The 57671-nt window shown below is 67.6% G+C and carries 52 protein-coding genes, 2 tRNA genes and 6 pseudogenes (2 of these 60 cut by a window edge); 30 read left to right on the top strand and 30 right to left on the bottom strand.

The genetic code is table 11. From position 1 onward, the window contains the following. The 4 genes from SALPAC2_RS0102760 to SALPAC2_RS0102745 form a co-directional block, all read right to left on the bottom strand. A protein-coding gene (locus SALPAC2_RS0102760; RefSeq protein WP_033662072.1) for an AAA domain-containing protein crosses the window boundary here: on the bottom strand, positions 1–93 show its 5' portion. The gene continues 3966 nt to the left of window position 1, outside the view; 93 of the gene's 4059 nt are visible here — the first part of the coding sequence; the start codon lies at positions 91–93; its stop codon lies off the left edge, out of view. Positions 94–215: 122 nt separating this feature from the next. Then, complete coding sequence (locus tag SALPAC2_RS0102755) at positions 216–548, bottom strand: hypothetical protein (protein ID WP_029128950.1); 333 nt, start codon at positions 546–548, stop codon at positions 216–218. 14 nt (positions 549–562) lie between these two features. Next, positions 563–937, bottom strand: coding sequence for a hypothetical protein (locus SALPAC2_RS0102750; protein WP_018215102.1), 375 nt, complete (start codon positions 935–937; stop codon positions 563–565). Then, positions 934–3342 (bottom strand): ATP-binding protein, encoded by a 2409-nt coding sequence (locus tag SALPAC2_RS0102745; protein WP_018215101.1) that lies wholly within the window; start codon positions 3340–3342, stop codon positions 934–936. The genes SALPAC2_RS0102750 and SALPAC2_RS0102745 overlap by 4 nt, the downstream gene beginning before the upstream one ends. 148 nt (positions 3343–3490) lie before the next feature. Between SALPAC2_RS0102745 and SALPAC2_RS0102740 the strand changes: the two genes are divergently transcribed. The 7 genes and pseudogenes from SALPAC2_RS0102740 to SALPAC2_RS0102710 all read left to right on the top strand — a co-directional run bounded on the left by SALPAC2_RS0102740 (position 3491) and on the right by SALPAC2_RS0102710 (position 14580). Then, positions 3491–5527: a DNA methyltransferase family protein gene (locus SALPAC2_RS0102740; protein WP_018215100.1), complete on the top strand. Its 2037-nt coding sequence runs from the start codon at positions 3491–3493 to the stop codon at positions 5525–5527. A 65-nt stretch (positions 5528–5592) separates the two neighbouring features. After that, on the top strand, positions 5593–7164 hold the full coding sequence (locus SALPAC2_RS0102735; RefSeq protein WP_223874169.1) for a class I SAM-dependent DNA methyltransferase: 1572 nt from the start codon (positions 5593–5595) through the stop codon (positions 7162–7164). After that, a complete protein-coding gene (locus SALPAC2_RS27190; protein WP_162561284.1) occupies positions 7157–8365 on the top strand; it encodes a restriction endonuclease subunit S in 1209 nt (402 codons plus the stop codon). The genes SALPAC2_RS0102735 and SALPAC2_RS27190 overlap by 8 nt, the downstream gene beginning before the upstream one ends. A 29-nt stretch (positions 8366–8394) precedes the next feature. Next, positions 8395–11610: a type I restriction endonuclease subunit R gene (locus SALPAC2_RS0102725; RefSeq protein ID WP_018215097.1), complete on the top strand. Its 3216-nt coding sequence runs from the start codon at positions 8395–8397 to the stop codon at positions 11608–11610. Positions 11611–11673: 63 nt separating this feature from the next. After that, positions 11674–11813: pseudogene (locus SALPAC2_RS27740) on the top strand (transposase family protein); the annotation flags it as partial. 479 nt (positions 11814–12292) lie between these two features. After that, the gene (locus SALPAC2_RS0102715; RefSeq protein ID WP_223874170.1) at positions 12293–13945 is read left to right on the top strand and encodes an N-6 DNA methylase; all 1653 of its coding nucleotides are present in this window, start codon (positions 12293–12295) and stop codon (positions 13943–13945) included. After that, positions 13933–14580, top strand: coding sequence for a restriction endonuclease subunit S (locus SALPAC2_RS0102710; RefSeq protein WP_080636859.1), 648 nt, complete (start codon positions 13933–13935; stop codon positions 14578–14580). The genes SALPAC2_RS0102715 and SALPAC2_RS0102710 overlap by 13 nt, the downstream gene beginning before the upstream one ends. 173 nt (positions 14581–14753) lie before the next feature. Here SALPAC2_RS0102710 and SALPAC2_RS0102705 read toward each other — a convergent pair whose 3' ends face one another. Together SALPAC2_RS0102705 and SALPAC2_RS27185 are read right to left on the bottom strand one after the other, a co-directional pair. After that, positions 14754–16016: an IS256 family transposase gene (locus SALPAC2_RS0102705; protein WP_018215093.1), complete on the bottom strand. Its 1263-nt coding sequence runs from the start codon at positions 16014–16016 to the stop codon at positions 14754–14756. A gap of 141 nt (positions 16017–16157) precedes the next feature. Then, positions 16158–16285, bottom strand: a tRNA-OTHER gene (locus tag SALPAC2_RS27185). A 420-nt stretch (positions 16286–16705) separates the two neighbouring features. Between SALPAC2_RS27185 and SALPAC2_RS0102695 the strand changes: the two genes are divergently transcribed. Continuing rightward, positions 16706–17998 carry an MFS transporter gene (locus SALPAC2_RS0102695; RefSeq protein ID WP_018215091.1) on the top strand — a complete coding sequence of 431 codons (1293 nt, stop codon included), beginning with the start codon at positions 16706–16708 and terminating at the stop codon, positions 17996–17998. Between the two features lie 187 nt (positions 17999–18185). Here SALPAC2_RS0102695 and SALPAC2_RS27180 read toward each other — a convergent pair whose 3' ends face one another. Beyond that, positions 18186–18488 (bottom strand): hypothetical protein, encoded by a 303-nt coding sequence (locus SALPAC2_RS27180; protein WP_026184343.1) that lies wholly within the window; start codon positions 18486–18488, stop codon positions 18186–18188. Between the two features lie 355 nt (positions 18489–18843). On the opposite strand from SALPAC2_RS27180, the gene SALPAC2_RS27440 reads away from it, so the two are divergent. After that, the gene (locus SALPAC2_RS27440; protein WP_317889008.1) at positions 18844–19149 is read left to right on the top strand and encodes a tyrosine-type recombinase/integrase; all 306 of its coding nucleotides are present in this window, start codon (positions 18844–18846) and stop codon (positions 19147–19149) included. Between the two features lie 232 nt (positions 19150–19381). Here the strand turns inward: SALPAC2_RS27440 and SALPAC2_RS24320 are convergent, their stop codons facing one another. The 4 genes from SALPAC2_RS24320 to SALPAC2_RS0102675 form a co-directional block, all read right to left on the bottom strand. Beyond that, positions 19382–19762 carry a hypothetical protein gene (locus SALPAC2_RS24320; RefSeq protein ID WP_223874211.1) on the bottom strand — a complete coding sequence of 127 codons (381 nt, stop codon included), beginning with the start codon at positions 19760–19762 and terminating at the stop codon, positions 19382–19384. A 65-nt stretch (positions 19763–19827) separates the two neighbouring features. After that, positions 19828–20070 carry a hypothetical protein gene (locus SALPAC2_RS27170; protein WP_162561282.1) on the bottom strand — a complete coding sequence of 81 codons (243 nt, stop codon included), beginning with the start codon at positions 20068–20070 and terminating at the stop codon, positions 19828–19830. Between the two features lie 29 nt (positions 20071–20099). After that, on the bottom strand, positions 20100–20732 hold the full coding sequence (locus SALPAC2_RS27165; RefSeq protein ID WP_223874885.1) for a hypothetical protein: 633 nt from the start codon (positions 20730–20732) through the stop codon (positions 20100–20102). A 30-nt stretch (positions 20733–20762) separates the two neighbouring features. After that, positions 20763–20993 carry a GntR family transcriptional regulator gene (locus SALPAC2_RS0102675; protein WP_018215087.1) on the bottom strand — a complete coding sequence of 77 codons (231 nt, stop codon included), beginning with the start codon at positions 20991–20993 and terminating at the stop codon, positions 20763–20765. A 201-nt stretch (positions 20994–21194) separates the two neighbouring features. On the opposite strand from SALPAC2_RS0102675, the gene SALPAC2_RS0102670 reads away from it, so the two are divergent. Together SALPAC2_RS0102670 and SALPAC2_RS24315 are read left to right on the top strand one after the other, a co-directional pair. Next, a complete protein-coding gene (locus SALPAC2_RS0102670; protein ID WP_018215086.1) occupies positions 21195–21449 on the top strand; it encodes a hypothetical protein in 255 nt (84 codons plus the stop codon). Between the two features lie 1526 nt (positions 21450–22975). Next, positions 22976–24124 (top strand): annotated as a pseudogene (locus SALPAC2_RS24315) (site-specific integrase); the annotation flags it as partial. Between the two features lie 576 nt (positions 24125–24700). Here the strand turns inward: SALPAC2_RS24315 and SALPAC2_RS28155 are convergent. Then, positions 24701–24829 (bottom strand): peptidylprolyl isomerase, encoded by a 129-nt coding sequence (locus SALPAC2_RS28155; RefSeq protein ID WP_018215083.1) that lies wholly within the window; start codon positions 24827–24829, stop codon positions 24701–24703. Positions 24830–24890: 61 nt separating this feature from the next. Between SALPAC2_RS28155 and SALPAC2_RS0102655 the strand changes: the two genes are divergently transcribed. Beyond that, on the top strand, positions 24891–25088 hold the full coding sequence (locus SALPAC2_RS0102655) for a hypothetical protein (RefSeq protein WP_018215082.1): 198 nt from the start codon (positions 24891–24893) through the stop codon (positions 25086–25088). Between the two features lie 183 nt (positions 25089–25271). Here SALPAC2_RS0102655 and SALPAC2_RS27730 read toward each other — a convergent pair whose 3' ends face one another. Together SALPAC2_RS27730 and SALPAC2_RS28435 are read right to left on the bottom strand one after the other, a co-directional pair. Next, entirely contained in the window at positions 25272–25586 is a 315-nt protein-coding gene (locus tag SALPAC2_RS27730) for a transposase (protein ID WP_080679942.1), read from the bottom strand. Between the two features lie 262 nt (positions 25587–25848). Continuing rightward, positions 25849–26010: pseudogene (locus SALPAC2_RS28435) on the bottom strand (transposase); the annotation flags it as partial. Between the two features lie 384 nt (positions 26011–26394). On the opposite strand from SALPAC2_RS28435, the gene SALPAC2_RS0102640 reads away from it, so the two are divergent. From SALPAC2_RS0102640 to SALPAC2_RS28425, 5 genes and pseudogenes are all read left to right on the top strand, one after another. Beyond that, positions 26395–26982, top strand: coding sequence for an ArsR/SmtB family transcription factor (locus SALPAC2_RS0102640; protein ID WP_018215079.1), 588 nt, complete (start codon positions 26395–26397; stop codon positions 26980–26982). Next, the gene (locus tag SALPAC2_RS0102635; RefSeq protein WP_018215078.1) at positions 26979–28280 is read left to right on the top strand and encodes an MFS transporter; all 1302 of its coding nucleotides are present in this window, start codon (positions 26979–26981) and stop codon (positions 28278–28280) included. The genes SALPAC2_RS0102640 and SALPAC2_RS0102635 overlap by 4 nt, the downstream gene beginning before the upstream one ends. Positions 28281–28405: 125 nt before the next feature. Then, a pseudogene (locus tag SALPAC2_RS0102630) lies at positions 28406–28879 on the top strand (transposase); the annotation flags it as partial. Between the two features lie 10 nt (positions 28880–28889). Next, a pseudogene (locus tag SALPAC2_RS28430) lies at positions 28890–29366 on the top strand (tyrosine-type recombinase/integrase); the annotation flags it as partial. An 89-nt stretch (positions 29367–29455) separates the two neighbouring features. After that, on the top strand, positions 29456–29653 hold the full coding sequence (locus tag SALPAC2_RS28425) for a hypothetical protein (protein ID WP_018215076.1): 198 nt from the start codon (positions 29456–29458) through the stop codon (positions 29651–29653). Positions 29654–29978: 325 nt separating this feature from the next. Here the strand turns inward: SALPAC2_RS28425 and SALPAC2_RS28420 are convergent, their stop codons facing one another. After that, positions 29979–30086, bottom strand: coding sequence for a hypothetical protein (locus tag SALPAC2_RS28420; protein ID WP_397540892.1), 108 nt, complete (start codon positions 30084–30086; stop codon positions 29979–29981). Between the two features lie 1593 nt (positions 30087–31679). Further along, a complete protein-coding gene (locus SALPAC2_RS24305; protein WP_033662148.1) occupies positions 31680–32819 on the bottom strand; it encodes a tetratricopeptide repeat protein in 1140 nt (379 codons plus the stop codon). 321 nt (positions 32820–33140) lie between these two features. On the opposite strand from SALPAC2_RS24305, the gene SALPAC2_RS0102615 reads away from it, so the two are divergent. The 12 genes and pseudogenes from SALPAC2_RS0102615 to SALPAC2_RS0102555 all read left to right on the top strand — a co-directional run bounded on the left by SALPAC2_RS0102615 (position 33141) and on the right by SALPAC2_RS0102555 (position 41331). Then, complete coding sequence (locus tag SALPAC2_RS0102615) at positions 33141–33461, top strand: hypothetical protein (RefSeq protein WP_018215073.1); 321 nt, start codon at positions 33141–33143, stop codon at positions 33459–33461. A gap of 562 nt (positions 33462–34023) precedes the next feature. After that, positions 34024–34965 (top strand): hypothetical protein, encoded by a 942-nt coding sequence (locus SALPAC2_RS0102605; RefSeq protein WP_050563071.1) that lies wholly within the window; start codon positions 34024–34026, stop codon positions 34963–34965. Positions 34966–35045: 80 nt separating this feature from the next. After that, positions 35046–35912, top strand: a complete 867-nt coding sequence (locus SALPAC2_RS0102600) for an FtsK/SpoIIIE domain-containing protein (RefSeq protein ID WP_018215070.1) — start codon at positions 35046–35048, stop codon at positions 35910–35912. Continuing rightward, positions 35909–36118, top strand: coding sequence for a hypothetical protein (locus SALPAC2_RS0102595; RefSeq protein WP_018215069.1), 210 nt, complete (start codon positions 35909–35911; stop codon positions 36116–36118). Before SALPAC2_RS0102600 ends, SALPAC2_RS0102595 begins: the two co-directional genes overlap by 4 nt. Before the next feature lie 88 nt (positions 36119–36206). Further along, a complete protein-coding gene (locus SALPAC2_RS0102590) occupies positions 36207–36650 on the top strand; it encodes a DUF6197 family protein (RefSeq protein WP_018215068.1) in 444 nt (147 codons plus the stop codon). Further along, positions 36650–36949, top strand: a complete 300-nt coding sequence (locus SALPAC2_RS0102585; protein WP_018215067.1) for an ECF-type sigma factor — start codon at positions 36650–36652, stop codon at positions 36947–36949. Before SALPAC2_RS0102590 ends, SALPAC2_RS0102585 begins: the two co-directional genes overlap by 1 nt. 17 nt (positions 36950–36966) lie before the next feature. Beyond that, positions 36967–37074 (top strand): annotated as a pseudogene (locus tag SALPAC2_RS28145) (RRQRL motif-containing zinc-binding protein); the annotation flags it as partial. After that, positions 37074–37910 (top strand): DUF2637 domain-containing protein, encoded by an 837-nt coding sequence (locus tag SALPAC2_RS0102575; protein WP_018215065.1) that lies wholly within the window; start codon positions 37074–37076, stop codon positions 37908–37910. The pseudogene SALPAC2_RS28145 and the gene SALPAC2_RS0102575, both read left to right, overlap by 1 nt. Continuing rightward, positions 37907–38170: a hypothetical protein gene (locus SALPAC2_RS0102570; RefSeq protein WP_018215064.1), complete on the top strand. Its 264-nt coding sequence runs from the start codon at positions 37907–37909 to the stop codon at positions 38168–38170. Before SALPAC2_RS0102575 ends, SALPAC2_RS0102570 begins: the two co-directional genes overlap by 4 nt. Beyond that, entirely contained in the window at positions 38170–39957 is a 1788-nt protein-coding gene (locus SALPAC2_RS0102565; protein ID WP_018215063.1) for a replication initiator, read from the top strand. The genes SALPAC2_RS0102570 and SALPAC2_RS0102565 overlap by 1 nt, the downstream gene beginning before the upstream one ends. Positions 39958–39982: 25 nt before the next feature. Next, complete coding sequence (locus SALPAC2_RS0102560) at positions 39983–40201, top strand: helix-turn-helix domain-containing protein (protein WP_018215062.1); 219 nt, start codon at positions 39983–39985, stop codon at positions 40199–40201. Then, on the top strand, positions 40198–41331 hold the full coding sequence (locus SALPAC2_RS0102555; RefSeq protein WP_018215061.1) for a site-specific integrase: 1134 nt from the start codon (positions 40198–40200) through the stop codon (positions 41329–41331). Before SALPAC2_RS0102560 ends, SALPAC2_RS0102555 begins: the two co-directional genes overlap by 4 nt. A gap of 69 nt (positions 41332–41400) precedes the next feature. On the opposite strand, the gene SALPAC2_RS0102550 is transcribed toward SALPAC2_RS0102555, so the two are convergent. The 9 genes from SALPAC2_RS0102550 to ald all read right to left on the bottom strand — a co-directional run bounded on the left by SALPAC2_RS0102550 (position 41401) and on the right by ald (position 49744). After that, positions 41401–41474 (bottom strand) — tRNA-Pro (locus SALPAC2_RS0102550). 128 nt (positions 41475–41602) lie between these two features. Continuing rightward, on the bottom strand, positions 41603–43006 hold the full coding sequence (gene der / locus SALPAC2_RS0102545) for a ribosome biogenesis GTPase Der (protein ID WP_018215060.1): 1404 nt from the start codon (positions 43004–43006) through the stop codon (positions 41603–41605). Further along, entirely contained in the window at positions 43003–43686 is a 684-nt protein-coding gene (gene cmk, locus SALPAC2_RS0102540; protein WP_018215059.1) for a (d)CMP kinase, read from the bottom strand. The genes der and cmk overlap by 4 nt, the downstream gene beginning before the upstream one ends. Before the next feature lie 172 nt (positions 43687–43858). After that, complete coding sequence (locus tag SALPAC2_RS0102535; protein WP_018215058.1) at positions 43859–44629, bottom strand: pseudouridine synthase; 771 nt, start codon at positions 44627–44629, stop codon at positions 43859–43861. Continuing rightward, positions 44616–45440, bottom strand: a complete 825-nt coding sequence (gene scpB / locus SALPAC2_RS0102530) for an SMC-Scp complex subunit ScpB (protein ID WP_026184339.1) — start codon at positions 45438–45440, stop codon at positions 44616–44618. The genes SALPAC2_RS0102535 and scpB overlap by 14 nt, the downstream gene beginning before the upstream one ends. Then, a complete protein-coding gene (locus SALPAC2_RS0102525; protein ID WP_018215056.1) occupies positions 45433–46476 on the bottom strand; it encodes a segregation and condensation protein A in 1044 nt (347 codons plus the stop codon). Before SALPAC2_RS0102525 ends, scpB begins: the two co-directional genes overlap by 8 nt. A gap of 44 nt (positions 46477–46520) precedes the next feature. Beyond that, on the bottom strand, positions 46521–47444 hold the full coding sequence (locus SALPAC2_RS0102520; RefSeq protein ID WP_018215055.1) for a ParA family protein: 924 nt from the start codon (positions 47442–47444) through the stop codon (positions 46521–46523). Between the two features lie 168 nt (positions 47445–47612). Continuing rightward, a complete protein-coding gene (locus SALPAC2_RS0102515; RefSeq protein WP_026184338.1) occupies positions 47613–48632 on the bottom strand; it encodes a site-specific tyrosine recombinase XerD in 1020 nt (339 codons plus the stop codon). Then, entirely contained in the window at positions 48629–49744 is a 1116-nt protein-coding gene (gene ald, locus SALPAC2_RS0102510; RefSeq protein WP_026184337.1) for an alanine dehydrogenase, read from the bottom strand. The genes SALPAC2_RS0102515 and ald overlap by 4 nt, the downstream gene beginning before the upstream one ends. A gap of 254 nt (positions 49745–49998) precedes the next feature. Here ald and SALPAC2_RS28280 point away from each other — a divergent pair, with 254 nt between their 5' ends. After that, positions 49999–50370, top strand: coding sequence for a TM2 domain-containing protein (locus tag SALPAC2_RS28280; RefSeq protein WP_018215051.1), 372 nt, complete (start codon positions 49999–50001; stop codon positions 50368–50370). Between the two features lie 57 nt (positions 50371–50427). On the opposite strand, the gene SALPAC2_RS0102500 is transcribed toward SALPAC2_RS28280, so the two are convergent. From SALPAC2_RS0102500 to murJ, 5 genes are all read right to left on the bottom strand, one after another. Then, entirely contained in the window at positions 50428–51033 is a 606-nt protein-coding gene (locus SALPAC2_RS0102500; RefSeq protein ID WP_026184336.1) for an NUDIX domain-containing protein, read from the bottom strand. Beyond that, positions 51030–52772 carry a CTP synthase gene (locus SALPAC2_RS0102495; RefSeq protein WP_026184335.1) on the bottom strand — a complete coding sequence of 581 codons (1743 nt, stop codon included), beginning with the start codon at positions 52770–52772 and terminating at the stop codon, positions 51030–51032. Before SALPAC2_RS0102495 ends, SALPAC2_RS0102500 begins: the two co-directional genes overlap by 4 nt. Before the next feature lie 148 nt (positions 52773–52920). Then, on the bottom strand, positions 52921–55305 hold the full coding sequence (locus SALPAC2_RS0102490) for a hypothetical protein (RefSeq protein ID WP_018215048.1): 2385 nt from the start codon (positions 55303–55305) through the stop codon (positions 52921–52923). Next, positions 55305–56471, bottom strand: coding sequence for a glycosyltransferase family 4 protein (locus SALPAC2_RS0102485; RefSeq protein WP_018215047.1), 1167 nt, complete (start codon positions 56469–56471; stop codon positions 55305–55307). Before SALPAC2_RS0102485 ends, SALPAC2_RS0102490 begins: the two co-directional genes overlap by 1 nt. Further along, positions 56468–57671, bottom strand: the 3' portion of a protein-coding gene (gene murJ / locus SALPAC2_RS0102480; RefSeq protein WP_018215046.1) for a murein biosynthesis integral membrane protein MurJ. Its footprint extends 503 nt past the window's final position; 1204 of the gene's 1707 nt are visible here — the last part of the coding sequence; its start codon lies off the right edge, out of view; it ends in the stop codon at positions 56468–56470. Before murJ ends, SALPAC2_RS0102485 begins: the two co-directional genes overlap by 4 nt.

Genomic DNA, 57671 nt, shown 5'->3' with positions numbered 1-57671 from the left:
CGTGTTGCGCGGGCCGAAGTCGATCAGTTGGTCTGCCCACCGGCCGGCGGCCTGTTGAACGAGGTGGAGCACATCCGGTCGGGTCAACAGCATCTCGTCTCCAAGTCAGTCGACGTACACCAGTCCTGATCCGCCGGGCCATCGGCCCGAGGCAAAGCCCTCCAGGATAGGACGGATGACATGTCGGTCTATGCGTCAGATTTCCGACACCGACGTCATCGGAAGTCCCCGCTCAGCGACCTAGCCTCGGTAGACCGGCTCCGCCGACTGCTCGGGTCAGGCTGTCGACGCCAGCCGAAGCGGGCGAAGAACTCTACCCAGGTATGGTTCGACCGGCCGCAGCCGAAGATCGCTCCGTTGACCTTGCGTCCGCACCGGCCGCCGTTCTGGGTGGTCACGCCGCACGTCGTCGGCGCCTTCACGGCGAGCAGCCAGGCCGGAATGGCGATCGCGATCGACGCCGACCAGGCGAGGCTGATGAGGTCGAGCGTGATGAGGTAGTAGACGACGCCGACGATGGCCAGCGCTTCAACGCCGAGGATCAGCATGGCCTGATCTCGCTTCAGCATGTTGGTGCCTCCGAGTGGTCAAGGAGCGCGACTAAATCGAGGAGTTCGGCGCGGAGCCGGGTCAGCTCGGCTGCGGTGATGCCGAGTTCGTAGTGGTGGTGGTGACCGGCGCGGGACAGCGCCCACCACAGGTAGCTGGCCCGGCGCCCAAGGTCGGGGCCGGCGTAGTGGGCGAGCAGCAGCAGCTTCGGCCGCTGCACCCGGGTCCGTCCGATTTCGGGGCAGACGCGAGCCCAGTACCGGTCCATCGCTGCTTCCAGTTCGTGGCGAAGCAGCCACGCGCACGCACGGGGCCAGGCTCCACGGGCACCCCGGATGACGCTGCTGAGCATCCGGTCGGCGGTGGCGAGGTACAGGGACGTGGTCATCGCAACCGCCCCACGAGCGCAGCGGTATTGCTGACCATCGTCCGGACGGGCATGGTCCGGTGACCGTGGACGGCATCCGCCACCGCCTTGACCGTCCGGGTGGCCTGCGTACCGTAGTCACGGTCGAGACGGGCAAAGAGCGCCGGTCGGGGTACGAGGCGGCCGAAGAGCCCGAGGCTGAGCCGGTCCTTGACGGTGTGCGCCCGGCTGAGCCCTTCCTGAATCTGCTGGTAGGGCGTGCCGCGCCGATGCTCGGCGGCCCGGTAGCGATCCATGCTCACCGACTCGATAGCCGACCGGCAGAATCCGGCGACCATCAGGCACTTCGCCTCGTCCGGGATTTGCGCGGCGACCAGGGCACGGGCATCGTCGAGGTAGCGGTCCGCCGGGTCGCAGACCTTCCGGACCTCGACGATCGAACCCTCGCGACGAGTGACCTCCCGGACGTCGGCTTCGATGTCAAGGCGACGGATCGCCTCCGGCAGCCGGTCGTCGTGGGTGAACACGATGACCTGCCGGGTCAGGGCGATCTCCCGCAGCACCTCGGCCAGGCCGTCGATCTTGGTAGGGTCCATGCTCTGCACCGGATCGTCGATGATCACGAACCGGTACGGGCTGGTCTCGGCGCAGGCCCGGGGCAGGAAGACCGCCAGGCCGAGGGCGTGCAGCTCACCCTGGCTCATCACGGAAAGCGCGGTGGTCTCGACGCCATCGGCGGCCACGGGGAACAGGACCCGACGGGTGTTGTTCGCTCCTTCCATCCGCAGCTGGCGCAGCTCGACGTTGCTCTCCTGCCGCAGCTTCTGCCAGATCCTGTCCGACTGTGCGGCGAAGCTGCCCAGTCGGTCGGCCCGGATCGCCCTCCCGACGGTGTCGAGAGCTTTACGGGCCTTGGTGAGCAGAGCCAGGGCCGGCGCCTCGGCGCGGACCACAGCTGCGGCGTCGGCCCACCGACGAATCGCGGCACCGGGCTCCCGCCAGGCGTCGTGACGCCGGGCGAGCCAGTCGGCCGCCGCCTTCACGAACGTGGCGTGCGCCGCGACAACACTGTCCCAGGCGGTCCGATCGGGACCGAGCCCAGCGAGAGCTTCGCGCATCGCCGTGCTTTCCCCGGGGATGTGGGATGCCAGCGCATCGGCAGCGGGTTCCAGCAGCCGGCGAGCGTCAGCGAGCAGCCCGTCAACCGCCTGCTCGGCGTGTGCGTAGTCCTGCTGGGCCTTACGCGCCGCCGCGGCGAGGGCGGTCAACCTGGCGATTTCCTCCTCGGCCTGCATACGCCAGTCCTGGTCCAGGGTTCCGACGCGACACAACGGGCAAGGACCGTTCCCGCGATCGTGGTGCACGGCGAGTGCCGCCCGCAGCAACTGGGCGCTCCGATCGGCGGCGCCGCTGTCGGTCACGGTCACCTCACGCATCGCTGCCGCCGCTTGGGCGAGGACAACCAGCGCCTCACCCAGGTCGGGCAGGTCCTGCTCGATGAGCCGCCGGGCGGCTGCCGTTGCCAGCTCCTCCGAAGCGGCGGGGGCGCCGCAGGCGAGGTCCACCAACAGGGACAGGTTCGCGTAGATCGAACGGGTGCCGAGAGCATCCAGGGCATCGCGGGCGCGCTGGTCGTCAAACTGGGTGAGCTGTTCGCGCAGCTCGGTGAAGGCCACCTTGAGCGCCTTGGCTCGGTCGTCGTAGGCCTTGCGCCGCTGCTGCAGCCGGGCGTCGGTGTCGCGTAGCGGGCCCAGGCCGAGAAGCGGCGCGATCGCGTCGTACAGTTCGGTCGGCTTCGCGGTGATGACCCGTTCGAGATCGCGGGCAGACAGGAACGGCCGGTACCTGGAGGCCTGACCGATCCAGTGTGGCACCTGACCGGGCGGCATCGCGGCGCCACCCACGGCCGTGGTGACCGTCGCGGAGGTCAGCTCGGTGGTCCCGGCCGGCCAGGTGTGGTGGGTCATCACCTGCTGGCCGGAGTCAAGCCGAAGGCTGAGGCGGATCTCCGATGCGCCGTCGTGGTGCAGGTTCCGCCAGCCCTCGCGGAAGGCCGGCGGACGCTGCGCCCAGCGCAGGGAGTCCTCGGTCAGCGCGTACTCGGTCGCCTCGGCGAAGCTGGACTTCCCGGAGCCGTTGCGGCCCAAGAATACGGTCAGCCCGGTCTTGGGCAGCCGCCCGACCGTGACCTGCGGGCCGATCCCACGGAAGCCGGCGACCCGGATCTCTTCTAGGAACGCCTGCGGCGTCGCGTCCGCTGTCTCACCCAACTCGGGCGATGGCGGAAGCGCCTCACCTCGCAGAACGTCATCGAGCACCTGCTCGCCGCGGAAGGCGGCAAGAACCAGCTCGCTGGCCGTGCGAGGTACCTGGGACCGCTGCAGGCGGTCACGGAGTTCCTGATAGAGCGTGACCGTGTCGTTCATCAGACCCCCTGATGTCGTTAACGCATCGAGGGAACCGCAGATTCGTTGCTTACAATGCACTACACCCTGTTATCCCGGGATAACAGATCAATGCTCGTCATCGAGCGCCAGGGCTCGTACCGTGACCGCCAGAGCGAGGAGGTGAGCCATGGAGACGGAGTTGATGTCGCAGCGCGAGATCGCGCTGCTCGCGCGAGTCACGAAGCCTGCGGTTACAACCTGGCGCCGGCGGTACCCCGACTTCCCCACACCGGTGCCGGGCAACCACGGCCAGCCGCTCTTTCCCGCCGACGCGGTCGTGGCTTGGCTACGCCGGACCGGGCTCGGCAACGCCGACTCGGATACCCTGCGCGCCGAGCGGTCCATGCACACACTGGCGGCGTACGCCCGGCGGCATGGTGGCCAACGCACGGTCCTCGTCCTCGGCGCCGCGCTCTGCCTCCGCCACCTCACTGGCAAGGCACTGCCAGCCGATCCGCTACCGCTGGCCCGCCGCATCGATCCCGAAGACGATTTCCTGCTACACGAGCTGACCGGCGCCCCTGAAGCGACGGGGCTCGCCCAGCTGATCGAGCAACTGATCGAGGGAGCCTTCGACCCCTGGCACAGCTGTCAGTTCCTACTCAACTCCGCCAACCGCCTCGGCTGGCCCGAACTGACAGCGGATGCACTCACTCCGGAGACGGTGGCTCTCATCCGCCAAGTGGCCGACGTGCCGACCCGGCTGCAGACCCACCGTGCCCTCGCCATCACCGACGGCAATGCGGGCGTCGGCGACTTGCTGACAGCGCTGGTGACCGATCAGGACCGCGACAAGCTGCGAGTCAACGCATCTGTCGCCGACGAGGAACTCGCTCGCATGGTGCGCCGGCAGCTACTCCTCGCCGAGTTGCCCGAGTTCCAGTTCGACGTGCGCGCCGATGAGCTGAACGAGGAGTTCGCCGAACCGGACCTCGTCGTCACCCGGCTCCCGTACCAGCCGGCGGAGAGTCGAGACGCCCTCGCCGACCTCAACCAGGTCGAAGCGATCACCGATCTACTCGGTCCCGGCCGCACGGCCATCATCGTCGGCCCCGCCAGCAGCCTCGTCGACCAACTACGAGACGGGCCAGCGGCGCTGCGCCGCTCCGCGCTGCTGAGCAGCGGCATCGTCGAGGCAATTGTGCAGCTGCCGGGTGGCGTCTACCCGGCCAGGCCAGGCCATCGCGCCGCTCTGTGGCTGCTGACCCGGGACCCGCCCCCCACCAACAAGGGCCGCGTACTCCTCGCCGACCTCAGCGGTCACGTGCTTGACCATACCACTATCGAGTCCGCCGCCGAGGACATCCTCCTCTGGCGCGCGGAGGGGCACCGCAGCGACGGCCACGACCCGCGCACCGGCAGAATCGTCACTCTGGAGAGCCTCGACCTGCGCCGGGCTGCCGCGCTCCGGCCGCCCGGTCCAGCGTCAGTCACCCTGCGTGCCCGCTTGGCCGCCGACCGCCCCGCGCTCGTCGGCGAGGTCGAGCGCCGTCTCACTGACGCTGAGCAAGAGGTTGTCCGGTACGCGAAGGAGCACGGTTTCCTGAACACCGGAGCGGTACAGCGCGATGGAATCAGGCCGAAGGGGCTTTCCTTCGAGGCGCTGCGAACGGCTCGCCGGGTCCGCCACCTTGCCGGGCACCGCCTGAGCCCCGATCATGTCGGACCGCGGGGCCACCACCAGGTCATCGGCGCGGCAGAGGTTCTCGCGCAGTCGTCCAAGCGCTGGATGGACCGGCTCACCCTCGCCGCGCAGTACCCGCAGGTCGCCTTCACCGAACCTGGTGACCTCGTGGTCACCAGCGTTCCTCGCTTCGGGGTTTTCCTCGACGACGACGGCTTCTCGGTGATCGAGTACCCCGCCAGCGGCCTGCGCATCTCCCCTGGCGACTCCCTCACCCCCCGAGTGCTGGCGGCACTCCTGGGCACCGCCCGCAACATGGCACGCAGCCCTGGTGCAGTGCGGGGCCCGCGGCTACGGGACGTCACGATCCCCGACCTGGCCCGTGACGAGGCAGCCCGCCTGGACGACGTGCTACGCCATCTGGAAGAACGCGAGCATCTACTGCAACGGCAGGCCGACCTTTTGGCGAAGTTGCGCGAACTCATCGTGACCGGCTTCGCCGACGGCACCCTCACGACTTTGTACGGTACGAACTCCTGAACGAGAGAACGGAACACACAGTGCCCCCACGTAAACGCGCCAACGGACAGGCTGAGCTGTTCGGCGTGTCCAGCACCAAGCAGATCCAGGACATCCTGTGGAAGGCCGCCGACAAGCTGCGCGGCTCTATGGACGCCGCCCAGTACAAGGAGTTCGTCCTCGGCCTGGTCTTCCTCAAATACGTCTCGGACGCGTTCGCCGAACGCCGCGCTGAGATCAAGGGCAGCCTCTCCGACATCCCGGAAAATCGCCACGCTCAGTTTCTCGACGATCGCGACGAGTACACCAGCGCCAACGTCTTCTGGGTACCGGAGACCGCCCGCTGGGACTACCTGGTGAACAACGCTCCTAGTGGCGTCGGCGCACTGCTAGATGACGCCATGGACGTGATCATGCGAGAGAACCCCGCGCTGACCGGCGTCCTTCCGAAGATCTTCAACCGAGACAACGTCGACCAGAAGCGGTTGAAGGAACTCCTCGACCTGATCAGCGATGCCCGCTTCACCGGTCACGACGGTCGGGAAGCGAAGGACGTCCTCGGTGAGACGTACGAGTACTTCCTGGAGAAGTTCGCCCGCGCCGAGGGCAAGCGGGCTGGCGAGTTTTATACACCGCCCAGCGTGGTGCGAGTCCTCGTCGATGTGCTGGAACCCTATGAAGGCCGGGTCTACGACCCGTGCTGCGGATCCGGGGGCATGTTCGTGCAGTCGAAAAAGTTCGTGGAAAAGCACGCCGGGCTAGACCACACCCACGACATCGCCATCTACGGTCAGGAGGCGAACGAGCGCACCTGGCGGCTGGCGAAGATGAACCTCGCCATCCACGGCATGGACCCCGTCGGCATCGCCGACCGCTGGGCGGACACATTCGTCGACGACAAGCACCCGGACATGCGGGCCGACTTCATCATGGCCAACCCGCCGTTCAACATGAGCGACTGGGCCCGCCGGGAGACCGACCCGCGCTGGCGCTACGGCGTTCCCCCACAGAGCAACGCCAACTACGCCTGGCTTCAGCACATGCTCTCGAAGCTCGGCGACCGAGGCAGCGCCGGCGTCGTCCTCGCTAACAGCTCAATGTTTTCCAAGCAATCCGGCGAAGGCGAGATCCGCCGCGCCATGGTTGAGGCGGACCTGGTGGCATGCCTGGTCGCCCTCCCGCCGAACCTGTTCCGCACCACGGCAATCCCCGCCTGCCTGTGGTTCCTGACGAAGGACAAGACTCCGCAGGGCGCACGGGCGCTGACCGATCGGCGCGGCGAAACCCTTTTCATCGACGCCCGCACCCTCGGCACGATGGTCGACCGCACCGAGCGCATCCTCACTGACGAGGAAATCGCCAAGATCGCCGACACCTATCACGCCTGGCGCGGAACTAAGTCCGCCAAATCCCAAGGCCAGGCGTACGAGAACGTGCCCGGCTTCTGCTACTCCGCGAAGGTCGACGAGGTAGCCGCCCACGGCCATGTCCTTACCCCTGGCCGGTACGTGGGCGCCGCCGAAGCCGAAGAAGATCCGGACGCCGAGCCGCTAGCCGACCGCATCGAACGCCTAACCCAGGAGCTGTACGCCCAGCTCGATGAATCGGCCCGCCTCGACACTGCTGTTCGTCATCAGCTGGGGAGGGTCGATGTCTAACTGGCCCTTCGTCGAGTATCGAACTCTTTCATCACCGGAACGATCCGCCTTCTCAATGGGTCCTTTTGGCTCCAAAATCACGAAGGAGAACTATGTCGACTCAGGAGTGCCGGTAATACGAGGCGTAAATCTTGCTCGCGGCATCTTCGTGGACGAGGATTTCGTTTTCGTCGGAACCAAAAAGGCAGATGAGCTCATCTCAGCCAATGTGGCACCGGGCGATCTGATCTTCACCCATCGTGGCACCATTGGCCAAGTATCCATGGTGCCACGAAAGCCGCGGTTTGACCGCTATGTCATCGGATCAAGCCAGGTAAAAACGCGGCTGGATGAGTCGATCGCGGTCCCTGAATTCTACCACTACTGGTTCATGTCGCCCGAAGGGCAGCGCTCCATCCTCGCGAATGCCTCGACAGTAGGTGTGCCCGGAATCGCAACCCCTTTGAGTTCCATCAAGGGTTTGCGCGTGCCGTTCCCACCACGCTCGACACAACGAGCCGTAGCGAGCGTATTGGGGACACTGGATGAAAAGATTTTGCTCAACGATCGCATCGCGACCACGGCTGAACGACTTCTACGATCTAGTTACGAAACCCTGGCCGACAGGCAGGAACAGATCGCAATCAGCGACATCGGCATCCTTGTCAAGAACAGCACGCAGCCAAGCACGCTAGTCGACGACGAGCCTTACATCGGGCTCGAACACATGCCGCGCAGGTCGATGTGGCTCCATCGCTGGGGCGCGTCAGCCGGAGTGATCAGCCAGAAAAGCCGATTCGCCGCAGGTGACATTCTCTTCGGCAAGCTGCGCCCGTATTTTCACAAGGTGGGCGTGGCCCAGGTTGGTGGGGTGTGTTCTACCGACATTCTGGTCATCCGGCCGTCGAATTCCAACTACCTACCCTGGCTGCTTATGGCTTTGTCAAGCGACGAGGTAATTGCCCATGCCACAGCAAGAAGCGACGGCACCAGGATGCCCCGAGCCCGCTGGAGCGATCTTGCCGGCTTCCGAGTGCCATGGGCTAGACCGTCAGTCATTCAGCGCTACACCGACTTGGCGCAACCCATGATCAAGAGAGTGCAATGCGGCTTCGCTGAGTCGCATCGGCTATCCCACTTGCGCGACACGCTTTTGCCCGAGCTGATGTCGGGACGGTTGCGAGTCAAGGACGCCGAAAAGGTTGTCGAAGAAACCGTTTAGGCAGGAAAAGGTTGCGGGGAGGGATTGGGATGGGATTGAACGGGCGGATGAACGAGGCGGGCTGGGAGGCGCTGGCGCTCGAGCAGCTCGGCGAGATTGGCTGGGAACCAGCCGCCGGAAAGGACTTCGCGCCCGGCTCGGGGCAGCGGCGGGACTGGGCCGATCTCGTGCTCTTCGAGGATCTGCAAGCCGCGATCGAGCGCCTCAACCCCAACCTGCCGCCGACAGCGGTCGCCGACGCTGTGCGGACCGCTACCGACGTTGCCTCCCGAGAGGCGTTCGCCGAGAACCGGGAGGCGCACAAGCGGCTGGTCCACGGGATCCGCTCGGTCGTCTACACCGACGCGTACGGTGCCGAGCACAACCCCACCGTGCGCCTGGCCGACCTGCACGACCCCGGCCGCAACGTCTATCGGGCGGTCAACCAGGTCACGCTCGTCGACGGCGACTTCCGCCGCCGGCTCGACATTGTGCTCTACCTCAACGGCTTGCCGGTCGCCATCGTCGAGCTCAAGAACGCTGCCGACGAAAACGCGACCCTCACCGGAGCGCATGCTCAGCTCCAGACATACCTCGCGGAGTTCCCGCTCGCCTTCCGGCACGCCGTGCTGTGCCTGATCTCCGACGGGATCACCGCGAAGTACGGCACTCCGTTCACCCCGTACGAGCACTTCGCGCCGTGGAACATCGACGACGAGGGCAAGCCCGTCGATGCCACTGTGCCCGACTACGACGGCCCGGAGGCGCTGATCGTCGCCCTGTACGGTCTGTTCAACCAACGGCGCTTTCTCCAGCTCACCGACGGGTTCGTCAACTTCACGTCGAAGAGCAAGCGGATCGCCAAGGCGCACCAGTACTTCGCAGTCATCCGGGCCGTCGAGTGCATCGTGCGGGCGTCGAAGCGCGACGGAAAGGCGGGCTTCGTCTGGCACACTCAGGGCTCCGGCAAGTCCGAGGAAATGGTGTGCACGGCGGCGCTTGCCGCGCGCGACCCCGCTCTGAAGAACCCGACCATCGTTGTACTCACGGACCGTACCGACCTTGACGATCAGCTCTACGACACGTTCCAGGACAGCCAGGGTCTGCTCGGCCAAAAACCCATCCAGGTCGACTCCCGCGCCGAGCTGCGAGACGAACTCTCGAACAGGAACTCCGGCGGCATCATCTTCACGACATTGCAGAAGTTCGGGCGTACAAGAGAAGAGCGGGAGGCCGGGAGGCCGCATCCGCTGCTTTCCGGCCGGCGCAACATCCTGGTGATCGTTGACGAGGCGCACCGTAGCCACTACGACAGCCTGGACGGTTACGCTCGGCACCTGCGTGACGCGCTGCCGCACGCCACGTTTATTGCCTTCACTGGCACCCCGATCGCCACCACCGAAGTGAACACCCGCGCCGTCTTCGGTGAGAGAATCGACTTGTACGACCTCAAGCGTGCCGTTGACGACGAGGCGACCGTACGGGTCTACCACGAGCCCCGAATCATCCCGGTATCGCTGCCGCCGGACATCGATCCGGACAGCATCGACGAACAGGTGGAAACGCTTACCGCCAGCCTGGACGATGCGGAGCGGCGTAAGGCCGAGGCGTACGCGGCCACTATGAACACCATCTACGGCGCCCCCGACCGGGTCGAGACCCTCGCAAAGGACGTGGTCGAACACTGGGAAAAGCGACGCGAGCTCGTGCGGCCACAGCTCGGCGGGCCGGGCAAGGCGATGCTCGTCTGTGCGACCCGGGAGATCTGCGTCCGCGTCTTCGACGCGATCAAGGAGCTACGGCCCGATTGGGCGGACCCGGCCCTCGACAAGGGAAAGATGAAGATCGTCTTCCATGGGGTGCCCAGCGATAAGGAGTTGCTGCGCCCGCATCACCTGCGGCCGTCGCAGCAGAAGACCGTCCAGGCTCGCGCCAAGGACCCGAACGACGAGCTGGAGCTGCTCATCGTGCACTCGATGCTGCTCACCGGCTACGACGCGCCGCCGATCCACACCATGTACATGGACCGGCCGATGAAGGGCGCCAACCTCATGCAGGCGCTAGCCCGGATTAACCGTCGATTCCGGGAGAAGCAGGACGGGCTGCTGGTTGGTTACGCTCCGCTGACCGAGAACCTGCGCAAGGCGCTCACCGAGTACACCCCCAGTGACCAGGAGGACCAGACCCTCGGCAGGGAGATCGACCGGGCGATCAGTGAGGTGCACAACGAGATCTCCGTCATCGAGGCCATGTTGGCCCCGATAAAGTGGCGGGGGATCCTCGACGACGACAAGAACCCGACCCGCTGGCTGCGGGCGGTGCGGAAGGCTGCGAACTTTCTGCGTGACCCGCGGACCCCCGGTAACGTCGTCGAGCCCGGCACCAAGCCGCTGCACCAGCGCTTCCGCGACTCGGCAGGCCGCCTGGAACGGTTCTACACACTCTGCGCCACCAGCCGCGACTTCGCCGAACGCGCCGGTGACATCCAGCGTCTACGCCGCGACATCCACTACTTCCGCGATGTTCGGGTCTGGATCGTCAAGGAGGAGGCCGCCGACCGTGAGGCCAAGGGACTGCCCAACACAGCCAAGGTGGAACGCTACCTGTCCCAGCTCGCCGCCGAGGTGGTTGACGCCGCCGACATCACCGATATCTACGAGGAGGCCGGCCTCGGCAAGCTCGACATCACCGAGCTCAACGGGGTCGCCTTGCAGCGTCTGCAAAACTCGGATACCCCGCACCTCGCCGCCTCGGCACTACGCCGGCTGATCGAGCGGAAGATGCGCGAGGTGACCAAGCACAACGTGGTACGGCAGGAGCGCTTCTCCACCCAGCTCGAAGACCTGATGAACCGCTACATGCGTCAGCAGCTGACCAGCGCGCAGCTAATCGTCGAGCTCGTTGAGCTGGCGAAGGAGGTGTCTACGGACGCCCGGCGCGGCCAGCAGTTCGACCCTCCGCTCAACCACGCTGAACTGGCCTTCTATGACGCCGTCGCGCAAAACGGCGCGGCCACGGAGCTCATGGGGGTCGGCACCCTGGCGGAGATCGCCCGGCAGTTGGTCACGTCGATCCAGTCGTCGATCACGGTGGACTGGTTCTCCCGAGAACCGGTACGCGCCAAACTGCGCAGCCATATCCGCCGCCTCCTGGCCCGCTACGACTATCCACCGGACCAGGAACGCGCCGCCGTCGACCTGGTCATTCGCCAGATGGAGACCTTCGCCAACGAGTGGGCTCCGGGAGGGCAAGCCGCCCAGCGGTGACAGGCTGCGGCCAGCTACCTGCTGGTGGGTGCGATGGCTTAAGCATGTCCTCGCCGCACCAGAGAGGACGTGGCCGACGAGGGTGAGCGGATCGTGGTGCGGCCCGCACGTCGCGGGACGCTACGGTCTGCCCGAGGTGCGGGGCCTCGTCCGGACGGGTGCGCGGCTATCACTGGCGGACAGTGGCCGACGTTCCGGTCGACGCTGGTGTTCCTTCAGTGGATCCCATATCTGCACGCCCTCGACCTTCGACTGCCAGGGCCTGATCCGCAAGGATCGACACCCTTGCGGATGTTTGAGCTGGCCTCTCTTGCCCACGATGGGATGCCGCCGCCTTTTGCCGCTAAGCCCGGACAGCGGCGAAACAGTTACCCGCGTATCGTAGATACGCGCTTCGTCGGTCGGGTTGCTGCCCCTAGCTTCGAGTGCGACAACGAAATCTCATAGGAGGAGGCAGCATGGCGGCGAGGCTGGCGCAGCTGGTCGGTGATCTCCCAGGGTCGTACATCATGGGTGCGATTCTGTTACCGGTGCTGTTCCTTGGCTGGGTCATCATGAGCGAGCGGCGGACCCGTCACCTCACGCAGCTGATCCGCGCGGTGCGGGGATCAGTCCGCCCGGGAGGTAGCTCCCATGGCAGCGACCGAGCGGGGCGCTGACGATGTCCACGGTGGAGCAGCCGATGACGAAGGAGGAGGTGGCTCACGCCGCAGCCGTCACCACCCAGGCGGTGAGCAACTGGGCACGTAGGCACCCCAAGAACTTTCCTCAGGTCGTTCGGCGCGGATCCCAGGTTGGCTACCTGACGTCGGCGGTGGCGGCGTGGCTCGATGGCCGCCGGATCCCGCGTCCAGCGTTGCTGCCCGGCGAGCGTCAGGGAACGACCTACGGGGAACGGTTCCGCTCCGCGGTCGGGTATCCAGTACCACCAGCTACCGTTGATCCAATGCCTGAACCGGCGGCGGAGTTACTCGACAAGCGGTTGTGGTCGCCCCTGGAGCGGCTGCTACGCAAGAGCGAGGTACCGGCGGTCTTCGAGGCCATCGTCCTGTCCCTGCTGTGCCTGCGAGATGCCTCTCCTGACGACTGGGCGACGATCTCGAGATCCTCCATTGACACGATTCATGGGGTTGTCACGCAGGCATGGCGGTGGCAGCCGGCGCCCCTTTCGAATGCCACAACAGTCCTTCGAGACGCTCCAGCAACCGTCTACGGACGGCATCAGCTCCTCAACATCGTTCGCATCCTCGCCGGCGTCCGGACACCCGGCGACAAGGTGTTCGAGTACCTGCTCGACCAGTTCGCCAGGTTCCGCCACAGCAGCCCAGACGAATACCTGGTTCCGGCTGGGCTGGCGAGTCTGATGGTGCGGATGGTCGATCCCGCACCCGGCAGCCGCGTACACGACCCATGCTGTGGCCCGGGGAACCTGCTGGTGGCGGCGGGGAGGCACATGACGCGGACGGCCGGATCAGGTTCACCAGTGGCACTGACCGGACGGGCTGCGACGGCCAGGACCTGGAGCCTCGCCACGATGAACGCGGCAATCCATGGCATGTTGGTCGACCTCGGAGATGAGCCGCCATCGGATCCGGGGGAGATCGACGCCGAGCCGGGCCAATATGACGTCGTGCTGCTCAACCCGCCGTTTGGCCTGAGGAACTGGAGTCTCCCCACTTCGCGCTCGGCACGCCCGTGGCCGTACGGCGAGCCGTCCCCGCACAACGTCACCATGGCCTGGTTGCAGGCGGCGGTCGAGGCGCTCGCGCCCGGCGGCCGGGCTGCCGTGATCATGCCTTACAACGCCACGTTCGCGCTCACCGTCCGGGAGCGGGAGATCAGAGGGGCGATGGTCGAGCGTGGAGCCGTTCGCTGTGTTGTCGGGCTGCCCAGTCACCTGTTCCGCGAGACCACGGTCCCGGTAACAGTGTGGATCTTGGCTCATCCTGGCGACACTGCAGGCGAGGAGGTTCTCTTCGTCGATGCACGGGGAGCGACTCGCAAGATCAGCCCTACCCACCGAGTGTTGACAAAGCTTGGCTGCCAAGCAGTCCTCGACGCGTATCAAGAATGGATGAACAAGACGGCCGCCCTCCCGATCGCGACGGAAGACTTCGCCGCCACCACAGCGACGGTGACGGAGATCCGGGAGCACAGCTACGACCTTCAGCCCAGCACCTATCTGAATCAGCGTCGGCAAGCCGTGACCGATCGGCGGACCTCGCCCACGCTTCCCGCATTGCGAAGCAACCTGGGCCGGCTGGACGACGAGGCCAGAACAGCCGACCTGGCTCTCGACCGCTGCCTCGAAAGGTTGGTGTCGTGGACACGCTGATTGGCCCCGTCCCGGATGACTGGCAAACGCGGCAGCTTGGCGAGTGCTGCGACGTGCAACCAGGCCCATCCGGCACCACGTTGAGTTCCTCCGCGTACGTAATCGGAGGTGTCCCCGTCGTGAAGGCCGGCGACATCGGCCCCGAGGGGATTCTCTCCAGCGTCAGCGTGGACGAGGCGACCGCCAAACGCCTTCGGCCACGGTACGAGCTTTGTTCCGGCGACATCGTGTTCGTGCGCATCGGTAGAACAACCCGGCACGCGACGGTGTCCGAGCGACAAGAGCGCTGGATACTCGGCGGCTCCTGCATCCGCATCCGCGCAAAGCAAGACATCTGCGCGGAGTACATCGCGTGCTACCTCACCCACCCGGCGGTGCAGGAGTGGCTGGCCGAACACACTCAGCGTGGAGTGCTGCCGACGCTCAACGGCCGGAAGATCCGGGCAATGCCCCTCGTGCTGCCGCCCGAAGCCGTGCAGCTGAGCATTACCGAGGTCGCCAGGGCCATCGACACAAAGATCCGCGCGCATAAGGACGTCATCCAGGCCACCCAAGCGCTACGTGGACTACTTATTCCGCAGCTGCTCGCCGGCAATCCCGTGCTGACGGAGGCAAGCGTCAGTCGTGACGCGTAGGGCTTCGGTGACACCCACCCGGCGGTACCTTGAAGTAGGCGTCCACCTCAGCCACACCGGTGCACCCCGTTTCAGCCCTGGACGGGCACGGACGCAGTTCCTTAACCGTCGGCCGTCGCGCCGTCGGGAGTGTGGCGTTTTCCGTGTTTGGCCGTTGGGTGTGATCGAGGTTGTTAGATGGTGATCCGGTCGCCGTAGGCGAGGATCAGGGCGTTGAGGGCCTTGGCCCAACCGTAGACCCGGCCGGTGATACTGCCGCCGCCCTTACGTTTCTGCTGGACGACGAGATAGAGCACCTTCATCGCGGCCTGCTCGGTCGGGAAGTGCCCCCGCCGGCGGGCGGCCTGCCGGAACCGGGCGTTCAGGCTCTCGATGATGTTGGTGGTGTAGAGGACCTTGCGGACCTCGTGGTCGTAGTCCAAGAACGGCACGAACTGCGGCCAGGAGGTGCGCCAGAGCCGGATCACGGCCGGGTAGCGGTCGCCGAACTCGACGGCGAACGCCTCGAACCGGGCCTCAGCGGCCGCGACGGTCGGGGCGGTGTAGATCTCCCGCAACGCCGGGGTGATCTTCTGCCAGTCCTTTCGATTCGTGTACCGCAGTGACGCCCGTACGAGGTGCACGACGCATTGCTGGTGCACCGCCTGCGGCCAGACCTGCTCAATGGCGTCGGTCATGCCCTTGAGGCCGTCGGAGCAGACCATGAACACGTCGGCGACACCCCGGTTACGTAGCTCGGTGAGGTAGCCGGCCCACTGCTTGGCGCCCTCACCGCCGGTGCCGGCCCACATACCCAGAACGTCGCGTTCCCCGTCGAGGCTGATTCCGACCACGACGTAGACGGGCCGGTTCGCGACCTGCCCCTGGCGAATCTTCATCACGAGGGCGTCGATGAACACCACCGGATAGACCCGGTCCAGGGGCCGTTGCCGCCACGCTTCCATCTCCTCCAGCACGCTGTCGGTGACCCGGCTGATCAACTCCCGGGACACGTCGGCGTCATACACATCCGCCAGATGCGCGGAGATCTCCCCGGTCGTCAGGCCTTTGGCATACAGCGACAGGATCGCCTCGTTGAACCCGTCCAACCTGCGGACGTGCTTCGGGACGATCCGCGGGGCGAACGACCCCGCCCGGTCCCGAGGGACCTGGATCCGTACCGGCCCGACCTCGGTCCGCACCGTCTTCGCCCCATGCCCGTTACGCACGTTGGCCCGCCGGCCCGACGCCTCGTCGACGCCGACCTCGTCGAGGTGGGCATCCAGTTCGGCGTCGAGCGCTGATTCAAGGACGGTGCGGGTGATCCCCGCGAGGAGCCCACCCGGACCGACCAACGACACTCCATCGGCCTTGGCCCGCTCAACCAGCTGCTGCGCGAACTCCACCTCCGCCGCCGACGGCTGCGGAAGCTGAACAACGCTCTTCTTGTCTGCCATGACGTGGTCCTTCCTGGACAGGATCAACGTCCTGTCCAACGGACCACACCCAGGTCAAACACGGAAATCTACGCAGTCCCCCGCCCGAAACGGACGAGGGCACTTCGAAAGAACCACCGGTTCGCACAATGGTGCGGTCGGTGGGTCGCCGGGGACTCGAACCCCGAACCCTTCGATCCAGCAAGGAGAAGGAAGCGCCTCCATGACCGCACAGGCGGAGAGTGGACGCGCTACTCAGTCGAATGCTCTGCCAGTTGAGCTAGCGACCCCAGATGTCGATGATCACACCGGCCACACGGACTTGGCCACCGGGTTTCGACACCACTTTGGATGCTGCGGAGCAGTCGCCACGACGCGCTCGGTGGTGTCCCGCGAACGGGTGGTGGAACAGCTGCTGCTGCGGACCCGCGCCATGATGCGGGACCTACGGGCGAAAAAACGGATTGCACCCGGCTGGCTCCGCCGGCCAGAGTGAACGGCTGGAGAAGTTGTGCGACGCCAGGGTCGCGGACATCGAGGCGTGCACCGGGCCGTTACTGCACGCAGCCGCCACGGCGGCGTCGCGGCACTGCGGCATTCTCCCGCAATGGGCTGACCGGCGGCGGGTGTCGGCCAGGGTTCCGCCACCGGCCGGGGGCGGCGACGAGCAGCGCGTGCCCGGGCACGCGACGACGAACGGAGCATCGGCAGTGACGGGCGGCATCGGTAAGTCCCTGCACGCGTACCGGGAGCTGTTGGCGATCCGCGGAGCGCCCCGGTTTGTCGTCGCCGCCATGATCGGTCGCTTCCCCATCTCGATGCGCGCACTGGCTGCCATGCTCATGGTGCTGGCCACCACCGACTCGTACGCCATCGCCGGTGCCATCAGCTCGGTGGTGACCCTGTCCAACGCGGTGGCGGTGCCGGCGCTGGGGCGCCTAGCGGACCGGCGCGGCCAGCAGTGGTTGATCCTCACCTCGTTGGTCGCCCACGCCGGCAGCATCATCGTCCTGGTGGTACTGACCCGGTCCGGTGCGCCGTTGTGGACGCTGTTCGTGACCGCCGCGGTGTTCGGTGGCTCGGGTCTGCCGATCGGCTCGCTGGTGCGGGCCCGGTGGGCGGCGCTGGTCGGTGGCACCCCGCGGCAGGCGACGGCGTACGCCCTCGAGGCGTCGATCGACGACATCATCTACCTGACCGGGCCGGTCATCGTCACGCTGCTCGCCGGCTACCTCGCCCCGAGCGCCGGCATGCTGGTCATTCTCGGCATGGTGCTGGTCGGCTGGGTCGCACTGGCATTTCAGCGCTCCACGCAGCCGCCGCTGGCAGCGGCCAGCGACGGTCCAAAGAGGGGGGCGATCACCGAGCCGGGCCTGCGGGCGCTGCTGCTGGTCTGTCTGACGCTCGGCTGCTGGCTGGGCGCCAGCAACGTGTCCCTGGTCGCCTTCGCCGACGAACAGGGCAACCGCAGCCTCGGCGGGATCCTGATCGGCCTGACGATTCTCGGTGGGATGGTCGCCGGTCTGCTCTACGGCGGCATTACCTGGAAGGCGCCGCTGGTCCGGCGGCTGACTGGCACCGCGACCCTGCTGGGCGTCGGTACCGTGCCGCTGGTCTTCGCCGGGTCGTTCTGGTGGATGGTGCCGTTCGCGGTGATCGCGGGTCTGGCGATCACGCCTACCCTGATCGGCATCTACTCGGTGCTGTCCAACGTGGTGCCCAGGTCGGCGATCACCGAGGGTTTCGCCTGGATCGCGTCGTCGATCGCCGTCGGTAGTTCCACCGGGGTGGTCGTCTCGGGCTGGCTGGTGGAGCGGTTCGACAGCCGCAGCGCGTTGATCTTCATGGCCACCGCCGGTCTGGTCTGCCCGCTGGTGGTCGCTGTCAACAAGAAGCTGCTCGGCCGCGCTCCGCAGGGCGAATCCGTACCGGCGGCCGGGGCCGATCGGGTCGCGCCGGTGGCGACCGGAGCGGGCTCGCCGAGCGCGAACCAGGTGGACTGAGCGGCGGCGACACGTTCTCGACGGGCACACGTCGTTCCCGCCGTCGGTTGGCCGTGACGACCATCGGGTTGTGGTGGAAACGCAGCGGGACGGCGTGCTGCTCGGCCATCTCGGTGGCGAACAGCCGGAGCAGTAGGGGCATCCCGGTAGCTGCCGGGAGTGGCGCTGCCGATGAGCAGGCCGGCACCTACCAGCGCCTCGAGTACGTCCTCGGCGCGGTGGAGGGCAGGCGCATCCGGGTGGCCAGCAGGGTCGCGTCGGGACCGCGTCCCCGAGCCATCGACACCACCCGCAGCGCGGCCGCGGGCAGGGTGTCCAGGGCGGCGCAGATCCCTCGCAGGCGTTCACCCAGCCCCATGTCACCGCAGGCGAGTTGCTCCAGCCGACGTGATTCCTCGCCGAGCTGATCGACTGCGTAGCCGAGGCTCCAGCCGGGCGGACCGCGATCCGTACCGCCGCCGCCCAGAGCGCGAGCGGCAGGTGGTCGCACAGCTCGCCCAGTCTGACCGCCGAGTCGTACTCGGCGGCCACCCGTTCCGGTCCGACGACCGCCCCGACCACCGCGAGCGACTGGTCCAGCGGGAGTACGTCGAGGGCGAGGCGTTTCACCCCGTCCAGGCCGGCCAGTCGGTTGCGGCGTCCGGCTGTCCGCCGATGTCGAATTCCGGATGGGCCGCACTCGCCCCTACCGCGCACGGGTGCGATGGACCGACCCGACCAGCAAGCAGAGGCGATCCAAGTCCACGTCGGTCGTCACCCGAAAAGGCGCAGGCATGGATCGACGGAGTGGTCAATGCAGCACAGGGTGGCGTTGAACCGCTCGCCTCGACCAAACGCCTGACCGAATACGGCACCAGCGTCAAATAAGCACCGCCGTACTACGCGATGCGACTCACTGGGATGCCGCAGTTACCAAGCTCGGCCACGAACACCTGCGCCGCCACGGCCTACGACACACCGGGCTGACCTGGATGGCCGACGCCGGCGTACCGGTGCACGTCCTACGGAAGATCGCCGGACACGGATCGCTGACCACAACCCAGCGGTACCGACACCCGGACCGACAATCGATCACGGACGCTGGAACGGCGTTGAGCGCCCATCTGAAGGCCCGGCGGTCCCCAAATGGTCCCCAGCTACGCGCGGTCTAGACCGCAGCCCCTCACTGCGCCAACACAGCAAAAAGGCCGTTGACCAGGGCGTACGCTCCGGCCAGCGGCCTTTCATCATGCTGTCGGGACGGCCGGATTCGAACCGACGACCCCTTGACCCCCAGGGAACCAACACAACCGCCCGACCTGCTCCCCCAAGACAGATAAGCTGCGAGAAAGGACCTCGGGCATCCACGGTTGTCCGCCGACGTCGATCCCAGTCGTCACTCAGTTAGTCACTCGGTCCCACCGGGACCTCATAGTCCCCACGCAGGCCGAAGACCTCGTCGAACTGGGGATCGTGGATGACCAGACCGTAGCGCTCCGCTAGATCCAGGACGACGTCGACCGCTGCCTCGCCCCGTGGTGAGTAGCTGATGGTCAGGCTCACGTGATCGATGCCGACAGCTAGGGGTGCTGACATCCAAGGCGACTCCGGGTCATATGGCGGATGGTCCGGGAAGCGTGCACGCAGTTCCTCATAGAAAGAGACGATCCGCTGGTCGAGCTCACCGTCTCGGTGTTCCGTGCCGGTGCAGTGATCGGCCATCTGCCGCACATCATGTGCCGTTGCGGAAGGCTCGACCGCCAGGACCACAAGATAAAAACTCACCGCTACATGCTCCCTGACCAGAAGCGGCTCCGTCGACCTCTACCCCACCATTAAGGCATAGTCACTCAGCTAGTCACCCAGCCATCAAAGGGCACATCCATCAATCCGATGTGCCCTTTGAACTGCGTCGGGACGGCCGGATTCGAACCGACGACCCCTTGACCCCCAGAGATCGGCAACAGGGTTGCGTTGGGTTTGCGCCGCTGGTGACTGGCTCCATGAGGCTCGCCGTAGTTCTGTTCGGGTTCGTAGGTTGCTGTACATCGCTGCTGTACCCGCTCGGCCTTGCCGCTCATCGCTTCACCCATGCCGACACCCAGCGGAGGCCCTAGGCCGACTATCCACCTGGAGGAACAACCCGTTCGGGTCCAACCGCGGAACCTTCGGGTCCGACGACCAACTTGAGCCTGGGAAGTAATGGAAGATCTGCATGCGGCATCTTCGATGGTTCGGACTCGAGCTCGATCGACAAGCCATAAAATGTAGCGCTTTGGCGAATCTCGCGGTTGAGCCAGGCCAAGATTCGTTGATGCTCAGGCCGAATCGGGTTATTGGGCCTGATCCGACCTCCAGTTCCCGCTACAATCCACACGATAGCATCGGCTGAAGATTCAGATGCGTAGGTTACTACCTTCGCAAGATGCTCGTGATCACTAGGGCCAAACTGAAGCTCCATCAGAACAGTTCGACCTTGACTATCTTCAAGTACTAGGTCTGCACGAAAGGATCCAAGCCGCACTTCGCGGCGTAGAGTCTGGGCTTCCAGCCGCATTCCCAACACATGCCCTATATCGTCCAGATGCTGAATTACCCACGGCGTCAGGTTCCCAACCTCATTAGGCCAGTAGTTTCTGGCATTCCACTCGACGTTTGCTACTGGAATATCGGCAAAGTTGAGCGGCTTACCTGGCTTTACGTTCGCCATAACAGCAATGATGACATGATCAATCATCATTGGATGAGCTGCCACGCCGGAGCTTGAACCTGTAATACGACCCGCTTAGGGCTCCTTGACGAAGGTTCCCTTACCGGGCACCACGTATACCAGGCCCTCATCGACCAACACCCGAACGGTGTGCAGGATGGTGCCGCGCGCAAGGCCGTACTCCTGCTGAAGCCGAGCCACACTCGGGATCGGCCGGTTGGGCGGCAGGTCCCCGCGCTCGATCCGCTCACGCAGGATCGCCGCCAACTGCTGGTAGACCGGCACCGGACCCTCAGGGTCGATCATGCTCCGACACTATGCCGAGGGAAACCACCCTGGTCAGGCTTGGTAGACCATGGACCACCATGTACCGGTTGGGGTGCGGTGCTGCTATCCGCTGTGCTGGACGTGGAGGACCCGAACCCGCCCTGGTACGGCGACAACCCTGCTCGGCTGGCACCTCCGACCCAGCCGGACAGGGAATCAACGCCAAGGAGACGCGGCACCATGCCCCACCATCAGCCCCCGGCCCCAGGCCACGAAGTGTGGATCACCCGTAACGCCTCGGTGCAATTCGCGCGCCAACCGAGCTTCGTGTTCCGGGTGATCTCGGTGTGCCCGCAACCCACCTACCCGGGCTGGGTGTGGCTGACCGGCTACCAGCTCGACGGCCAGGGCCACGCTGTCGCCCGCCGAGAGATCTACGTCCGACTCGCCGGCCTACGCCGGGCTTCCCGCTCTGACGCGCGGCTGAGGTCGTAGTCGGCCGCGTGTCACGAGCCCGGTGCCCCGCGGCCGCCGCCACAGTGGCGCAGTTGACCTCAACCGCACCCAACGACGGGCCCGGCCCCTGGAGGGTTTACCTGGTGCACGACGGTCACCCCCTCCCTCCCAGATGCCAGGGTTTGACCCAACCCGGACCGCAGTCCCACCCAACGCAGGGAGTCGTCCGCCCGCGCACGACGGCCACCGCCCCCCTGCCAGGTTTCTTGCGAGTGCTTCGCTGGCGCGTCATGTCCAGAGCTGTACCGCGGCGGTGCCCGCCCCGTCGTCGTAGCGCGGTGTTCCGGTCGGTTGCCCGGGCTAGCCGCCCACGGTCGGTTGCCGAGCTGCTCGTGTGCGACTGGACGGTTGTGGCGGCCGCTTGGTGGTACGCCGCGTGCGCCGGGACGTGACCGGCCGCACGCGCGGCCCGGCGCTGACGCGGCGGCGGGCCGAAGGCCCGCCCTTGACCAAGTAAAGAAACTCTGAACACACACGCTTCAGTTGCGTTGTCCGACTCCGGTTGATGCGTTACAGGTTGGCTTGACTTGATGGGTGACGCTCCGCCGAGTGCTGGTGGAGATGGGTGTGACCGAACAGCGGTATCGGGTTGTGTTGGAGGTTCGGGCCAGGGCTTGCGGTGATGAGGGGGCAGCCATAGGTCGTCATCCCTTGAGGAGGGCTCGCTATGCTGCACCCAGCCTTCCCAACTTCACAAGGGTGCCTGACTTCAATCTTCTCGGTCGAAGTGAACGAAAACTACATAGTGGATCTTTAGAAGTGCAGTTCAGGAAGCCTGCTCCCCGCACACGCGGGGGTGATCCAGGCGAGTTCGACCTGGCGGTACTCGCGCATTTCTGCTCCCCGCATACGCGGGGGTGATTCCGAGCCCGACGCCTTCGCGCAACAACCGCCTCAGAGTCGCGTTACGGATTGAAGGGGTGTTCACGATTCTTAGATCTTGCCGATTTCGCTCTTAAGCCAGTTCAGTGATTTGAGTAGCAGGTCTTGTTCGAACTGTTATGGCTGGTCGCTATCTGGTTGGTACGCCGCCATGGCGGCGTGAATGCGGTCGTACCAACCTTCCAGGGCAGGCCAAGAGTTGCTCTGGGCTCGCCCTGTTTCGATGGCGTGCTGGAATATGACTTTAAGCTCCTGCGCCATCAGCTCGGGCTTTGGTCTTTGTGGGTTAACCCAGTCGTCGGCGAGTACTGGCCGGAGGCGTAGGGCACGACGGTTCCAGTGCATCAGAATTTCAAGGTCGACGGTGAATCCGTCCGGCAGATTCGTGGGCCATAGTTCGCGTACTGCCGCGCGTTGTCCGGACCATGGAGTTGAGCCAACCTTGGGTAGAATTTCGGGGAAAAGGTATCCTGCTATGGGGGCGAAGAATCCGTGCAGCCACATTTGTGGGTAGAGCGGACGCCAGTAGAGGTCAGTGATACAGGCGTCGGCTACCGTCGGATCTTGCCCGAGTGGGTAGACGAGTACATCGCCACGCAGGTCGAGCGGCAGGAGGCCGCCTGATGGCCGGCAAGCGTGCCAACGGTGAAGGCTCGATCTTCCCGTACCGCAACGGATTCGCCGCCTACGTCTGGGTCACCAAGCCGGACGGCAAACGCACCCGCAAGTACGCCTACGGCAAGACCCGCGATGAGGTACACGATAAGTGGGTCCGGCTACACCAGCACGCCAAGGCCGGACCGATCGCCACGAACGTCCCCACGTTGGCGAGCTACATGACGTACTGGCTAGCCGAGATCGTGGAACCGAACCTCGCCCCGCTGACCTACGCCACCTACGAAACGTTGTCCCGCCTCTACATCGTTCCTGGCCTCGGCACCAAGCGCCTCGATGCCCGGTTGTCCGTCCGGGACGTGCAAACCTGGCTGAACAAGGTCGCGAAGACCTGCCAGTGCTGCACCCAGGGAAAAGATGAACGGCGGCCACCAAAGAACCAGAAGTGCTGCGGGGTGGGTCGGTGTTGCCAAGACCTTCCCTCGGCCCGGACAGTCAAGGGAATCCGTGCTGTTCTCCGTTCGGCGCTCGCTCAGGCTGTCGTCGAGGAGTTGCTCGCCAAGAACATGGCAGCCCTGGTGAAGCTGCCACCGATCCGCAACCGCAAGGGCAAGTCGTGGAACAGTGAGCAGGCCCGCGCGTTCCTCGAATCATCCCGCGACGGGAACGACTACCTCTACGCCGCCTACGTCCTGGTCCTCGTGCTCGGACTCCGCAAGGGCGAAGTCCTCGGACTCGCCTGGGAGCACATCGAGTGGGACGGCTGGAACAAGCCTTGCCCTCCACATGGCGAGGCGTACTGCGAGCACTACCGCGACAACCACGACATCGGCCTCACCGTGGACAAGCAGCTCCAGCGGGTACGCGGGAAACTGCTGCACCGCGCTACCAAGACTGAGGAGTCCGACGCTCCCCTACCGCTGCCGGCGATCTGCGTTACCGCGCTACGACACCGCCACCAGCAACAGGAGGCCGCCCAGGAGAAAGCCGGCGAGGCATGGCATGACACGGGCATGATCTTCACGACCCGCTTCGGACTGCCCGTCGAGCCACGAAACTTCAACCGCTCCTACGACAGCCGCATCGCGCGCGCCGACCTTCCAAAGATCACCGTCCACGACGCACGGCGTACGTGCGGCTCGCTCCTGGTCGACTTGGGCGCGCCCCGTCGGGGTAAGACAATCTTCACGTCTCCCGCCAATCAGGACGGCTGCCTCTCGGACAAGCGGTCATGGCGCTGCTTGGCCGCCTGTGCGCTGTTGAGGCCCATGCCCTTGGCGATGGCCTGCCAGGTCAGCCCCCGCCCCCGCGCGGCATTGAACAGGCCCAGCTCAAGCTGGTCCACGTCGGCCCTGACGTGCGAGATCAGCGCCAGCGCCGCGATAACGTCCTCGTCGGCGATGTCCGGCTCGCCGAGCTCAAGGGCGATCGTCCCGAGCGCCAGGCCGGCCACCAAGCGCACCGCCTCGTGGGGCTCGATAGCGGCCGGATGAGCGGATCGCCGCCGCTGCTCGTCCGTGGCAGCGTGACGTTCCGCGATCCGGCTCAATGCCGCCCACTGCTGCTGCGCGGACTCGGCGCCGGGTGCCGTGCTCGTCTCTGTCATGCGCCCACCTCACCATATCAACGAAGTGTTGTCAACACAATGATGAAGCGGGGTGCGGGTTCTACTCGACCGTGGCCGACTCGATGACGATCTGCTCGTGCGGCACGTCCTGGGCGCCGGTCGGCACCTAAGCGATCCGGTCGACGACGTCGAAGCCTTCGGTCACCTTGCCGAAGACCACGTAGCCCCACCCGTCCTGGCCCGGGTAGTCGAGGAACGCGTTGTCCACAGTGTTGATGAAGAACTGCCCAGCCAACTGGGGGCGTCAGAACCTCGTCCGTCGCGTCCCGCGCTCGTCACGCGCGTACCGTCGGAGGGTGGACGTGCTGCTGCACGGCGGGCCAGGCGACGGGCAGGTAGTGCCCGGCGGCGGTAGAACCGTCGTGTGGCGGGCGTGCCTGTACGAGATCACGCCGGAGTACGGCCACCGGCACGGCCGCGACCTGCGGGTCTACCGGCACCGTCCCGACTGCTGCGAGCCGTACGGCCGAGGCGCCGAAGACCGCTGCGAGTGACTCGCCCTAGGTGACTGGTGTTAAACGGCGGTTGACCGGGTCCCGGTCGACCGCCGTTGCCGCGTGGGTGGTGCCGGCTCGGTGCGCTGGTTCGGGGGCTTCGGGCGCTGAGACCGGTGCCGGCGCGGCGGTGCGGGCCCTTCAGTGCGTTTGCCGGGTGGAGCTGGCTGGGGCTTGTGGTCCTCAGGCGGGGTTGAGGGTCCAGCCGTGGATGGTGTGGGTGAGGTCGAGGGTGGCGAGTCGGGCGAGGTTGACCGCGGCGGCGAGGAGGGTGAAGTCGGCGGCGATGCGGTGCCGGCCGCGCATGCGGGCGCGTCGTCCGCCATGGCGTCGGCGCATGAGGTGGGCGATTTTGCGTTCGACTTTCGGTCGGGTGGCGCGGTAGTCGGCCTGCCAGGCGGGATGCTGTTGGCGGGTGCGGGCGGCGGTGAGGCGGGCTTCGTGGTGGCCGATGGTGATGCTGCGGCCGGTTTTGGAGTCGGTGCACTGCCCGCGCAGGGGGGCAGGTGGCGCAGGCGGTGCCGAAGTCGGCTTTGCCGGCGTGGCGGGCGTGGCCTTTGACTGGCCGGATCGCGACGGTCAGGCCGTTGGGGCAGGTCACGCTGGCGTCGTGGAGGTTGATGTCGAAGCGGTCCTTGGTGAACTTCCCGGTCGGGGCGACGGGTGGCTGGACCTTGGTCTTGATGTCGATGCCCGCTGTGTCGAGCGTGTGGGCGAACCCGACCCGGCCCGCGCCGTCCCAGCCGCCGACCCCGGCGGCGTAACGCCAGCGAGCGTCGAACGTGAACCGGTCCACCGCCTCCCGATCCGACAGCCCCTCCAGGCGCTGCAGCACCATCACCGTGGCCACCACCGAGGGCGGCACCGACCGGCGACCCACCGCCGCGAACAGGTCGATGAACAACCCGTCCGGGAACAGCATCTCCCGATGCTCGTGCAGAAACGTGAAGATCGAGTTGGCTGGTAACGCCTCGTCGCAGAACCGGCTCACCGGATCCAGCAGGTCCAGCTGCTGTGAAGCCACGCCCAACGCCACACCAGCAAACTACCCGAAATAGACAGGAAGCGATGAACGCCGCGGCAGCGGCAGCCATCGTTTAACACCAGTCACCTAGCGCCACCCGGGCTGGCGGCGACCAGGGCATCGGCGCGATTCATGCTGTGGACCGACGGCGGGGACAGCGCGAGCGCATGAGCCCTCAACCGAGGGCTGAGTCCACCATGGATCCGGTCGCGGCCCAGATCCCCCGAGAAATCTTTGCAGCGATCTCTTCGCAGAGTGTTCTTGTTGGTCTAGGCTGAAGGCATGGAATCCCCGTTGAAGCCCGGGCGCCGCCTCGACGTGCAGAGCCTGCGCGTCCTAGCTCACCCGCTACGCCTGCGGATCCTGGACATTCTGCGACTCGACGGCCCGTCCAACTCGACGCGCCTGGCCGAGCAGGTCGGTGAGAGCACCGGCACGGTGAGCTGGCACCTGCGGCAGCTCGCTCAACATGGCCTAATCGAGGAGGATCCTGGGCCGGGGAGCAAGCGCGAGCGCTGGTGGCGGGCGCCGACCCGGTCCGGGGTGTTCGACACCGGCGACCTGGCCGAGGACCCGGCCTCCCGCGAGGCGGTGGCCGACCACCTCGAAGAGATCCTGCGCTGGAGCTTCCACCGGGCCGCCCGGCACCTGCGCAGCGACCTGCCCGGCGAGTGGCGCGACGCCGGCAACTTGTCTGCGTGGACCGGGCTGCGCCTCACCGCAGCCCAGCTGGCCGCCCTCACCGACGAGCTGACCCAGGTGGTCGAGCGTTACCTGCCCGCCCCCGGCGACGAGGCGCCCCACGGCTCCCGGCCGGTTGTGGCGCAGTTCCAGGTCTTCCCCACCACCCCCGAGGAAGCACCGTCATGACCGCAGCCGTGTCGACCGCGCATCCCGGCAGCCTGCTGCGCCGCCACCGGGACTTCCGCCTCCTGTGGGTCAGCGAGGTGGCCGGCAAGCTCGGTGCCTCGGCCACCAGCGTGACCATGCCGCTCGCGGCGATCGCCATGCTGAGCGCCAACACCTTCCAGGTCAGCCTACTGATGGCCGCGACCTGGCTACCCTGGCTGATCATCGGCCTGCCGGCCGGCGCGTGGGTCGACCGGCTGCGCAAACGCCCGGTCATGCTCGCCGCCGCAGCAGTCTCGCTGCTGTTGTTTCTAACCATCCCCCTGGCCGCCTGGGTTGGCCTGTTCAGCTACTCGTGGTTACTGGGAGTCTCCCTGCTGGCCGGGGTGGGGGCCGTGTTCTTCCAGGTCGCCTACACCGCCTACCTGCCGTCCCTGGTCGACAAGGCCGACCTGGCCGAGGGCAACGCCAAGCTGCAGGGCAGCGCGTCGGCGGCGCAGATCGTCGGCCTGGGTGGCGGCGGCTTCCTGATCCAGGTCGCCGGCCCGGTCAACGGACTGCTCACCAATGCCGGCACGTTCGCGGTCAGCCTGGCCTGCCTGCTCGGCATCCGGCATCGCGAAGTCCTCCCGACGGCAAAGCAGCGTACCCATGGGGCTCTGGTCACGGAGATCCGCGAGGGCCTGCGGCTGGTCGCCCGGGACCACTGGTTCCGCTCGTTCACGCTGGCCGGCGCCGTGGCCAACCTGTTCCTGGTGGGCTACCAGTCGATCCTGGTCATCTTCCTGGTAAGGGTGGTCGGGGTCAGCGCTGGGACGGTCGGCGCCCTCGTCGCCGCGACCAGCGCCGGCGGGATCCTCGGCGCGTTCGCCGCTCGCCGAATAGCAACCTGGATGGGCGAAGCGCGGGCGATCCTGTTCTTCGCCATCGTGGTCACGTTGCCGATCCTGCTGATCCCACTCACCTTTCCCGGGCCCGGCGTGCTGCTCTACGCACTCGGCGGAATGTTCGCCTCAGCCGGCGTCGTAGCCAACAACATCATCAAAACCGGCTTCCTCCAACGGTACTGCCCGCGCCACCTCCTCGGGCGACTCACCGCCAGCGCCTCGTTCCTCAACTACGGAGCACTCCCGGTCGGCGCGCTGATCGGCGGCGCGCTCGGCGCCGCAATCGGCGCCCGCCCGGCCATGTGGATCCTGGTCAGCGGCGTACCGGTGGCCGGCCTCATCCTCCTGTCCTCCCCCATCCGCAACCGCCGCGACCTGCCCGAACATCCCACCGAGCCAGACGCGGACACTAACCTGAACAATTCACGGTGACCGTCGAGATGCGCCGTTCGTCGGCGTGTAGATGAGCGGAAGTGCCTGCCCCTGCAAGGAAACTTGTGATTGCGACATCTACGGATTCTGTTCGAGGGAGGCACTTCCGAGGTGCAGCTTACGGCGTGGTCGAGGGACCTGCGGGTGGTTCGGGTGTGGTGTCGCACGTGGGTGCGGCGTCGCTGCGGTTGCTGGCCGATCGGACCGGACTGACTGAGGCGCTGTCGGCGGGGCTGGCCCGGGCCGGCCGGTGGCCGATGCATGATCGGGGTCGGGTGCTGGTCGACTGCGCGATGATGATCGCCGACGGCGGCGAGGCGATCTGCGACATCGACGTGCTGCGTCACCAGCAGGAGGTGTTCGGGTCGGTGGCCTCGGACACCACGGCGTGGCGGGCCCTGGACGAGATCAGTCCAACACAGCCGCGGCGCATCGCGAAGGCCCACGCGGCAGCGCGGGCCCGGGTTTGGCAGATGTTCGGGGGTCCACCGGCGGCGCAGGCGGCAGGCCGGGACATCGGCGTGGGTCTAGTGGTCCTGGACGTGGACTCGACGATCGTGATCGAACACAGCGACAACAAGGAAGGCGCCGCGGCCACCTAGAGGCCAGATGTTCGCTCTGGCCGTACGTCACGGCGCGATCCCAACCAACCCAGTCCGCGACACCAGCCGAGTACGCAAGCCTCGCCGTAAGGTCGTCGCCCTCACCGACCAAAACCTCCAAACCGTCCGGGCAGCAATTCGCCAATGGCAGCAACCAGTACCCGGCAAACCCGGACCGCGGCACACCGGCGACCTAGCCGACATCGTCGACCTCATGCTCGCCACCGGGGCCCGCATCGGGGAGATACTCGCCCTACGCTGGGAAGACCTGAACCTGGCCGCCGAACGTCCCACACTGACGATCTGCGGCACACTGGTCTTCGTCAAAGGCAAAGGCTTCTTCCGACAGCCCTGGACCAAAAGCGACGCCGGCTACCGAATGATCACCCTGCCCCGATTCGCCATCGGCATGCTCCTAGCCCGCAAGGTCATCGCCGCTGACAACCCTCACAACGCGATCTTCGCCTCTCGACGCGGCACCTGGCTATCACCCAACAACGTTCGCCGGCAATGGCGCCAAGCCCGCGCAGACACCGACCTCGCCTGGGTCACCCCCACACCTTCCGCAAGACCGTGGCCACCCTCATCAAGGAAGAAGCAGACACCAAAAGCGCCACAGCACAGCTTGGGCACTCCAGCGAAGACGTCACCGACACGTACTACATCGCCAAACCCCTCCAAGCACCGGACGTCTCCGACGTCCTCGAGCGGCTCGGCGCTGACCACGGGCGGACGCCCCACACCGCACGACGCACGACGCACGACGCATGACGCACGACGATGAACATGGATGACAAACCTGGTTGCCGCCCCCAGTAATCGGGGGGTTTCCGGGGGACGGTTCACAATCTCATCGAAGAAAGTCGAAGCCCCGACCAGCATCTCCGCTGGTCGGGGCTTCATTTCTGTCGGGACGGCCGGATTCGAACCGACGACCCCTTGCCCCCCAGGCAACATGCAGTTCGCGTCGACCTGCCCGGATCCACAGCTCACGCTGGCGGGCACGTCCGTGGTTGTCCATCAAGGTCTGGTCATGGTCACCTCGGTCGTCACCCAGTTGGTCACTCAGTCAGCTCAACCTCATCGTCCATGCCCGTTAGCGACGTACAGCATCAGGGGCATACCGGATGGTGATGTACGAGCTCCCGCCGTCGTGACTGAAGAGGCCGTAGCGATCATCACTCGGATCCGAGTCGTGATAGATCAGGTTGTCCGGACACTCAAACGGGGTCGGAGTGCTGGTCGCACTCGGCCTGAACCTGGTCGCGCATCATTTCACAGCAAAAGGTCACGCCGAATTCTCTCGCATGGCTCACGCTCGGGAGCCAAACAATCCACAATGTTCCCTGAACCATCGAAGCTACTGCGGATGCCCGACTCGCAGCACTTGATGGCTGTCGAGTAACATCCAGAGTGGTGGCTCCATCCCACCTTCGGTGTTCCTGCACCTAGCCCGTTGAGTCGCGCGCGCTCTGCGGGATCCCGCAGGGCCTCACCGACAGAAGGGGCAAGATATGGAGCCGGAAGATCCGCAGTTGACCAGGCTGTTCGAGCTGGTCGTAGCTGCTGAGTTGGTAACTGCCTTGCAGTTGCTGACCAGCAGTGAAGAGCCCTTCCATTGGATCGGGCTCTTCCTGCTGATCGCTTGCCTGCCGAGCTGCAACTCGACAGGCAGGTAAGCCAAACCCTGGGAGGGCGTCACCGTTGGCGGCGTCCTCCCCTCACTTCCAACCTAAGTATAATGATACCCCTTCTTGGCCAGAGGCAATCTCAGGGTGCATTGGGTGAAATTCGCAGCCTTGCCAACCACCGCTGCACCCACCAAGCTCTCGGTTGGTCGATAGCGGCTCCGCCCGCCCTGACCAGCGGCAGCAGCCCGACTGGTGTTGCCATCCCGTCTGCCGTCGACCCGCACTCCTGTGGAGCTGGCCTCCGCCCGGCCCGCCACGTCAAGACGGCCTTGACGCACGGTCGGACGCTGGCGGGTCGGGTGGTGGTCTGCTCGGCTCGCCCGGGTCGTCGGCTGGCGGGATGGCCCGCGCCACCACCCACGAACCCGCAACCCGCCCACGTAGCCCCGGCCATCCCGGAGCCGGAGCGCCCCCGCCGGAGGCGCGGTAACCGCCACCAGGCCGCCACCGTGACCGCCGCACGGACCCGGCTTGCCCTGCCCTACGCCGCGTCGCTCCGGCGCGGCGGGGCCGGCTGCCGGCGACGAACCCCCACCACTTCCCCAGCCCTTCCCGTCTGCGGCGGCCCCGGGCTCCCCGCCCTCCGCGCCAGCCGCCGGGCATCAGGCGGGACGGCCGCAGAGCGACAGCGGCAGCGGCTGGCACGCGCCCAGGCGGCGGCGCGTGCGGCCCGTCAAGGGCCGCCTTGAAGACGTACAGAAACTTTGAACCACATCGCCGGCAGCCGAGCCGGCCTCCTTCCCGCCCGGACCACTACCTGCTCCCCTAAATGTGCGGGGGTGATCCCGGCGGGGACGGTCAGAAGTCGTCCAGGTTGCCGGCCGGCTTCTGGTGGTCCGCTTGATGCGAGAATGGCGGTATGGAAGCTGGCCCTGATGTGACTGCAGAGTGGTGGACCACATCCGATGTCGCTGCGTACCTCGGCGTCAAGATCGCGACGGTGTCGAACTACCGGAAGCGTGGTCAGATGCCGGAGCCTGATGCGACGATCGGGCGTACCCACATGTGGCGCCCAAGCAGGGTTGTTTCCTGGCATGAAGGCCGGCCTCGGCCTGGTGTCGGTGGTCGCCCGAGCAGGGCTGGTTCAGACGAGAACTCCGGTGGGGTCAGCTCGCGCTGAGGGCTCGAACCTCGTCAAGGTAGGCAACCGCCCCCGGCTCTTTCGGATACCGCTCCCGCACCAGCGTCGCCAGTTCTTTCGAGCACATCAGGAGGGATGGCAAGGACTTACGATCTCCCTCCAATGCCCGGTGACCGTAGGTCACCGCCTGATCGAGGTCACCGGCACGTGCTGCCACGACGCCGAGCGTGATGCGCGCTTCGGCGTTGCGCATTGGTTTGCGTTCGGTTCCGTCCGGGTCCGTAGATGAACGGATGACCTCCCGGGCGTACATCTCCGCAAGGCGGTCTTCACCAGCGATCCGGTAGCAGTCCATCGCGTAGAAGTCGAACTTTGATGGGTCCACGACGAAGTGATGGTCAGTGTCCTCTGGATATGGCAACGACTCAAGCAGTACACGTCCTTTGTCTAGTGCCGTTTCCACCTGCCGCCTGTCGCCAATTCGAGCCCATGCCTTGGCACGTTGCGCGGCCAGTTGGACGGCTGCGCCGCTATGGGCTGCCACCGCTTCGCCGGCTTCAGCAGATGCGATCACGCCCCGGTAGTCGCCCTGGGTTAGGGCGTACCACGCTCGCATTTCGTAGGCCCAGCCGGAGATGCCGGTGTTTCCGGCTTCGTTGCCTAGTGTCAAGGCAGCCTTGCGGGTCCCCTCAGCGATGCTTCGTAGTCCCATGTCGTATTCCACGCAACCAACGAGCAGAGCGATCCATCCGGCGAGAGTCAACACCTCTTGGTGCTGGGCAAGGGTTAGCCGACGATCAGTTAGTGCGGTGATCCGGCGTAGCCAGGACCGACCTTCGATTCGTAGCTGCTCGGATGACATATAGGGGTACTCGCAGCAGAGGCGATCAGCGGTGAGTCTTAGCGCTTCAAGCGTGGCGTGAGAAACCTCGGAGCTTCGCAGGCGGGTGAGAATCTCGACCGTCTCCATGCCGGTGCCAGCAATCAGTTCAGCCTCTCCACGAGGCGTTGAAGGCGGAAAGAACGCGGCTGTGACGGTGCCGAAGGTCTCTGCAATGAGCGACTTGTAGTACCCATCCGGCTCGGAGCTTCCCGACTCCCATCGCTTCCAGTTTCGAAGCAGGGTGCTGTCGGCCGGCAGATGGTCGGCCGCGTGCGCTCGCATGGCGCGCACAGTCTCGCCCTGGGACCACCCGCGTGCGGTGCGTTCAGCTCGGAGCCTGGTCGCCCAGGCTGGTCGGTCGAGGTCAGCAGCTACATCAGCCATGCAGCCAGTATCACCCTCATACCGGGGACATGGCGAGGGGACTTGGTCCTGTCACCACAGTGACACCTGTCGTTCTTCCAAAGTGGAAGCGATCGTTGTGGGTGCCAGCGAAGCACCACAGAAATCCTGGCAGAGGCCTGGCGTAGTACCAACTGAGTTGGTACTCTGAAGTTGGGCAGTCATCCAACAGGGGATGCGCCTAGACACAGGAGGTTCGTTGTGAAGTTGTACGTGGACACCGCGAGCAAGCAGGTTCAGGTGACGAGGGACCCGGAGCCGAAGAACGACCAGAACGGCAATCAGCGGTCGGAGAAGGGAACTGGCCGGCTCATGTGGTCGACCCAGGTCTTCGTTCTCGACGAGACTGGCGGCGAGATCATCACTGTCACCACGGCGGGTGAGAAGCCGAGTGTGACGGTGGGGGTGCTTGTCGCTGTCGAGCAGTTGGAGGCCATTCCGTGGGCGACCAACGGGCGTAACGGTGTTGCGTTCCGTGCCGTGTCGTTAAAGCCGAAGGCTGGTAGTTCGGCGAGCAAGTAGGTCCTGCTCATCTGCGCTGCGTGAGCTTCTGGTGTCTGACGCGCGTTGCGCGTGAAGCGGCCTACGGTCCGCTGTTCTGATCCCATCATGGTCCGGGAGTGTTTCTGGCTCCTACGTTCCCGGCCCTGGCAGCCTTATGGTTGCCGATCTGTTGCACGGGGCCGGTGTGGCCCTTCGTGTCATGCCGGCCTTGGTGCCGGTTCTTCCCCCTATTTCATCTGCGGCCCGTTGGTCGCTGTCATGAGGAGGAACATCATGTTTCGTTACATGGTCTCGTTTAGCTACCAAGCCCCCACCGGAATTGGTTTCGCTAGCACTGAGGTGACCTTTAGGCGGAAGCTCCGCTCGATGGAGGATGTGACTCGTGTCGGGAACGATATCCGTAGCGAGGGCTACGTCAATGCTATCGTACTCGGCTTTTCCCTGTTCGCCGACCCGCCTGCCCCTAGCGGCGGCAAGAACTGATCTACCTGGATAAAAAGCGTGGGGTCGGTACTGGCTCCTACACCTGCCGGCCCCACGCTCCGAACCCATCCGCCCCAATTGCTTGGGAGGACGTGTCATGTCCAAGTCTAGCCCCCGTCGCCGCTTCGGCGGGAAGTCCACCGGAACGGTGACGGTCATCGAGGCCCGGGTTCACCGGTCCTCGGCGCGTAACGCCAAGGTGGCGTTCGTCCTTACCGCGATCATTGTTGGTGGTCTTGCCGCTGTGGTGGCCACCTCCTACCTGCACCCGATCGTCGCGTTGCTCCTCGGTGGACTTATCGGGGTTCCCGCTGGCGCGTTTGTGTGGTTGCTGGTTCGGGTTTGGCCGGTCATCCGGCTGTTGTGGTGGTGGAGCACCGAGATCCTGCTGGCGGTCGTGCTGCTGACCGGCTGGGTGCAACTGGCTAACCACACCTCGACCCTGGTTACCCTCGTGGTGGTCGCTGTGGTCGTCGGCGTTCCCGCCGGCATCCCGAAGGTTCGCCGTCTGGTGATCGCTTGGTCCTGGTGCCTGATCGTGCGGCACCGACTGCGGGTGTGCTTCGCACAGTTCATCATCGCCAACCAGTCCGGCAGTCTGCCGCTGATCCTGTGGGCCACACCGACCCCGGTCGGTGAGCGGGTTTGGGTCTACCTACGTCCTGGTCTGTCGGCCAAGGATTTGGAAGGTCGCCTGGACAAAATCGCCGTGACCTGCCATGCCTCTACCGTGCACATCGAGCGCGCTTCGGAGGGCAACGCCGCCTACGTGCGCTTCGACATCAAGCGCCGCGAGGTGCTCAACGCCCGGGTGAACTCTCCACTGGTCGACGTGATCGACCCAAGTGCCCCGACGTCGGCGTCGCCGCTGACGGTCCCGACGGCCCTGGACCTGCCGGACGTCGAGGTGCCCACGGTCACCCTCCCGACCCAGGCCAAACCCACCGCCGGCAAGAAGCCGGCCCCAACCGCCAACGGCAGCAAGCCCGCGGCTTCCTCGTCGTCAGACGCCGACGACGACGTCTCCGACTGGATCTAACCCCCTCTGGGACGCGGGGAGCCATCGCGGCTCGTTCGTGTGGCTTCTCGCGCCCACCACTGGCCTCTTGGAGGGCACTCATGACCACCACGATTCCCACCACCACCACGACCGCTGCTGCGGTGCCGGTGGGTGCTGGCCTGTCGATGTTCGACCCGGTGTTCATCGGGATCGACGAGTTCGGCCAGCCCGTCTACCTCGACGTCGTCTACCACAACCTGCTCGCCGCCGGAGAGCCCGGCGGAGGCAAGTCCGGCCTGGTTAACAACATCTGCGGCCACGGCGTGCTGTGTGACAACACCCGCCTGGTGCTCTTCGACGCCAAACTCGTCGAACTCGGCCCCTGGCGTGACCTGGCTGACGCGTTCGTCGGCCCCGACATCGACTACGGCATCGACACCCTGCGCCGGCTGCTGGTCGTGGCCACCAACCGCTACACCTGGCTGCTGGCCAACCGACGCCGCAAGCTCGGTCCCGACGACGGTATGTCCGTCATCCTCACCGTCATCGACGAACTCGCCATGTACTCCACCGTGCTCGGCACCAAGGCCCAGCAGGAAGAGTTCTCCACCCTCCTACGCGGTCTGGTCTCTCTCGGCCGGGCCTGCGGCATGCCGGTGGTCGCCGCCACGCAACGGCCGTCGTGGGACATCATCCCGGCCAGCCTGCGGGACCTGTTCGGCTACCGGGCCGCGTTCCGCTGCACCTCCCTGAACAGCTCCAACATCATCCTCGGTCAAGGGTGGGCCGAGCAGGGCTACACCGCATCTGACATCGCCCCCACCAACCAGGGCGCGGCCTACCTCCTGGCCGAAGGCGGCATGCCCCGCCGGATCAAGGCCGCCTACCTCACCGACACCGACATCTACAACATCGCCGACTACGCCGCCTGGACCCGAACCCCCACCCGCACCACCGGGCTGCCCGAGATGGGGCTGGCGGCATGAGCACCCGGGAAGCCGCCCGCGCTCGGGCGAACAACCAACGCGCCGCCCAGTACACCGAAATCTGGGTCACCGGCAGGTCCGAAGACCTCGCCATGATGATCGACGTCGCTAGCCGCACGGGACGACTCGTCTACGTCTCCGCCCCACACCCGATGGGTGGTGGCGACCCCCGCCACCGCCGCTACCTACGGCTACGCACCTCGTAAACGGCCGGCAGGACCAGCACATCCGCCTGCCAGCAGAGCTGGTCCTGCCGACCTCCCACCACAGCCCTACCGAAAGGACGTGGCTGCCATGAAGGCTACCCACCAACCGCCCACCCACGCACCGGTCACCACCGCTGACCTGCTGCGAATGGCCGCCCTGTACCTACGCCAGCACGGCTGGACCCAGGGCACCTACTACGCCACCACCACACCCACGAACTACCCGACCCCGCCGGCCTGCGCCGCCGGGGCCATCGGCATCGCCTGCGCCGGACACACCGTCGAGCACTTCACCCAGCTCGACCCCGACACGCTCGCCGACTACCTCGCCACCCTCGCCGCGTTCGTCGACCACCTCGACACCGCCTACCCGATGTTCCTCATCGACGACGACGGCTTCGCCCTCGACGAGCACACCTCGCCCTACTCGTGGAACGACGACCCGGCGCGTACCGCCGAGCAGGTCATCACCGCCCTCGAAGCGGCTGCCGACGAGTCGGACCAGCTTCACCTCACCGGAGGTCAGAACTGATGTTCACCGTCAAGGCGTCCTTGACACCCGCGCCACGGCAGAAGCGGCGTGAGGTCATCGAAAACGACGAGTTCGCCGGCTTCACCCGCCGCATCATCCGCGCCCACGGCCGCCGAGTCTCCACCGGAGACGTCGAAGCCCTCCGCGACCTCGTCGCCCTCTCCGCAACCCTCGACAACGCCATCACCGAGGCTGTCGCCGGCCTGCGCGCCTTCGGCTACTCCTGGGCCGAAATCGGCCAGCGGCTTGGAATCTCCCGTCAGGCCGCCCAACAACGCTGGAGCGGTGACCGGCCATGACCGACTTCGGTCACCACAAAGCCCTGCGCGCTCGGCGGACCTGCCGGCACTGCCACCAGGTCAAGGACTACTACATCCCCCGCCGTTTCGGCTGCTGCCTCGACTGCCACGAAGGGAGCTACTGATGCCCACGGACTCGACCACCTTCACTGAACAGTTCGCCGCTGAATACGCCCGCAACGCGGTACCGACCATGCTCAAAGCGATCGGCGTGATCAAGCGCTACAACCGGTTCGTTCTACTCGGGGCGTTGCTGACCAGCTACCTGCACCAGGCCCACTACCTGTGGACCCAAAACGCCGGCTACTTCGCCTACCTGGTGCCACTGATCTTCGACGCCGCCATGGTGTCCATGCTCACCGTCGTTCGCACCGCCGGTATCGCCCGCGACGCCAAACGCGGAGCCATGGTCGTCTTCGCCGGTGCCGCCCTGCTGTCGGCCACCATCAACTTCGCCTCACCCGGCAGCCTCGCCCTCCGCGCGGTCTTCGCCCTGGTGGTCGTCCTCGTCATCGGCGTCGAACTCGTCGCCGGACGTATCCGACCGGACTTCGCCGCCATCGAAGCCGAAGCCTCCGCCCTACTCACCGCCGCCCGCGACCTCGCGGCCAAAAACCACCACAACACCCCACCCGCCGAACTGGCGGACAACCCCGGCCAGCTCGTCAACGAACCGCCGGCCCCGGCCACCACACCGACACCCCGCCCGGCCGCCCCACCAACGATCAACCCGCAACCAGCCACCCCACCGACACCGGAGGCGGTCAGCGTCCCCGATCACATGCTGCCCATGGCCCGGTTCGCCGCCGTGCAGCACGAACAGGCCACCGGTAACCCGATTACCCCGGCCGAGCTGGCCGACCGGCTCGATGTCACCCCGGCCACCGCCGGCGGCCTCCTCGCCGCCCTCAACCCCACCCCCATCAACGGACACCACGTCCTTACCGGTGATGCCCGATGACCATCGTCCTGGTCGACATCACGCACACCACTCACACCTGCCCCGCCCACCACCAGCCACATCCTTACGACACCCGCCGCACCGTCATCGACATCACCCCCGGCGGCCCCTGCCGCGCACCGGTCACCATCCGCTGCGGCAACACCACCGTCCAAGTCCCGTGTCACCGACACGAGCCGGCAACACGCCAATGCGGCGCCTGCCGGACCATCGTCACCGAACACACCATCACCACCCGCCCCCACGAGGTGGGCGCTTGATGGCATCGACGCTGGACCTCACACCCCGCGCTACCGCCCGGGGTGTGGGCTCGAACGCCGACACCGCCCCGCCGGTCTACGGCTACACCGCCGCCGGCTCCGCCTTCCTGCGCGCCACCCAACCCGACTACTACGGCTGGCTCGAACACGTCCGCGCCGCCGGAGCCTGCACCCGCCCCATCCGCCTCACCGGCAACCTCTACACCGTCGAGCAGTCGACCGGCCGTGTGCTCGACCAGCGGCACACCGACACCATGCCCGACGCCGCCATCTACACCGCCTGCGGCAACCGCCGCGCCACCATCTGCCCCTCCTGCGCCCACACCTACCAACGCGACGCCTACCAACTCCTGCGCTCCGGCCTCGTCGGCGGCAAAGGCATCCCCGAAACCGTCGCCGCTCACCCGGCCGTGTTCGCCACCTTCACCGCACCATCCTTCGGCACCGTCCACACCCGCGTCATCCGCAAGCACACCTGCGCCAACCGGCGACGCTGCGACTGCCGGCCCGAACCCTGCCACGCCCGACGCGACCACGGACTATGCCCCCACAACCGGCCCGCCGTCTGCTGGGCCCGCCACGAACCCGACGACACAGCACTCGGCCGGCCGCTGTGCCTGGACTGCTACGACCACGACCACCAGGTCGTCTGGAACATCTTCTCGGGCGAGCTCTGGCACCGCACCAAACAAGCCGCCCAACGACACCTCGCCAAACTCGCCCAGCGCCGCGGTATCCCCCGCGTCGAGGTCGTCACCGCCACCGGCAAAACCCGCACGGTCCCACCGGTACGGCTCTCACCCGGCAAAGTCGCCGAACTCCAGGCACGCGGAGCGGTCCACTTCCACGCCATCGCCCGCCTCGACGGCGTTGACGGCCAGGACCCCGACGCCATCGTGCCCCCACCTGCCGGCATCACCACCACCGACCTCATCGACGCCCTCCACCACGCTGCCGCACACATCGCCTTCGATACCCCCACACACCCCGACCGGACCGACGGATGGCCGATCACCTGGGGCGAGCAGGTCGACGTCCGCCCTATCACCACCGGCAACGTCGGTGACGTCACCGACGGCATGGTCGCCGGCTACCTTGCCAAGTACGCCACTAAAAGCACCGAGGCCACCGGGCACACCTCCACCCGCCTCACCACAGATTCGATCGGCGACTACGCCGACCCAGATGGCGACCACACCGCCCGCCTCATCGACGCCTGCTGGCGCATCGGCCGACCCACCCACACCCCCACGCCCCTGTCCACGCGGCCCCGCGACCCCCGACCCACACCCCACTTCATCGACCGCTGGCAGTGCCCCGACTGCGGCACCCACACCCGCTACCCCGCCTGCCCCACCTGCGTCGCCCACCGTCAAGCCACCCTTGACACCGAACACGCCAACAGGCCACCGGCCACCAACCCCTACGCCCGGCTACGGCGATGGGCGCACATGCTCGGCTACGGCGGCCACTTCCTCACCAAAGGTCGCCGCTACTCGGTCACGTTCCGGCTCCTCCGCGACACCCGCATCACCTACCGCCGCCACGAACACCACCAGGCCTACGAACACACCAACACGCCCGGCACCGCCGACAACCTCCACGACCACACGAACCTGATCGTCGGCACCCTCACCTTCATCGGCGTCGGCTGGCACACCACCGGAGACGCCCTACTCGCCAACACCGCCGCCGCCCTCGCCCGCGAACGACGCAACATCGGCCGCGAAGAACTCACCCACGAACACGCAAATTCCTCGGTTGATGTCGTATCGGCCGCCGCATAAAACCGAACTGAGAAAGGATTGCCGATTGACCACCACCACCCTCAACAGCCCGATCAAGGCTCTGTATCGCATCCCCGACGCCATGTCCCTACTCAGCCTGTCCCGCTCTGTGATCTACGAACAGATCCGCGCCGGGCGCCTGCGCACCGTCCAGCAAGGCCGCACCCGCCTCGTCCCCGCCGCCGCGATCACCGCCTACGTCGACCTACTCGAACAGGAAGCCACGGAAGGAGACACCCGATGACCGCCCGCCGCGCCCGAGGAGAAGGCGGCCTGCACTGGGACGAAACCCGGCAACGCTGGATCGCCACCATCACCGTCGGCTACACCCCAGCCGGCAAACGCATCGTGCGCAAAGGCAGCGGCAAAACCAAAACCGAAGCCCGCACAAAACTACGAGAGAAGATCCGCGACTACGAAGACGGTCTCGCCTTAGTCCAGGACGGGCACACCGTGGCCGATGCACTCAACGACTGGCTCACCTACGGACTCACCCAGCAGTCTGAAAACACCAAGTCGAACTACACCACCCTCGTGCGCTCCCACATCATCAGCGACCTTGGAGCGAGGAAGCTGCGGGACCTCAGCGCTACCGACGTGGACCGCTGGCTCCTGGTCAAGTCCCACCACCTGAGCACCCGCACCCTGCGGCTGCTCCATTCCTTGCTGAATCGCGCGGTCAACCGTGCAATGGCGCGAGACAAGGTCAAACGTAACGTGGTAGCTCTCTGCGCCGTTCCGACTGGCCGCAGCGGACGACCATCAAAGTCGCTCACCTTCGACCAGGCCCTGGCGCTCCTGGTTGCCGCCGAGGGCAGTTCCCTGCACGCCTACATCGTGCTTTCTCTTCTGACGGGCGCACGCACCGAAGAACTCCGTGCCCTCACCTGGGCACGCGTTGACCTGGCGGGCGACCCGGACCGCAACCCACCAACGCCACCAGCCATCCAGGTCTGGCGCTCGGTCCGCGTCGACGGAGACACCAAGACCAAGAAGTCCCGCCGCACACTGGCTTTGCCAGCCCGGTGCGTTAGCGCCCTCACCGCCCACCATGAACGCCAGGGCCGGCCTGATGCTGACTGCCTCGTCTTCGCCTCCACCGCCGGCACAGCCCTCGACCGGCACAATGTTCTTCGGGCCTTTCGCCCGGTCGTCGCCAAAGCGGACCTTGATCCGCGCGACTGGACCCCACGCGAGCTACGACACAGCTTCGTGTCCCTGCTGTCCGACAGCGGCATGAGCATCGAACAGATCGCCGACCTCTGTGGGCACTCTGGCACGACCGTCACCGAGGGCGTATACCGGCACCAGCTCAGACCGGTGCTCTTAAGCGGCGCGATCACCATGGACCGGCTCTTCGGCGCTGAGGCATAGTCACTCAGTTAGTCACCCAGCCATAAGCAAAGGGCACATCCATCAATTGGATGTGCCCTTTGAACTGCGTCGGGACGGCCGGATTCGAACCGACGACCCCTTGACCCCCAGTCAAGTGCGCTACCAAGCTGCGCCACGTCCCGATGCTTTCGCCGGCTTCCCCGCGACAGCCGGTATAGCCTACCGCACGATCTTTCCGTTGCCCGTATCCACCCCTCCGTGCCAGCACCCGCCCTCCCGGGCCAGGCCGGGAGGGCGGGTGGGCTGACGGTTAGCCGTGGGCCTTGCCGCGACCGCCGGGCCCGACCTTCTTGCGGGGGCGGACGGAAATCTCGATCGGGCTGCCCTCGAAGCCGAACTCCTCCCGGAGTTTGCGCTCCACGAATCGCTGGTAGCCCGCGTCAAGTGGGCCCGTGGTGAACAGTACGAACCGTGGCGGCGCCGCTCCCGCCTGGGTGGCGAAGAGAATCTTCGGTGCCCGTCCCCCACGCACCGGGTGCGGGGTGGCCTGCACCAGCGCGGTGAGCCACGCGTTGAGCTGTGCTGTCGGTACCCGGGTCTCCCAGCTGGCCAACGCCCGCCGGAGCGCGGGGGCGAGCTTGTCCACCGCGCGTCCGGTCCGGGCGGAGAGGTTCAGCCGAATGGCCCAGGGAATGCGGCGCAGTTCCCGCTCGATCTCCCGGTCCAGGTAGTACCGACGGTCGGCGTCCACCAGGTCCCACTTGTTGAAGGCGATGACCAGGGCCCGGCCGGCATCGGTGACCATCGACAGGATTCGCTGGTCCTGTTCACTGATGACCTCGCTGGCGTCGAGCAGGACCACCGCAACCTCGGCGGCCTCGATCGCCGAGGCGGTACGCAGGCTCGCGTAGTACTCGGTTCCGCTGGCCTGTCCGACCCGCTTGCGCAGGCCGGCGGTGTCGACAAGCTGCCAGGCCTCGCCGCCGATCTCGACCAGGCTGTCCACCGGGTCGACGGTGGTGCCGGCGACCGCGTCAACGACGGCCCGGATCTCCCCGGAGAAGCGGTTGAGGAGGCTGGACTTGCCGACGTTGGGCCGGCCGACGAGGGCAACCCGGCGGGGGCCACGCGGACGGTCCTCGACGATCTTGGGTGCTTCCGGTAGCCGGTCCAGGATGAGGTCGAGCAGTTCGCCGGCGCCCCGGCCGTGCAGGGCCGAAATCGGATACGGCTCCCCCAAGCCGAGCGACCAGAGCGCGGAGGCCTCCATCTCGATGGAGCTGTTGTCGGCCTTGTTCGCCACCAGGATCACGGGCTTGGCGCTGCGGCGCAGCATCTTCACTGCCGCCTCGTCCACGTCGGTGGCGCCCACCACCGCGTCGACCACGAACAGGACCACGTCGGCGGTGGTGATGGCCGACTCCGCCTGGGCGGCGATGGCGGCGGCACGGTCCTTCGCATCGGGCTCCCAGCCGCCGGTGTCGACGACGGCGAACTGTCGGCCGTTCCACTGCGCGTCGTATGGAACCCGGTCCCGAGTCACCCCGGGTACGTCCTCGACGACCGCCTGCCGACGCCCGATCAGTCGGTTAACCAACGTCGATTTTCCCACGTTGGGCCGGCCAACCACGGCCACCACCGGCTGCGGGGCGGTGGCTTCCTCGGCGTCGGGTTCAGGTCCGTCCCACCCCACCCAACCGGTTGGCTCGTTCATCGCCCCACGCCCCGCTCGGCCAGCATCTCCTGCAGGCGCGCGACGACCTCGTCAATGCCGAGTTCGGTGGTGTCCAGCACCACGGCGTCCGGGGCTTGCGTCATCGGGTCGGCCTTGCGAGTCGAGTCCAACCGGTCCCGGCGGGCCAGGTCGGCGGCGGTCTGACCCGCGTCGGTGGCGTCCTCGGCGCTGCGTCGGGCTGCCCGGGCGGCCTCGGACGCGGTCAGGTAGACCTTCAGATCAGCGTTTGGGGCTACTACCGCACCGATATCGCGCCCCTCGATCACGATCCGACCGGCGGTGGCGGCGAGGTCCCGCTGCCGGTTGACGAGCATCGAGCGGACCGCCGGTACGGCGGCCACGGCCGAGACAGCCCCGGTCACCTCGGGTCCACGGATCTCCCCCTCGATGGGTACGCCGTCGGCGGTCACGCCGTATCCCTCGGGATCGGTGCCGATGCCGAGCTCGGTTTCCCCGGCGACCTTGGCCACAGCCGACGGGTCGGCTAGGTCAACTCCGGAGCGGAGGACCGCCCAGGTGACCGCCCGGTACATCGCGCCGGTGTCGAGGTAGCGGGCGCCCAGGGCGATCGCGAGTCGCCGGGAAACGGTGGACTTACCCGAACCGGACGGCCCATCCACAGCGACCACGCAGCGCCCGGTCCGTACGTTTTCCTCCACCGCAGTCCTCCTCAGTCCGTACCTCGCGGGTCCACACCCGCGAGCGGTGTCTGCCCGCCGACAATCATGCCTGGCACGGTGCGCTCCCCTGGTGCCGCACCTCCGGGAGCGACCGCCCTCGCGCAGCGGGCCGCACGGAGCCTACCGGCTGCGGTACCCGCCACCGCCGCCGTCAGTCGCCGACGGCCTTGAACAGCGCAGCGACCTCCGCGTTGGTGAGCCGACGGGTGCGTCCGGCGCGGAGGTCCCCGAGCCGGATCGGCCCGATCGAGGTACGCACCAGCCGGGATACCGGGTGGCCGACGGCGTCGAACAGGCGCCGTACGATGTGCTTGCGTCCTTCGTGCAGGGTTACCTCCACCTGGGCGGTTTTGCCCAGCGTGTCCACCACCCGGAACGCATCCACCGTGGCGGGACCGTCGGTCAGCTCGACGCCGGCGGCGAGGCGCCGGCCCAGCGACCGCGGGATCGGGCCGGACACCTCACACAGGTACGTCTTGGGCACCCCGTAGGAGGGGTGCATGAGCCGATGCGCGAGCGTGCCGTCGTTGGTGAGTAGCAGCAGGCCCTCGCTGTCCGCGTCGAGGCGTCCGACGTGGTAGACCCGCTCTTCCACCCGGTTGCCGAGGAAGTCGGCGAGGGCGGTCCGGCCCTTCTCGTCCGCCATGGTGGAGACGACGCCCCGGGGCTTGTTCATGGCGAGGTAGACCAGACGGACGTCGGCTTGGAGGCGCTCACCGTTGACGTAGATGGTGTCGGAGGTCGGATCCGCCCGGTCACCGAGCTGGGCGACCCGGCCGTTCACTGTCACCCGCCGCCGGAAGATCAGGTCTTCGCAGGCACGTCGAGATCCGACACCGGCGGCGGCGAGCACCTTCTGGAGGCGTTCCGGGCCGGTGTAGACGGGCGCGTCGGGTTTCGGGGCGCGGTTATCGCGAGGCATCGGCGAGGTCTTCCACATCGTCGGGGAGGAACGGAGCGAGCGGCGGCAGGTCGGTGATGCTGTCCAAGCCGAGCTTCTCCAGGAACAGGGTGGTGGTCCGGTAGAGGTGGGCACCGGTTTCCGGTTCGGTGCCGCACTCCTCCACCAGCCCGCGAGAGAACAGGGTACGGATCACCCCGTCGCAGTTCACACCGCGGATGGCGGAGATCCGGGATCGGGTCACCGGCTGCTTGTAGGAGACCACGGCCAGGGTCTCCAGCGCGGCCTGAGTCAGCCGCACGGTCTGGCCGTCGAGGACGAACCGCTCCACGTAGCCGGCGTACTCCGGCCGGGTGTACAGGCGCCACCCGCCGGCCGCTCGACGCAGCTCGAAGCCGTGTCCGCGGGCGGTGTAGTCGGTGGAGATGGCGTGCAGCGTCGCCCGAACCCGTTCGAGCGGCTGCTCCAGCACGTCGGCGAGGGTCGTCTCGGCGACCGGCTCGTCCACGACCAGGAGGATCGCTTCCAGGGCGCCGCGTAGCTCGGCGTCGTCGAGCACCGGCGCGGGGGGTGGCGCCGGCCCCCGTTGGCGGGACCGCCCCCGGCCGGGTACAGATTCCCGCCCAGCACCAGCCGATTCTCCGGGTACGGCGACGGCGCGGCCATTCGCAGCGGCACCGGGCGGTTCGGCGTCGGGTTCTCCCCCGCTCGGCGCGGTAGCGGCCTGTGCCTCTTCGACTGGTTTGGCCGATGTCTCGCGGTGGCGTTGCCATGGCGGGATCCACGCGGCGGCCTGGTCGGCCAGGGAGTCCCCGTGTTCCTCGTCACCCATCTCGCTCGTCCTCTGTCGTAGCCGGCCTTCCGCCGGGTTGCGCCGATCCTGCCGGGTACGACCTGGTCGCCGGGAGTGGCATTGCCTCCCCCGGCCCGGAGTCGACCGGCCCGGAGTCGACCGGCGGAGGGTCGGCCGGCCCGGCCCCGTCGGACCCGGCGGTGGGGAGCGTCCCCGCGTACTCGTCGACTTCCAGGTCACCACCGCCGTCGACGGGACCGGTCCAGCGTACGGTCAGCTCCTCCAGGGCCTCTTCCTGGGCGAAGGCGACCAGCCCTTCCCGGTAGAGTTCCAGCAGGGCGAGGAAGCGGGCCACCACCTCGAGGAGGGCCTCGCAATCCGCACAGAGCCCGGTGAACGTGGCCGTGCCGGCCCGGCGTAACCGCTCGGCGATGATCTCGGCGTGTTCCCGGACGCTGACCCGGACCTGGTGCACGTGCGCGATGGACACCTCGGGCGGCGGTTTCGGGGTGAACACCCGGACAGCCAGGTCCCGTAGCCGCTGCGGGCCGATGCCGAACACCAGGTCGGGCAGGGCCTGCGCGTACCGTGGTTCCAGCGTCACCGCCCGCGGGTACCGCCGCCCGCCGATCTCCTCGAGCGCCGCGATGTGCGCCGCCGCCTCCTTGTACGCCTTGTACTGCAGCAGCCGCGCGAAGAGCAGATCCCGGGCTTCCAGCAGGGCCAGGTCCGCCTCGTCCTCGACCTCGGCCGCGGGTAGCAACCGGGCCGCTTTGAGATCGAGCAGAGTCGCGGCGACGAGCAGGAACTCGCTGGTCTCGTCCAGATCCCAGTGCTCACCCATTGCCCGCAGGTAGGCGATGAACTCGTCGGTGACCTGGTGTAACGCCACCTCGGTGACGTCCAGCTTGTGCTTACTGATCAGTTGCAGCAGCAGGTCGAACGGGCCGGTGAAGTTGGCCAACCGAACGGTGAAGCCGCTGGTCTCCTCCCCGCCGCTGGCGGTGGTACCGGCCTCGGAGGGTGCGGGCTGGTCGAGGGGCGGTGCGGTCACCGGCAAACCGTAGTCCACCACCTGGGCGCCCCACTCCCGGTATACCGCTCCGCCTGGCTGCCGGTCTACCGCTCCGCCTGGGCGGCGATCACCTCGCGGGCGAGTTGCCGGTAGTTACGCGCGCCGGAGGAGGCCGGGTCGAGGGTGGTGATCGGTGCCCCGGCGACGGTGGACTCGGGGAACTTCACGGTCTTGGTGATCACCGTCTGGTAGACCTTGTCGCCGAAAGCCTCGACCACCCGCTGCAGCACCTGGCGACAGTGGGTGGTGCGGCTGTCATACATGGTGGCGAGGATGCCTTCAAGCTCCAGGTCGAAGTTGAGTCGCTCGCGAACCTTGTCGATTGTGTCCAGCAGCAGTGCCACGCCGCGGAGGCTGAAGAACTCGCACTCCAATGGGATGAGCACACCGTGGGAAACGGTCAACGCGTTGATCGCCAGTAGACCCAGGGAGGGCTGGCAGTCAATCAGGATGAAGTCGTATTCCTTGCGGATGCTCTTCAGCACCCGCGCCAGCGCCATCTCCCGGGCGACCTCGTTGACCAGCTGGATCTCGGCAGCGGAGAGGTCAATATTGGCCGGAAGCAGGTGCAGACCTGCCACGTCGGTCTTGATCAGCACGTCGTCGCAGGTAACGTCGTCCTGCATGAGGAGGTTGTAGACCGACAGGTCGAGGTTGTGCGGGTTGACTCCCAGACCGACCGAGAGGGCGCCCTGCGGGTCGAAATCGACCAGCAGCACCCGGCGGCCGTACTCGGCCAGCGCGGCGCCCAGGTTGATGGTCGTGGTGGTCTTGCCGACGCCGCCCTTCTGGTTCGCCATCGCGATGATGCGGGCGGGGCCGTGCCGATCGGTCGGCATCGGCTCGGGGATCGGCTTCCGCGTGGTGTACGCGGCCGGATCTGCCGGACCCAGGTCATTGCCGAGTGTGGACTGCTGCTCGCGGAGCTCCGACGTCCAGGTCTCGGCACGGCCACCGTCGCCAACCATGTCTTCGTTGCCCCCTCCCGACGACCACACCGGCGTCGGAGCCGACCGACGTCCTTCGCGACGCCGTCGCGAATCCTGGCCGCGTCACTTCCGCCAGGTCCGCGCCGAACCTGACTGTACGCCACCGACGAGCAGGCCGCTCAGCACCGGTCCGGCGTGTCACGCCCCTCAACCGAGCGCCCGCGGGTGGGCGGTCGCGTACACCTCCCGTAGCCGTTCGACGGTGACCAGCGTGTAAACCTGGGTGGTGGTGACCGAGGCGTGGCCGAGTAGTTCCTGCACGACGCGCACGTCGGCGCCGCCGTCGAGCAGGTGGGTGGCGTAGGAGTGCCGCAGCGTGTGTGGGGAGACCGCCTGCGGCCCGATATCCGGCAGGCCGGCTCGCCGGGCGGCGCCGCGCAGGATGGCCCAGGCGCCCTGGCGGGACAACGGGCCGCCGCGGGAGTTGAGGAAGACCGCCGGGGTGCCTCGGCCGGCGGCGGCGAGGCCGGGGCGGGCGCGCACCAGGTAGGCGTGCAGCGCAGCCACGGCGTACCCGCCGATCGGGACCAGCCGGTGCCGCCCGCCCTTACCTCGCAGCAGTACCGCACCGGCGTCGGTGTCGAGGTCGTCAACGGCGGCGCCGACCGCCTCGGAGATCCGCGCGCCGGTGCCGTACAGGAACTCCAACAGCGCCCGGTCCCGCAACCCGAGCGGCGCCTCCGCACCGCCGGCGGAGACCGCACCGCCGGCGGAGACCGGACCGGCGGCGGCCTCCAACAACCGGATCACGTCGTTAACCGGCAGCGCCCGGGGCAACCGGCGGGGCGGTGCGGGTGGGCGGACCTCACGGCTCGGGTCGGCCCCGGTCAGGCCCTCGCGCAGTGCGAAGCGGTGCAGACCGCGTACGGCGCTGACGGCCCGGGCCGCGGAGGAGGCCGCGAGGGGCGGGTGTTCCTCGTCCCCGACGCGCAGCCGGGCCACATGGGCTTCCACCTGGCCCGGGGCGACCGACGCCAGGTCGGTCACCCCGCTCGACGTGAGCGTGTCGAGATAGCGGGCCAGATCCCGCCGGTACGAGGCGAGGGTGTTCGCCGCGAGTCCCCGCTCGACGGCGAGGTGGTCCAGGTAGCCGCGGACGGCGCGGCGTAGGGCCGGCGCGGGAGCCGGTCCGGCCTCGGCCGCCGTGGTTTCCTCGCCGCCGGTCAGGCCAGCACCTCGGCCAACGGCAGGGTGGCCATGCCGTGCGCGTCGGCGACCGGGCCGTAGACGACCTGACCATCGTGGGTGTTCAGGCCCAACGCGAGCGCGGGGTCCCGACGCAGTGCATCCCGCCAACCGAAGTTGGCCAGCTCCAGGGCGTACGGCAGGGTCACGTTGGTCAGCGCGTAGGTGCTGGTGTGTGGCACCGCCCCGGGCATGTTCGCCACGCAGTAGAAGACGGAGTTGTGCACCGGGTACGTAGGTTCGGCGTGGGTGGTGGGATGCGAGTCCTCGAAGCAGCCCCCCTGATCGATGGAGATGTCGACCAGCAGGCTGCCCGGTTTCATCCGGGCGATCAGCTCGTTCGAGATCAGGGTCGGTGCCTTGGCGCCGGGCACCAGCACCGCGCCGATGACCAGGTCCGCGTCCACCACCGCCCGTTCGATCTCGTACGCGTTGGAGGCGACCGTCTGCAGGTGCCCTCGGTAGATCGCGTCGGCCTGCCGCAGTCGGGCCACATTCTTGTCCAGCAGCAGCACCTCAGCCTGGAGGCCGAGCGCGATGGCGGCGGCGTTCATCCCGGAGACGCCGGCACCGATCACCACGGTCTTCGCCGCGTACACGCCGGAGACGCCGCCCATCAGTACGCCGCGTCCACCGCCCTGGGCCTGTAGGTGGTAGGCGCCGACCTGCGGGGCGAGCCGCCCGGCCACCTCGGACATCGGGGCGAGTAGGGGCAGCGACTGGTCGGGCAGTTCGACGGTCTCGTACGCGATGGCGGTGACCCCGCGGTCCAGCAGCGCGTCGGTGCACTCCTTGGAGGCGGCTAGGTGCAGGTAGGTGAAGAGAACCTGGCCCGGCCGCATCCGGTGGTACTCCTCCGCGACCGGCTCCTTGACCTTCAGTACCAGCTCGGCGCTCTCCCACACCTCGTCCGCGGTGGGGAGGATCGTGGCACCGGCGGCGGTGAACTCCTCGTCGCTGGTGCTGGAGCCGACGCCGGCGCCGGACTCGACGAAGACCTGATGGCCGGCGCGGACGAACTCGTTGACGCCCGCTGGCGTGATCGCCACTCGGTACTCGTGATTCTTGATCTCCCGCGGGATGCCGACCTTCACGATGCAGACCCCCTTCTCCAGGGCTGCTCGCCCCGGCTGCTCGGCGCCCACGGCGGCTCCGTTGCCGCAGTGCTCAGGCCCCGCCGGCGGCAGTCTAGGCCGGAGTCGACCGTCAGGGAGCCAGCACTGTGATATGTCGTCGGCGCTCCCGCTGACGATGTGTCAGGCGGCGTGGCCGGTACTCGGCAGTAGTCCGCTTCACTTCCACCGGACCGGGTTGAAGGGGCCGCCGGTGGATCACTATCCTGCCGCTCATGACTCACCCCAATCCCCAGCCCGAACAACCGGGTCACCAGCCCGGACAACCGGGCTGGCCCGGACAACCGGGATACCAGCCCGGACAACCGGGCTGGCCCGGACAACCGGGATACCAGCCCGGACAACCGGGCTGGTCCGGACACCCGGGCTGGTCCGACAAAAGTAAGCTCGTCGCGGGCCTCCTGCAGATCCTGCTCGGCGGCTTCGGCATCGGCCGCTTCTACATGGGCGACACCAAAACCGGCGTGCTCCAGATCATCGTCACCCTGGTGACGTGCGGCGTTGGCAGCCTATGGGGTTTTGTCGACGGCATCCTGATCCTGGTGAACGGTGGCGTTGACGCCTACGGCCGGCCGCTGCGCGACTGACCCAACCTCACCGTACGTGAAGGGGGGCCGCGAGCGGCCCCCCTTTCACGTACGGGTTCAACGCGGCAGTGGTGTCCCGGCCCGACGCAGCGCCGTCCAGCCCTCGTCCCGAGCGCGAGCGGCGGCGAGCAGCCCGGCCACCGTCGCGGCGTTGGTGATTCCCCCGGCCAGAACCATCTCCACCGCCTCGTCTAGGGCAACCCGGACGATCTGAAGATCGGCTTCTTCCTCGGACCGGCCGTGTCGTCGGCCGACCGGCACCTCGGTGAGCTCGCGGGCCAGGAACACCCGGACCAGTTCATTGGTGAACCCGGGTGAGCTGTGCACATCGACCAGGACATCGAGCCGACCGGCGTGCAGGTCAGCCTCCTCGGCCAGTTCCCGGCCGGCGGCAGCCGCCGGGTCCTCGCCCGCGACGTCCAGCAGGCCGGCCGGCAGCTCCCATAGGTGCCGGCCGACCGGATGCCGATACTGCCGGATCAGCACCACCCGACCGGCCTCGTCCAGGGCCACCACCGATACCGCGCCGGGGTGTCGGGCACAGTCCCGCAGGGCGGTGCCGCCACCGGGCATGGTCACCTCGTCGGTGACCACATCGAAGATCCGACCCCGGTACCGCTCGACGCGCGAACGCACCTGGTAACGGTGCCCTGCCGTGCTCACGAGGTCGAAGTCGCCTGCGCCGTGGAGGTCCCGCCGTTGCTGGCTGCCGTCGTCGCCGTACCGTCCAGGTCGACCGGGAGCTGATCAGCCTGCGAGTACTCGAGCGCCGCCGCCACGAAGGACGCGAACAGCGGGTGCGGGCGGGTCGGACGGCTCTTCAGCTCCGGGTGCGCCTGGGTGGCCACGAAGAACGGGTGCAGGTCGCGATCCAGTTCGACGAACTCGACCAGCCGCCCGTCCGGCGAGGTCCCCGAGATGTGCAGGCCCGCCTTGGTGAGCAGATCACGGTAGGCGTTGTTCACCTCGTACCGGTGCCGGTGCCGCTCGCTGACCTCGGTGCTGCCGTACGCCTCGGCGACGATCGACCCCTCGGTGAGCACCGCCGGCCAGGCCCCGAGCCGCATGGTGCCACCGAGGTCGCCCCGGCCCGCCACGATGTCCTCCTGGTCGGCCATGGTGGCGATGACCGGATGCGTGGCCTCCCCGTCGAACTCCAGCGAGTTCGCACCGTCCAGCCCAGCGAGGTGGCGGGCCACCTCAATGGTCATGCACTGGAGGCCGAGGCAGAGGCCGAGCAGCGGAACGCCGTTCTCCCGGGCGTGCCGGGCGGCACCGACCTTGCCCTCGATACCGCGGACGCCGAACCCGCCCGGGATGACGACACCGTCAACGCCGGCCAGGGCGGCCGCGGCACCGGCCGAGGTGACACATTCGTCGCTGGGCACCCACTTCAGCCGTACCCGGGCCCGGTGCCCGAAGCCGGCGGCACGGATGGCCTCACTCACCGACAGGTACGCGTCGGGCAGGTCAACGTACTTACCCACGAGCGCGACGGTGATCGTGTGCCGGGGCTGGTGCACCCGCTCCAGCAGGTCGTCCCAGCGCGCCCAGGCCACGTCCCGGAAGGAGAGGCCAAGCCGACGCACCACGTACGCGTCGAGGCCCTCCCGGTGCAGCACCTTCGGGATGTCGTAGATGCTGGGTGCGTCCGCGGCGGCGGTGACCGCCTCCAGGTCGACGTCGCAGTAGAGGGCGAGCTTCTGCTTGACCTTGTCCGGGATTTCCCGGTCGCAGCGCAGTACCAGTGCGTCCGGCTGGATGCCGATGCTGCGCAGCTGCGCGACCGAATGCTGGGTGGGCTTGGTCTTCAGCTCGCCCGACGGCGCCAGGTATGGCACCAGCGAGACGTGCAGGTAGAAACAATTGTCCCGGCCCAGATCGTGACGGATCTGCCGGATCGCCTCCAGGAACGGCAGCGACTCGATGTCGCCGACGGTCCCGCCGACCTCGGTGATGACGACGTCCGGCACCTGGCCCTCGCCGTCCGGTTCGGCCATGCCGAGCACCCGCGACTTGATTTCGTTGGTGATGTGCGGGATGACCTGGACGGTGTCCCCCAGGTACTCGCCGCGCCGCTCCTTGGCGATCACGTCCGAGTAGATCTGCCCGGTGGTGACGTTGGCTTTCCCGGACAGGTCCCGGTCGAGGAACCGCTCGTAGTGCCCGACATCGAGATCGGTCTCGGCGCCGTCCTCGGTGATGAAAACCTCACCGTGCTGGAACGGATTCATCGTCCCCGGATCCACGTTGAGGTAGGGGTCGAGCTTCTGCATCACCACACGCATGCCACGCGCGGTGAGCAGGCTGCCGAGGCTGGAGGCGGTCAGGCCCTTACCCAACGAGGAGGCCACGCCCCCGGTGACGAAAATGTGCCTGGTCGTCTGTACTGAAGGGGCCAAGGCCTGCTCCCGTGTCGTCTGTCGCGGTCGTGCAGACCGCCGTGCCGATCAGCAGAGTGATCACGCGATCCACGGGATTCCACGCTAACACCCCACCTGGTCCCGCCGCCCGGCGCACCCGCCGGTGGCATCGCCTTCCGCTACCGGATCAGACCGACGTGACCTCGTCTGATGCCCGAGCCGTTGGGATCTTGCCGGCGGTTGGGCCGGCCTCCCGCCGGTCCACCGCCACCGCACCGGCGTCGCCGTCCCCGGACGGTCGCGGGTCGTCGGCCGAACCGACGCCATCCGGTGGCGAGTCAGCCGGGCCGTCGGCGTCGGTTACACCGCGGTCGGCACGGCCACCTTCGGCACCGACGTCATCCGAGGGCCGACCTCGATCCGGCCCGCCGCCGGCGCCGATCGAGCCCGCTGGGCTGCCGTCCCCTCCGGGCGTCGGACTGGTCCGGTCGGTGGAGTGGTCCAGTACCCGCAGCGCGGCGAGGGCCGCCATCGGCACCACCACCGCGACCGCCGCCCCGGCGACGTCCAGCGCCACCCCGCCCAGCAGTCCACCGAGCACCGCCGCGACCGCGATCCCGGTCATCGCTCCCCGAACTGCCGGGTAGATGCCGAACAGCCGCCGCAGGCCACCCCACGGCTGCAGCAGGGCGAACCACACCAGGAGCACACCGGCCAGGGTCAGCACCGTCAGCGGGCTGTCAAAGAACGTCATCAGGTTGGCGGAGCTGACCCGGTGCACAATCAGGCCCCCGGTTCCGTCGCCAACCGCGGCCAGGAACCGGCCCAGATCTCCTCGCTCGCCGATTGGACGGTCGAGGTCGACCAGGGCGAAACCCACCGTCACCGTCAGCCCGGCCATCGTCGCCCAGGCCAAGCGGGTAAGCGTCAACCACCCACTGGCGCTGATCGCCGCGGCGAGGCTCACCCCGGCGGTCAACGCGACCGCCCCGGTGGAGTCGGCTCCGAGGTAGGGGCTGCCGACCAGCACGACGGCGGCCCCACCGACGACCACGATCACCACCGGTCGCCGGGAGCGACGAACTCGCTGGGCGAGCCAGCCGGCCAGGAGCAGCACCCCGGCCAGCAGCACCCCAAGTCCTACCGTGCCCAGGCCGACGAAGCGGCCCCCATCCACCGCGGAGTAGCCCACGACGCCGTTGAGCTGCAGGTGAGCGCCGGTCAACACGTCGGCGCCGACCGTGAGCGTAGCCAGAAACGCCACCGCGCCCAGTGGCCCGAGGGTACTCCCATAGCTGGGCAGTAACCGGACGAGCGCCGTCGCGGCGACGGTCAGCCCGAGGGTGACCCCGGCGAAGCACCACCCGGGGTGCCCACCCCGCCACCACGGGACCAGGTCTGCCAGAAGTGCGGCCGGCAGGGCAAGCGCAGCCGCGACGAGCAGCAACTCCATCACCGCGACGATCCGCCGGGACACCGGCTGGGGACCGTACGGGCCGGCGTGCCGTCGAGCCCGGCGCAGCAGCGGTAGCACGGCCACCCCGAGGAGCACCTGCACGGCGGCGAGTAAACCGAAGAACCAGCCGGCGACACGGCGCTGGGCTCCGGCCTCCCGATCGGCGTCCACCGAGCCGGCGATCGCGGTGGCGAGGTCGGCGGGCCGGCCACCGACGGATTCGGCGGGCCGCCCCAGAAACGCAAGTTCGGGCAGTGGCCGACCCAGGGCGGTCAGCGCGGTCGGTGCGAGGTCAACCAGCTGCAGGTAGCCCGGACGGTCGGTGGTCGGGGAGGTCAGCCAGCCGCGTTCCCAGCCCTCGCCATCGGCGACCGCGACGTGCAGTCGGGACGGCTCCTCGGTGTCCGCCACTCCGGCGACGATGACCAGGGAGCGGGGCGGGCGGGCAGCCAGCACCCGGGCCAGCTGCGCGTCGGCCGCGCGGGCGGCAGCGGCCCGGTCCGCCGGATCCGAACCATCGACGACACCGAGATCGACGATGCTGAGCACGCACGAGCGCAGGAGGTCGGTCGGATCCGCCGGCAGTTCCGGCGCGTACCGGTCCACCCGGCCGAACGGCCGGGCAGCGGCCACCGCCGCACCCGGGCCCACCGCGACCGAACAACGCACCGACTCCGACAGCGAGCCCGGCACGGCCCCCCAGGAGAGCCGTTCCTGGTTCGGTAGGACGGCACCCTCCTGGTCCGGCAGGTTCGCACCGATTCCGTCCGGCCGTTCCACGACGACGTCGGTGGGCGGGCAGGTTCCCTCCGGCCGTTCGCCGGGCCAGGCGGCGAAGCTGCCCGCCCCAAGGGTGAGCCAGCCGTCCACCGGGCAGGTGGGCTGCTGGGCGGAGCGCACCGCCAACGACCCGATCGAGCCCTCCTGCGCCAACCGCCACAGTGTCGGTGTCGTCTGCGCGTCCACGTCCTCCCAGCGCAGCCCGGCTACCCCGGCCAGGACCACGAAATCGGCGGTCCGCTCCGGGGGACGGGCCGCCGGCCGGGCGGCCAGCGCGGCAACACCGAGCGCCACGACGAGTAGCGTCAGCAGGGCGGGGGTGAATCGGCGCAGCATTACGGCTGTCCTGTCGAGGGTGCGTCGGTGTCCGGGCTGGTGGGGCCGGCCGTGCCCGAAGACAGTTCGGCATAGAGGGCGACGAGTTGAGCGCAGGTTTCCGCCTCGGTCGGCCAGGTATCCGCCTGCCGGCGGGCCCGCTGACCCAACTCGGCCCGGCGGGTCGGGTCACCCAGCAGACCACCGACCGCGGTGTCAACCGCGTCGACGTCACCCGGCGGCACCAGAATGGCCGCGTCGTCGACCAGCTCCGGCAAGCCGCCGACCGCGGTCGCCACCAGCGGCACACCGACCCGCATCGCCTCCTGCGCGAACAGCTGCCGGGCCTCCCAGTCACTGGTGACCACAGCGATGTCGGCACCGGCCAGCAGGTCGGCCACATCAGTACGGTGCCCGAGCAGGGTCACCGGTGCGCGAGCAGCAGAGATCCGGGCGGCCAGTTGCAGGTACGCGGGTCCGGTGCCGGCGATCACCACCGCCGGCACCGGATCACGGGTCCGCCACCGGGCAGCGGCGTCCACCAGGAGGTCGTACCGCTTCTGGGGATGAAGTCGGCCAACCGACAGGATCAGCGGCTGGTCGTTGCCAACGCCGAACTCGGCGCGGACCGCGTCGCGGCGGCGGTGCGGCTCGGGCAGCGGCGGCGCGGCGACCGGGGCGAACCGGGCGTCCGGCGCACCCAACGCGGTGGCGCGTGCGACCAGGTCGGCGGAAGCACCGAGGGTCACCTGAGCGCCACGGGCAACAACCCGCTCGACCAGACGTGACACGCTGCCGCGCAGGCCGCCGCTGAGAACGGCGTTGTGCCAGGTCACCACCAGTGGGGCAGCCGGCCGGGCGACGACGGCGACCAGTCCGGCGCGCAGCCCGTGCGCGTGCACCGCAACGACCGGTTCGGCGGCCAGGGCCCGGCGAAACGCGGTCACCGCCCGCAGGTCGGCGGGGGTCGGGTTGGCGGGGATCTCCACCGCCTGGAAGCGGGCGCCGGCACCGGTGAAATTGAACTGCTCTTCGGTCGCGGCCGGGCCACAGACCAGCACCGCGATGCCCGCGCTGATCAGCCCGGTGGTCAACGACCGGACGTGCTGTCCCACACCGCCGGTGCTGGAGGCGAGCAGCAGGGCGACCGTGCCGCCCCGGCCGGCCCACGGGGTCGGTTCCGTCACCGGGACACCGTCTCCTTCCCGTCGCCCCGCTCCGGGGGGACGTCATCTTTCCGCTGTCCGCCGGCCGGGGTGGCCGACCGCCTCCCGCGGGTCAGCCCGAGCTTTCGCAGCGCTCCGGCGAGCAGTGGTCGTACGTCCGGCCGGTCCAGTATCCAGACCACCGCGAGGAACACGACACCGACCACGACACCGGACAGCATGCCCTGTACGAGGGCCACCGGCGCGCTCGGGGTGCCGTCGGTGGCCGCCAGCAACCACCGCGCCACCGCCCAACCCACCAACGCGGCGAGCCCTCCGCCGATCACCCCGGCGGCCCCGGCACGGCGAATTCCGGCCAGGGCAGTGGCGCCGGCGGTCCGTCGGACGGCGAGCACCAGCAGGGCACCGAGCACCACCATCCCCACCGAATTTGCCAGGGTGACCGCCGGAACCCGGTCCCGCAGCGGCAGCACGGCACTGAGCAGTAACGCCACAACGGGCACCACGAGAAAACCGACGGCGATCGCGCCGGTGGCCGCCCGCGCCTGCCCCCGCGCATAGAGGGCGCGGCTCAGCACGGCAAAGAGCCCGTAGCCAATCAGGCCGGGCGCGAAGCCGGCGATCCCGGCAGCGGCGGTCGCCGCCGCGCCGCCAGCGGGGAAGAAGAAGTACCCAACCGGCACGGCCGTACCGACCAGGACGGCCGCACCGAGGCAGCTCAGCAGCAGCACCCCCCGGGCGGTCGGGGCCAGCGTCGCCCGGTAGGCCGCCTCGTCCCCGACGGACCCGGCAGCGGCCAGGCTCGGATAGGCGGCCACCGCCAGCGGCACCGCCAGCACCGCCCACGGCAGCAGGTAGACCGTCTGGGCGAGCTGGAACGCGCCGAGGTTGCTGACCGCACCGTAGGAGACCTGGTTCAGGCTCACCACCAGCGCGACCTGCTGTGCGGTCACCGTCACCGCGCCGGCCACCGCGAGTCCACCGACCCGGGTACGGGCATCGGCGGGGAAGCGGAAGCCGAGCACCGGCGCGTATCCCAGCCGGCGGAACGGGAACAGCAGCGACAGGGACAGCACCGCCACTCCGGCGGTCGTCCCCAACGACAGCAGCAGTTCCCCGCCGCGGCTGACGCCCGCCACGCTGGCCAACCGCCCCTCGGCGGCGGTGAAGCCCAGGTAGACCGCGATGACGGTAAGGCTGGACAGCAGTGGGGCGATCACC

The sequence above is a fragment of the Salinispora vitiensis genome (genome assembly GCF_000378825.1).
Taxonomy (GTDB): Bacteria; Actinomycetota; Actinomycetes; order Mycobacteriales; family Micromonosporaceae; genus Micromonospora; species Micromonospora vitiensis.
This window is presented reverse-complemented; position numbering and strand designations above follow the sequence as displayed.

Coding starts and splice junctions, on each gene's coding strand:
- SALPAC2_RS0102755 (WP_029128950.1), bottom strand. CDS start 548: ATGCTGATCCTCGGCGTTGAAGCGCTGGCCATCGTCGGCGTCGTCTAC.
- SALPAC2_RS0102750 (WP_018215102.1), bottom strand. CDS start 937: ATGACCACGTCCCTGTACCTCGCCACCGCCGACCGGATGCTCAGCAGC.
- SALPAC2_RS0102745 (WP_018215101.1), bottom strand. CDS start 3,342: ATGAACGACACGGTCACGCTCTATCAGGAACTCCGTGACCGCCTGCAG.
- SALPAC2_RS0102740 (WP_018215100.1), top strand. CDS start 3,491: ATGGAGACGGAGTTGATGTCGCAGCGCGAGATCGCGCTGCTCGCGCGA.
- SALPAC2_RS27190 (WP_162561284.1), top strand. CDS start 7,157: ATGTCTAACTGGCCCTTCGTCGAGTATCGAACTCTTTCATCACCGGAA.
- SALPAC2_RS0102725 (WP_018215097.1), top strand. CDS start 8,395: ATGGGATTGAACGGGCGGATGAACGAGGCGGGCTGGGAGGCGCTGGCG.
- SALPAC2_RS0102715 (WP_223874170.1), top strand. CDS start 12,293: ATGACGAAGGAGGAGGTGGCTCACGCCGCAGCCGTCACCACCCAGGCG.
- SALPAC2_RS0102705 (WP_018215093.1), bottom strand. CDS start 16,016: ATGGCAGACAAGAAGAGCGTTGTTCAGCTTCCGCAGCCGTCGGCGGCG.
- SALPAC2_RS27170 (WP_162561282.1), bottom strand. CDS start 20,070: ATGGGTGAAGCGATGAGCGGCAAGGCCGAGCGGGTACAGCAGCGATGT.
- SALPAC2_RS0102675 (WP_018215087.1), bottom strand. CDS start 20,993: ATGATCGACCCTGAGGGTCCGGTGCCGGTCTACCAGCAGTTGGCGGCG.
- SALPAC2_RS0102670 (WP_018215086.1), top strand. CDS start 21,195: ATGCCCCACCATCAGCCCCCGGCCCCAGGCCACGAAGTGTGGATCACC.
- SALPAC2_RS0102640 (WP_018215079.1), top strand. CDS start 26,395: ATGGAATCCCCGTTGAAGCCCGGGCGCCGCCTCGACGTGCAGAGCCTG.
- SALPAC2_RS0102635 (WP_018215078.1), top strand. CDS start 26,979: ATGACCGCAGCCGTGTCGACCGCGCATCCCGGCAGCCTGCTGCGCCGC.
- SALPAC2_RS24305 (WP_033662148.1), bottom strand. CDS start 32,819: ATGCGAGCGCACGCGGCCGACCATCTGCCGGCCGACAGCACCCTGCTT.
- SALPAC2_RS0102605 (WP_050563071.1), top strand. CDS start 34,024: ATGTCCAAGTCTAGCCCCCGTCGCCGCTTCGGCGGGAAGTCCACCGGA.
- SALPAC2_RS0102600 (WP_018215070.1), top strand. CDS start 35,046: ATGACCACCACGATTCCCACCACCACCACGACCGCTGCTGCGGTGCCG.
- SALPAC2_RS0102595 (WP_018215069.1), top strand. CDS start 35,909: ATGAGCACCCGGGAAGCCGCCCGCGCTCGGGCGAACAACCAACGCGCC.
- SALPAC2_RS0102590 (WP_018215068.1), top strand. CDS start 36,207: ATGAAGGCTACCCACCAACCGCCCACCCACGCACCGGTCACCACCGCT.
- SALPAC2_RS0102585 (WP_018215067.1), top strand. CDS start 36,650: ATGTTCACCGTCAAGGCGTCCTTGACACCCGCGCCACGGCAGAAGCGG.
- SALPAC2_RS0102575 (WP_018215065.1), top strand. CDS start 37,074: ATGCCCACGGACTCGACCACCTTCACTGAACAGTTCGCCGCTGAATAC.
- SALPAC2_RS0102570 (WP_018215064.1), top strand. CDS start 37,907: ATGACCATCGTCCTGGTCGACATCACGCACACCACTCACACCTGCCCC.
- SALPAC2_RS0102565 (WP_018215063.1), top strand. CDS start 38,170: ATGGCATCGACGCTGGACCTCACACCCCGCGCTACCGCCCGGGGTGTG.
- SALPAC2_RS0102555 (WP_018215061.1), top strand. CDS start 40,198: ATGACCGCCCGCCGCGCCCGAGGAGAAGGCGGCCTGCACTGGGACGAA.
- der (WP_018215060.1), bottom strand. CDS start 43,006: ATGAACGAGCCAACCGGTTGGGTGGGGTGGGACGGACCTGAACCCGAC.
- SALPAC2_RS0102535 (WP_018215058.1), bottom strand. CDS start 44,629: ATGCCTCGCGATAACCGCGCCCCGAAACCCGACGCGCCCGTCTACACC.
- scpB (WP_026184339.1), bottom strand. CDS start 45,440: ATGGGTGACGAGGAACACGGGGACTCCCTGGCCGACCAGGCCGCCGCG.
- SALPAC2_RS0102520 (WP_018215055.1), bottom strand. CDS start 47,444: ATGGTTGGCGACGGTGGCCGTGCCGAGACCTGGACGTCGGAGCTCCGC.
- SALPAC2_RS28280 (WP_018215051.1), top strand. CDS start 49,999: ATGACTCACCCCAATCCCCAGCCCGAACAACCGGGTCACCAGCCCGGA.
- SALPAC2_RS0102490 (WP_018215048.1), bottom strand. CDS start 55,305: ATGCTGCGCCGATTCACCCCCGCCCTGCTGACGCTACTCGTCGTGGCG.